Raw genomic sequence first — 57,671 nt, 5'->3', positions numbered from 1 at the left:
ACTGGCTCGGCCTCCACGGCGACGTGCACAACTGGAACCCGTGGATCCTCGGCAACGTCGTCACCGCCGCGCTCGTCCTGCTCGAGGACCCCGCCGCGCGCGCCGAGGTGGTCGCCTCGGCGATCGCCGACGTCGACCGCTACGCCGCGTCCCTGCCGGCCGACGGAGCCATCGACGAGGGTTTCGGGTACTGGTGGAACGGGGCCGCCCGGTTGCTGGAGCTGCTGGAGGTCCTCGAGCACGCGACGGGCGGGGCGCTGGACGCCGCGGGGATCGCCCCGCTGCGCGAGGTCGTCGCCTTCCCGCACCGGATGCACCTGGGCGGCCCCTGGTACCTGAGCCTCGCCGACGCCCCGGCCCGCCCCGCGGACGACCTGCCGTGGGAGGTGCTGCACCGGTGGGGACGGCGCCTGGACGTGCCGGCGGCCACCGCCCTCGCCGCCTCGCACCGCGAGCCGGGCGCACCCGTGGCCACGGAGGCCCCCGGGCTGGGCAGGTTGCTGCGCGCCGTGACCGACCCCGCGTGGTGCACCGCCGCACCGCAGGAGCCGCAGCTCGCCCGGGACGTGTGGCTGCCCTCCACGCAGGTGCTCCTGGCGCGCCGGGCCGCGGGGGACGCCCGCACCGTGCTCGCGGTCAAGGGCGGGCACAACGGCGAGCACCACAACCACAACGACGTGGGCGGCGTCGTCGTCGCCGTGAACGGCGTGCCCGTGCTCGTCGACCCCGGCCGGCCCACGTACACCGCCACCACCTTCGGGCCCGACCGCTACTCCCTGTGGCTGCTGCGCAGCGGGTGGCACAACGTCCCCGTCGTGCGCGGCCGCGAGCAGGCCGCCGGCGCCCGGCACGGCGCCTCGCGGGTCGTCCCGCGGTGCGACGACGCCACCGCCTCCCTCACCCTGGAGCTCTCCGGCGCCTACCCCGGGGCCGGCGTCTCGTCCTGGCGCAGGACGGCGACCCTGGACCGGGCGAGCGGGAACGTCCGCGTCACCGACGCCTGGGAGGTGCCCGAGGGCGCGGACGCGGCCGCCGGCCCGACGCGGCTGCACTGGGTCCTCGCCGGAGACGTGAGCTCCCTGGAGCCGGGTCGCGCCGTGGTCGTCGGGCTGCAGGGGGCCGGTATGGTCCTGACCTGGGCGGCGGCGACCGCGCGCGCCCACCTGGAGGAGCAGGCGCTCGACGACCCGCTCCTCGCCGTGGTGTGGGGGCGCCGGCTCCTGCGGCTCGTGCTGGAGCCGGTCGACCCGCCGCTGATCGGCTCGTTCGACCTGCACGTGGAGGTGTGCCCGTGAGCGTCACCGACAGCAGCCGGCTCCTACCGGCGACGCGCCGGGCGCGGTTGATGGACGCGTTGCAGCGCAACGGCACCGTCCGCATCTCCGACCTCGTCGAGGAGCTCGGCGTCACGGCGATCACGCTGCGGCGCGACATCGGCCAGCTCGCCGCCGAGGGCCTGGTCCACCGCGTCCACGGCGGGGCGACCCTGCTGCCCGGCACCTCCCCGGAGCCGGCCGCCGACGCGCCGGGGGCAGGACCGCGCGAGCCCGAGGACCGCGGCCCCGCCACCGGGGAGCCGGCGCGGGCCGCGACCACGGCGCTCGGGATGCTCGTGCCCTCGCTGGCCTACTACTGGCCCGGTGTGGCGCGGGGCGCCGAGGAGGAGGCGCGCGCGCACGGGATGCAGCTCGTCCTGCGCGGCTCCTCCTACGCCGGCGACGACGAGAGCCCCCAGCTGGAACGCCTGGCCGGCCAGTCGGGCGTGCGGGGCCTCCTCGTCGCCCCGACCCTCGACGGCCCGGGCGCCGCGGCCACGCTCGAGTGGCTCGCGCAGGCACCGGTGCCCGTGGTGCTGCTCGAGCGGACGGCCACCCGCGGCCCGCACCGCGAGGCCTTCGAGTCCGTCGTGTCCGACCACCGGCTCGGGGCGGCGATGGCGGTGCAGCACCTCGCGAGCCTCGGGCACCGGCGCATCGGCGTGGCCGTCACCCGCTCCAGCCCCACCTCCCCGCACGTCCTGAGCGGCTGGCGCGAGGCGTGCGAGGACCTGGGCCTGCCCCGCGACGCCTCCCCGTCGGTCCGCCTGCCCCAGCTCGACGAACCCGACTGGGACGTGGCCGTGGACGACCTCGTGCAGCGGTGCACCGGCAGCGGGGTCACCGCGCTGCTCGTGCACTCCGACCCCGACGCCATCGCCCTCGTCCAGCGGTGCGAGTCCCGGGGCCTGTCCATCCCGGACGACCTGTCGGTGGTCTCCTACGACGACGAGGTCGCCGGCCTGTTCCAGCCCGCCCTCACCGCCGTGCGGCCACCGCGCCGCTCGATCGGGCGGGCGGCGGTCGGCCTGCTCACCGCGCGCCTGACCGACCCCGGCCGCCCCGTGCACCGGGTCCTGGTCAGCCCCGCGCTCGAGGTGCGCGCGTCCACGGCCCCGCCGCGCTGACGGCGCCCACCCGCCCCGGTCCAGCCTCCGGCGCAGCTCAAGGCGGCGCCCGCCGCGGCCGAGAACCCCGGGACGGGAGTTCGTCGGCAGCAGGGGGTTTCCAGGTGGACGGCATCAGTGGCGTCGTGTCCCGCATCGCGGACATCGAGGCCCGCATCCGCGCCCTGCAGCCCCCCGCTCCCCCCGCCCGGGCCGTGACGACCGGCACCACCGCCACCGCGTCCGGAGGCGCGACGAGCACCTCGTCGGGAACCTCCTTCGCGTCCGTGCTCTCGCAGCGCATCGCCACCACGTCCGGCACGTCCGGCACGTCGGGCGTGAGCACCGGGGGCGTCGCGGGGACCAGCCGGGCGCGCGACGCGAACGGGGTGCCGCTGGACCTGGTCAAGCACGGCAACGGCAAGATCCCGGCGGGCGCGCTGAGCAGCATCGGTCAGGGTTCGCACACGATGTGGGCGCCGGCCGCCCAGTCCTACCAGGAGCTGCGCGCGGCGGCCGCCCGCGACGGCATCACCATCAAGGTCACCGACTCCTACCGCTCCTACGAGCAGCAGGTCGACGTGGCCCGGCGCAAGGGGCTGTACTCCCAGGGCGGCCTGGCGGCGAAACCCGGCACCAGCGAGCACGGCTGGGGGCTGAGCCTCGACCTCGACCTGAAGGGCGAGGCGCTGACGTGGATGCGCGCGCACGCGAAGGAGTTCGGCTTCAGCGAGAACGTGCCCCGCGAGTCGTGGCACTGGACGTTCACGGGCTGACGCCCGCGCGCCGGGGCCGCCCGGTCAGCCCCTCACAGCAGGCCTTCCAGCTCGGCCGCCCAGTCCTCGGCCTGAGCCTCCGGTCCCGCGGCGTCCGCGTCCGGCACCGGCTGGAACCACACCACCTTGCCCGCATCCCGCTCCGGCGGCAGGGGTTCGACGCCCCAGGCCGAGGAGATCGACTCCACCAGCCGCAACCCGCGCCCCGTCGAGGCCGCCGGGCCGAACCGGCGCTGCTGGACGGCCGCGTCGGAGGAGTCGGCGACCTCGATGCGCGCCGCCCCACCCGGAGCGATCCGCACGGTGACGGTGACGGTGGTGCGGGCGTGGAGGACGGCGTTGGTGACGAGTTCGGAGACGCCCAGCTCGGCGGTCTCCTCCAGCTCCTCGGCGCCGGCCTCGCGCAGGAGGCGGCGCACGTGCCGGCGGGCCGTGGAGACCGCGCCGGGGTCGGGGTCCAGGTCCAGGGGTTCACCCACGACCCGCCACCGCACCTGCCCGTCCGGCACCGGGTGCGCTTCGGGCCCCCGCAGCGCTCGAGGCCGTTCGGGCGTGTGCTGCGGTCCCGGTTCCCGCCAGGGCAGGGGCGCGGCGCCGGCCAGCTGCCGCTCGAACTCGCCGAAGACCCACCGGCGGTACTCCGCCACCTCGGGCGCCGGGGGCAGGGTGAGCAGGTGCTCCTCGGCGCGGCAGAAGTCGTCCGCCTCCTCCAGCGCCGTCAGCACGCGCCGGGCGAAGGGGCCCGCCTCGGCGGGCAACCGGTAGGTGACGTCGCAGGACTGCCGCCCGGCCGCCGACGCGGCGTCCATGACGGCCGCGGGGCGCGCCAGCAGGTGCGCGTACGTGTTCTGCAGCTCCGCCGCCAGGTCCAGCAGCCGCTGGGGCAGCGCCGTGGCGGAGGGCTGGCCGGCACCGAACCGCAGCAGCGCGAGTTCCCGCAGGAGCCCCTCGGTGTACTGGGTGAACCGCTGGCGCAGGCGCAGCGGCAGGCCGCGGAGGTGCACCTGCGGCAGCACCGCACCGGCCTCGGTCTCCCGTCCCGGTGCCACGCCCCCCACGGGGCCCAGGCGCACGGCCAGGACCGCGATGTCGTCGCCGCCTGCGGGCTGCAGGCGGTCGAGCAGTTCCCGGCACAGGTGCGGCAGAAGCGCGTGCTCCAGGCCGGCCCCGGCCCGCAGCAGGCGCTGCAGCCCGTCCGTGAGGGACTCACCAGAGTGCTCGACGAGCCCGTCGCTGTAGAACACGACGGTCGCACCGGCCGGCAGGGACGCGTGCGCGTCGTGCCGCGGCAGGTCCGCCACGCCCAGGGGGAGGTCCGCCTCGGCCTGGAGGAACCGGGGTTCGGCGCCGGGCACGAGCAGCAGCGGCGGGGGGTGCCCGGCGCTGGACCACTGCACCTCCCAGCCGGCGCCCTCGGCCCGCAACCGGGCGTGGACGAGGGTGGCGACGTCGCTGGGCGCGAAGCGCTGCAGCACCCGGTCCAGCCGGGTGAGGATCTCCGAGGGCGGGGCCACGCGGTCGGCGGCGATCGCGCGCAGCTTGTGCCGGATCGCGCCCATGCGCGTCGCCGCGTGCAGGTCGTGCCCGGCGACGTCGCCGAGGACCAGGGCGGTGCTGAGGTCGGGCAGCTCGAACGCGTCGTACCAGTCGCCGCCGACCTGGGCGAGGTCGCTGGCGGGCTGGTACAGGCCGGCGAGCCGCAGCCCGCCGATCCGCTCGGGCAGCTGGGGCAGCAGGGCGCGCTGCATCTGCTCGGCCCGGTGCTGCTCGTGCCGCAGCAGCTGGGCGGTGTCGACCGTGGCGGCCGCCCGGGCGGCGAGGTCGGCGACGAACGCGACGTCCTCGTCGCGGAAGGGCCGGGGCGGGAGGGTGCGCACCAGGGTGATGGCGCCCAGGGTGCGCCCGCGCGCCCGCAGCGGGGCGACGATCGCCGCGGTGGTGCCCAGCTCGCGCACGAGCGACAACCGCTGCGTCCACGACTCGTCGCTGTCGTCGTCCACGGTGGACAGGTCCGCCACGTGCTGCAGGGGGGCGCCGTGCAGGACCTGCACCAGCGGGCTGCGCGTTCCCGGGTCCAGGGGCGGCAGCGGCCCCAGCCCGGCCAGGGCGCCGGCCTCCACGGCCGGGTCGTGGTGGACCAGCGCGACCCGCCGGGCCCGTGCACCGTCGGCCTCCAGCAGGTCGACCGCCACCCAGTCCGCGAGCGCCGGGACCACGCGTCGCGCGAGGCCGTCCAGGGCGCGGTCCAGGTCCGCGGGCCCCTCGGACAGCAGCTGGGAGACGTCGGCCAGCAGGGTCAGGCGCAGGTTGGCCGCCTCGGCCAGGGCGAGGCGGCGGCCGGGCCGGGCCGCGTCGTCGCGCTGGGTGCTGATGTCGTGCAGGGTGAGCACGCCACCGGTGAGGGTGCGGGCCAGGACCACGGGGGCGAAGGCCCAGGAGACCACCAGCAGGGTGCCGTCGGAGCGGGCGAGGGCGTCGCCGTGCCCGGCGGCGGGGCGGGCCTCGGTCAGCGCGGCGACGACGGGGCAGTCCTCGCGGGGGAAGGGGCTGCCGTCGAGGTGCTGGTGGTGCAGCCGCTCGTGCAGGGGCTCGCCGAGCAGCTCGCTCTCGGCGTAGCCCAGGAGCAGTTCGGCCCCGGGCGTCAGGGCGGTGATGAGGCCGTCGCGGTCCAGGGCGATGACGGCCACGGCCGGTCCGTCGAAGATCGCCGGCAGCAGGGAGGCCTCGATGGCCACCCGCGTGTCGCGGCCGTCGGGCGCCGGGGCGGGGTGAGCCCCGGGTGGGGCGTGGGGCGGCGGGTCACCCACTCCACTCACGCTCGGTAGCTCATTCGTCACTGAGCGGATGTTACGGGCTGGGTGCCCCGGTGAGCACAGCGTGCACCCCGGCCCCGCAGCGGGGGCGGCGCGCTCAGAGCTTGTCCAGCTTGGCCCCGTTCACCAGGCGGACCTCACCGGAGGAGAAGCGGACGGTGACCTGCTCGTCGGCACCGATCGCCACCACGGTGCCGAGGCCGTGGCGGTCGTGGGTGACGCGGTCGTCGACGGCGAACTCCGTCGGGGTCCGGGGGGCTGCGGGCTGGAACGGGCTGGTCGGGAGGTGACGCCGGGCCGCACTCGCGCGAGGGGACATGCTCCGAGTGTCCTCCACTCGGCGGGCTCCTGTGAACACCAGCGCCCCCGGATCGCCCGTCCGCCGCAGCGCCCGCACCCGGCGGCCCCCGCCCCGTCACCCCGACCCGGTTCCAGCGGGCGGGAACGCGCTCCCTGCGGGAACCTGGCCCCTCACCCCGCCCGACCGCACCCGCGGGGGCGGGACCGACGTCCAGAGAGGTGCTCCCGTGTCCGAGCGTCAGACCGTGATCCGTTCCATGCACGACATCGGCCTGGCGGCCTGGTTCGGCGGTTCCCTGTTCGGGGCCGTCGGCCTCAACGGCGCCTCGGCCGCCGTCTCCGACCCGCACGACCGCACCCACGTCGCGACCGCCGGCTGGGCGCGCTGGGCCCCGGTCAACGCCGCCGCCCTGGCCGTGCACAGCATCGGCGGCGTCGGCCTCATCCTGGGCAACCGCGGTCGGGTCGTGGGGCAGTCCGGCACCCGCGGCAACACCGCCCTCAAGGCTGGGCTGACGCTGGTCGCGATGGGCGTGACCGCCTACTCCGGCCTTCAGGGCGCGAAGCTGGGCAAGGACTCCCACGCCCCGGCCGCCTCCGGCGTCGACCCCCAGCAGGGCACTCCCGAGGACGTCGCGGGCGCGCAGCGCCGCCTGAAGGTGCTGCAGTGGAGCATCCCCGCCCTGACCGGCGTGCTGCTGGTCATGGGGGCCCAGCAGGGCGAGCAGCAGAAGGCCGGGCAGGTCGCGCAGGGTCTGCTGGGCAGCCTGAAGCGCTGACCCGGTCCCGGGGCGGGCCGGGCCACCGGCCCGCCCCGGGCGCGCTCAGGGCGTCGCGGCGAACCCGGGCGCGACGGTGCGCTGCGGGCCGTGGGACCGGGCGGGGCCGAGCACGCGGTCGGCGTAGTCGCGGGCGGCCAGCGGGCGCGAGAAGAGGTACCCCTGCCCGTACCGCACGCCGAGCTCGATGAGGCGCGCGCGCTGCTGCGGCGTCTCCACCCCCTCGGCCAGGACCTGCAGGTCCAGCGCGGCAGCCATGGCCTGCACCCCGGCGACGAGCTGGGCGTCGCCGTCGGCCACCGCGCCGACCACCGAGCGGTCCAGCTTGAGCACCTGCACCGGGAAGCGGCGCAGGTAGTCCAGCGAGGTGTACCCGGTGCCGTAGTCGTCGAGGTGGATCTCGACACCGGCGGCGCGCAGCTCCGCCAGGGAGCCCGCCGCGGGGCTGTCGACGGCCAGCTGCTGGTGCTCGGTGATCTCCAGGTGCAGCTGGGACGTCGGCACTCCCGCGTCGGCCAGCAGGGTCAGGACGCGCTCGGCCAGGGCGGGGTCGTCCAGGCTGGCGCGCGTGAGGTTCACGGCCACCGGCAGCTCACGCCGGCCCTGGTCGCGCCATCGGGAGAGCTGGTCCACCACCTCCTGCAGCACCGCGGCGTCCAGCTCGGCGTCCAGGTCGTTGGTGCTGACCAGGGCGAGGAACGCGTCGGGGGTCAGCAGGCCGTGCTGGGGGTGGCGCCAGCGCACCAGCGCCTCCGCACCCACCACCCGGCCCGAGGCCAGCTCCACGAGGGGCTGGTGGTGCACCTCCAGGTGCCCGACGTCGGGGGCCCGCCCCGCCAGGAGCCGGCGGACCTGACCGCTGAGGGTGTAGCGGCGGGCGACCTCCTCGCGCATGGCGGGGTGGAAGTCCACCGCCCGGCCACCGCCGGCGGACTTCGCGGCGTACATCGCCACGTCGGCGCGGGTCAGCAGCTCGGCCAGCGGCACCGGCGCCGCGGCGCCCTCGTGGGCGACGCCGACGCTGGCCCCCGCGCGCAGCACCAGACCCCCCACCACGACCGGCGCCTCCAGCGCGCGCACCAGGCGATCGGCCACCTCGCCGGCGCACCGGGCCGGGGCCAGGACGACGAACTCGTCCCCGCCCAGGCGGGCGACCACCCCGTCCCCCGCGCACACCTCGCGGGTGGCGCTCACGAGCCGGTCGCGCACCTGCAGCAGCAGGGCGTCGCCCACGTCGTGCCCGTGGGTGTCGTTGACCTGCTTGAAGTCGTCCAGGTCCAGCAGCAGCAGGCTGCGGCCGCCGAGGGCGGGCCGCTCGGCGTGCGCGCGGGCCAGCCCGCGCCGGTTCGCCAGGTCGGTCAGCGGGTCGTGCTCGGCCAGGTGCTCGCTGGCGCGCAGGGCGGCGGAGGCCCGCAGCAGGCACAGCGCCGCCACGAGCGCACCGGTCACCGGGACCGTCCAGCCCGGCAGGCCCGGCGCGCCGGCCGCCCGCGCGACCCACCACAGCGCGGCGGGCACGGCGACCAGCGGCAGCAGCCCCAGCAGGGCCCCCGAGGGGCGGCGACGGCGCGCGAACGTCTCGGCGGCGAAGGTCGCCGTCATGGACGGGTGCAGCGCGGCGAGCCCGAACAGCGCCAGGGCCGGCACGCCCAGGCCCTGCACCGCCTCCCCGGGCAGAGCCATGCGCCGCCCGTTCAGGGAGCAGGTCAGGTCGTAGACGATGACGAGCAGGCCGGCGGTGAGCAGCAGCCAGGAGCTGACCGGCAGGGCGCGGCGCGAGACGGTGAAGCGCAGCAGCACGCCCAGCAGGACCACGTCGGCGCTGGCGACCACCACACCGGTCACGTCCCCGTGGTCGGCCAGGACCACGGCCGCCAGCTGGGCGCCGACGAGCGCCACGACGGCGGCGATGACGGCCAGGTCGAGCCTGCCGCCGGGCGAGGGTTCCCGCCCCGCCTCCCGCCCCCGGGCCACGTGCAGCACGATCCCCGCCGCGAGCGCCTGACCGGCCCACACCAGGGCCGTCGGCGGGCCGTCCACCCGTCCGGTGACCTGCGCCAACCAGGGCGCAGCCCCCCACAGCGTCAGCGTCAGCGCCACCAGCCACCACGCGCCGCCGCGGGGGCGGTGCAGCGCGACGCCGAGCACCACCCCGGCCACCGAGGCGGCCGGCACCGCCAGCACCGCCGGCGCGCGCCACGCCGGCACGGCCAGCACCAGCGCGGACACGGCGAGCACGACGGCCAGGAGCACCCAGGTCGATCGGGCGCTCCAGCGGGCACGGCGAGAGGTCACGACCGGGCGTCGTCACGCGCGGGCGGCGGCTTGACGCCGTGTCACCCGACCGGCGCTCGGAAGTGCCGCTGCCGCCTGCTTCGAGGGCCGTCACCTGCTGCACGGCTACCCTGCGACCGTGAGCGAGAACCCGCTGACCGGAGCACGAGCGGACCTGCGACCGGGCGAGCTCGACGAGAAGCTCGGCATCCGCGTCCTGCGGGCATCGGCCGACGAACTGATCGCCACGATGCCGGTGGCGACGAACACCCAGTCGTTCGGCCTGCTGCACGGCGGGGCCTCGGCCGCGCTCGCGGAGGCGGTGGGTTCGTGGGCGGCCGTGATCCACGCCGGCCCGGGGCGCACCGCCGTGGGCGTCGAGCTGAACGTCACGCACCACCGCAGCGCCCGGGAGGGCACGATCACCGCCACCGCGACGCCGCTGCACCGCGGCCGCACCATGGCGACCTACCAGGTCTCCGTCGTCGACGACGCCGGCCGGGCGGTGTGCTCGGCGCGCATGACGTGCTACCTGAGCGACGAACGCCGCTGACGCCCCGGAACGGCTCCGTGGGCGTCAGCGGCGGTGCGGGCGGGCTCAGCGCGTCTTGGCGACCAGCGTCAGCACGTCGTAGGTGGCGACCGTCTCGTCGCGCTGGTTGAACAGCTGCGCGTCCCAGCGCACCTCGCCGTAGTCGGCGTCCACGCGCGGGGCGATGGACTTCGCCGTCAGCTGCACCCGGACCTCGTCCCCCGGGTACACGGGCGCGGTGAAGCGCAGGTTCTCCAGACCGTAGTTCGCCAGCACCGGGCCGGGGTCCGGCTGCACGAAGAGACCGGCGGCCAGGGAGACCAGGAAGTAGCCGTGGGCGACGCGCCCCTCGAAGAACGGGTTCGCGGCCGCGGCCTCCTCGTCGGTGTGGGCGTAGAACCGGTCACCGGAGAACTCGGCGAAGTGGTCGATGTCCTCCAGCGTGATGGTCCGGGGCCCGGCCTCGACGCTGTCACCGACGCGCAGTTCCGCCAGCGAGCGCTGGAACGGGTGCGTGTCCGGCGTGGTGCGCGGCGCCCCGGGCATCCAGGTGCCGGTGACGGCGGACAGCGCGCGCGGAGAACCCTGCAGGGCGCTGCGCTGCATGAAGTGCAGCACGCCGCGGATGCCGCCGAGCTCCTCGCCGTCACCGGCGCGGCCGGGTCCGCCGTGGGTCAGGTGCGGCAGGGGAGAACCGTGCCCGGTGGACTCCTTCGCGGAGTCGCGGTCGAGGACGAGCACCCGACCGTGCCAGGGAGCCACCCCGAGGACGACGTCGCGGACCACGTCCGGGTCGTTGGAGACGACCGAGCCGACGAGGCTGCCGCGCCCGCGCGCGGCCAGTTCCACGGCCTGCGCGGTGCTGCCGTAGCCGATGAGGGTGCTCACGGGGCCGAACGCCTCGACCTCGTGGACCTCGGCACGGCCGGCGTCCTCGGCGAGGAGCAGCAGCGGGGACAGGAACGCCCCCCGCTCGGCGTCGGCACCGACCGTCTCGACGTGCCCGGGGTCACCGGCGACGATCCGCGCACCGCGCTGCAGCTCGGCGACCCGGGCGCGGACCTCCTCGCGCTGGGCGAGGCTGACGAGCGCGCCCATGGTGACGCCCTCGGCCTGCGGGTGGCCCACCGTCACCTTCTGCGCGATGCGCTCGCGCACCGCCTCGGCGACGTCCCCGAGCAGCGCGTCGGGGACGAGGGCACGGCGGATGGCGGTGCACTTCTGCCCCGCCTTGGCGGTCATCTCGGTGACGAGCTGGCGCACGAACAGGTCGAACTCCGCCGTGCCCGGCACGGCGTCGGGCCCGAGCAGGGAGAAGTTCAGCGAGTCGGCCTCGGAGGTGAAGCGCACCCCGCCCTCGAGCACCGAGCGGTGCGAGCGCAGCGAGTTCGCGGTGGAGGCGGAACCGGTGAACGCGACGAGGTCCTGGTCGCCCAGGACGTCCAGCACCCCGCGCGCGCTGCCGGCCAGCAGCTGCAGGCTGCCCTCGGGCAGCAGGCCGCTGTCGAGGGCCTCGCGCACGACGAACTCGGTGAGGTAGGCGGTCTGGCTGGCCGGCTTGGCGATCGTGGGCACGCCGGCGAGGAAGGCCGGGGCGAACTTCTCGAGCATGCCCCAGACGGGGAAGTTGAAGGCGTTGATCTGCACGGCCACGCCGTGGCGGGAGGTGTAGACGTGCTGGCCGACGAACTGCCCGCCGCGCCCGAGCGCCTCGGTCGGGCCGTCGAGGTACACCGACCCGCCCGGCAGCTCCCGGCGGCCCTTGGAGCCGTACGTGAACAGCACGCCGATGCCGCCGTCGACGTCGACGAGGGAGTCGCGGCGGGTCGCGCCCGTGCGGGCCGAGAGGTCGTAGAACGCGTCCTTGCACCCGTTCAGGTGCTGGGCGAGCTGCTTGAGGACCAGGGCCCGCTCGTGGAACGTCATGGACCGCAGCGCGGGGCCACCCACGCGGCGGGCGTGCTCGGCCGCGCCGGCCGCGTCGGGGGCGCCGGTGCCGATGCGGGCGACGGGCTCGGAGGTCGCGGCGTCCAGCAGGGTGGTCGTCTCACCGGTGGGCCCGCTCCAGCGGCCGGCGATGAAGCTCTCCACGGTGGCGACGTCGCGCAGGGCAGTGACAGTCATCGATGACCTTCCCGGGGTGGTTGCGGCCGTAACCGACCGGACGTTCGGTTGGGAACTGTTCCAGGTGGATTCCGGACCGTCAAGACGCCGACGTGCCGCGAAGGCTCGTCACCAGGTGTAGAAGCCCCGACCGCTCTTGCGGCCCAGTTCCCCGCGCGCGACCTTCTCGCGCAGCAGCTGCGGCGGGGCGAACCGCGGGCCCAGGGTGCGTTCGAGGTGCTCGGCGATGCCGAGGCGGACGTCCAGGCCCACCAGGTCCGTCAGGCGCAGCGGGCCGACGGGGTGCTTGTACCCCAGCGCCATCGCCGCGTCGATGTCCTCGGCGCTGGCCACGCCCTCCTCCAGCATGCGCACGGCCTCCAGACCGAGCGCGACACCCAGGCGGCTGCTGGCGAAACCCGGTGAATCGCGCACCACGACGGCGGTCTTGCCCATCTGCTGCACCCAGCCGCGAGCGCGCTCCACCAGCTCGTCGGGAGTCCCCGGGCGCAGGACCACCTCGACCAGGGTGCTGGCGGGCACCGGGTTGAAGAAGTGCAACCCGATCAGCGACCGGTTCTCCGGCAGCGCCGCACCCAGTTCGGCGATGCTGATCGAGGAGGTGTTGGAGGCCAGCACCGCGTCCGGGGCGAGCACGGCGTCCAGCGCGCTCAGCACGCGCGCCTTGAGGGCGGGGTCCTCGGGCACGGCCTCGACGACCAGGCCGGCGGGAGCGAGGAACTGCGGCCCCTCTCCCACCTCCAGGCGCGCCAGGACGCCGTCGAGCTCCGCGGGGTCGAGGGTGCCGCGCTCGGTGCTGGCCCGCACGGCCTTCTCGACGTTCGCGCGGGCCGCCGCGACGCGCTCGGCGCCGGACTCGGCCACGCGCACGCGGCAACCCGCCAGCAGCAGGGCGTGGGCGATGCCGGAACCCATGCGCCCGCCGCCGAGGACGCCGGCGTCCTCGGGCAAGGACGACTGCGCGGGCGGGCGCGTCGCGGTGTCGGTGCTCGCGCTCACCGCCGGCCCCCCTCGTCCGTGCCCGTCGCGGGTGCGCCGCTGGTCCCCGCGGTGCGGGGGGCGCGCTTGCGCTCCAGGAAGGCGGTCATGCGCCGCTCCTTCTCCTCGGTCTCGAACAGGACCGCCTGAGCGACGTCGTCGAAGGCGGGGTGCGCGCCGGCGGGCACGCGCAGGGCGAGCTTGGTGAGGCGCAGGGCGAGTTCGCCGTTGCGCAGGACGCGGTCGGCCAGGCGGTGCGCGGCGGGGAGCAGGTCGTCCACCTCGACCACCTCGGTGACCAGGTGCGCGGCCAGGCACTCGCCGGCGTCGAGGACGCGCCCGGCCAGCAGCACCTCCTTGGCCAGCGGTTCGCCGACGAGGTCGCGCAACCGCCACGTCGCCCCGGCGGCGGCCATGATGCCCAGCCCGGCCTCGGGGTTGCCGAAGCGGGTGCGCGGAGTGGCGATGCGGAAGTCGCAGGCGTAGGCCAGTTCCGCACCTCCCCCCAGGGCGTGCCCGTCGACGGCGGCGATGCTCGGCAGCGGCAGCCTGGCGATGCGGTCGAAGACGCCGGAGTTGATGCCGCGCAGGGCGTCCTCGCGGCGGCGCTCGCGCAGCTGGCGGATGTCCGCCCCGGAGGCGAACACCCCGTCACCACCGGCGAGGACGAGGACCCTGGGTTCCTCCTCCAGCCGGGCGCACAACTCGTGCAGCTGCTCGACGAGGGCGGCGTCGATGGCGTTGCGGGTGGCCGGGCCGTCGATGCGCGCGACCACGCGGTCCTCGCGCTCGTCCACGAGCAGGGCGGTCGAGGTCCCCGCGCGCTCCTCCTGCACGGCGCTCACGCGTCGAAGTCCACGAGCACGCGCTCGCTGGTGGGGTGGGCCTGGCAGGTCAGCACGTACCCGGCGGCCTTCTCGGCCTCCTCCAGGGCGTAGTCGTGGTCCATGCGCACGCTGCCCTCCACGACCTTGGCCCGGCAGGTGCCGCACACCCCGCCCTTGCACGCGAAGGGCGCGTCGGCGCGCACCCGCAGGACGGCGTCGAGGACGGGTTCGTCCTCGGCGCCGAGCTCGATGGCGGTGCTGCGCCCGTCGAGCAGGACGGTGACGCTGCTGCGCGGCCCGCTGTCGCCGCTGCTGCTGCGCCGGCGCGGCGCGGGCCCCGCACCGGCGACGTGGAAGAGCTCGTGGTGCACGTCGGAGGTGTCCACACCGGACTCGAGCAGGGCCCGGCGGCACTCCTGGACCATCTCCGCGGGCCCGCAGAGGAACCACTCCTCGACGTCGTCCGGCTCCAGCACGCTCGTCAGCAGCAGCGCGAGCTTCTCGGCGTCGATGCGCCCGGACAGCAGCGGTGCGTCCTGCGCCTCGCGGGAGAGGACGTGGACCACCTGCAGGCGTTCCGGGTAGCGGTTCTTCAGGTCCGCCAGCTCCTCGAGGAACATCACGCTGGCGCTGGTGCGGTTTCCGTAGACGAGGGTGAAGCGGCTGCCCCCCTCCACCGCCAGGGCCGTCTCCACCAGGGAGATGACCGGGGTGATGCCGCTGCCGGCGGCGATGGCGGTGTAGTGCCGCGCGCGACCGGGCTCGAAGGAGATGCCGAACCGGCCGGCGGGGGTCATGACGTCGATCTCGTCGCCGGCGCGCAGCTCGGAGGTGGCCCACTCGCTGAAGACGCCGCCGTCGATGCGCTTGACGGCCACCCGCAGGCGACCGGTGCCGGCGGGCGCGCAGATGGAGTAGCTGCGCCGGGTCTCCTCGCCGTCGATGGTGCGGCGCAGGGTCAGGTGCTGGCCGGGGGTGAACTCGTAGAGGGCGCGCAGGTCCTCGGGGACCTCGAAGGAGATCGCGACGGCTTCGTCGGTCAGCCGTTCCACGTCGCTGACGCGCAGGGGGTGGAAGGACAACTGCTGGCGCCTCGCACGACCCGGCGCCGCGGCCTGCGCGGCGTTCTCCTGCACGGTCGTCATCGACTCGCTCCTCGTGCGTGCTCGTGGCCTGACGGCCCGGTGTCAGTGGTCCTTGAAGTGGTCGAACGGTTCGGCGCAGTCGCCGCACACCCACAGGGACTTGCAGGCGGTGGAGCCGAACCTGTTCAGCTCGCGGGTGCGCGGGGACCCGCAGCGCGGGCAGCGCAGCGACAGCGTCAGGGCCACCGCACCGCCGGGACGCCGCTGCGGCGGGGCGATGCCGTACTCGGCGAGCTTGCGCCGGCCGTCCTCGCTCATCCAGTCCGTCGTCCACGCCGGGCTGAGGGTGGTGACGACCTCGACGTCGCGGTAGCCGGCCTCGGCGAGGCGGGTGGTGATGTCCTCGCGGATCGTCCCGACCGCCGGGCACCCGGAGTAGGTCGGGGTGATGGTCACGCGCACCCGGCCGCCGTCCACCGCCACGTCGCGCAGGATCCCCAGGTCGGCGACCGTCAGGACCGGCACCTCCGGGTCCGGCACCTGCGAGGCGACGGCGCGGGCCCGCTCGACGTCGACGGGGTGCTCCGGGTGCCCGGGGTGCCGGGCGTGCTCGACCAGCCCGTTCACCACGTCGCCCCGGGGTGCGAGCGGTGCAGGTGCTGCATCTCCGCCAGCAGGTACCCGAAGCACTCGGTGTGCTCACCGCGGCGGCCTCCCGTCGCGGTGCGCCGGGCCGTCGGCCGTTGCAGCGTCGCCTCGGTGAGCACCGCGTCGATGTCGGCGTCCCACGCCGCGCGCAGCTGCGCCGGGTCGGTGGCCACGCCGCGCTCGACGAGGTCGCGCACGAGCTCGTCGGTCTCGAAGAGCTCCCCCACGAACGGCCACAGCCGCTGCAGGGCGGCCTGCACGCGGTGGTGGCTCTCCTCGGTGCCGTCGCCCAGGCGCAGGGTCCACTGCACGGCGTGGTCGCGGTGGTAGGCCACCTCCTTGACGCCCTTGGCCGCCACCCCGGCGAGGACCTCGTCCGCGCTGTCGACCAGGCGCTGCAGCAGCAGCAGCTGGTAGGTGGAGAAGAACAGCTGGCGCACGATGGTCTCGGCGAAGTCGCCGTCGGGCTGCTCGACGAGCTGGCAGTTGAGGAACTCGCGCTCGTCGCGGGTGAACGCCAGGGCGTCCTCGTCGCGACCGCGCCCCTCCAGCTGCCCGGCTCGCGCCAGCAGCGGCTGCGCCTGCCCCAGCAGGTCCAGGGCGATGTTGGCCAGCGCCACGTCCTCCTCGAGCTGCGGGGCGCGGGTCAGCTGAGCCCCCAGGCGCTGGCCGAGGACGAGGGCGTCGTCCGCCAGGCGCAGCAGGTAGGTCGCCACGGCGGCGTCGCCCGCCGCCCCGCCGCCCGCCGCCGGGGTGGCGGGTCCGGAGCCCGCGACCGGGGTCGGGGTGCTCACAGGTGCTGCACCCCCTCGGGCACGTCGTAGAAGGTCGGGTGCCGGTACGCCTTGTCCGCGGCCGGCGCGAAGAACGGGTCGCGCTCGTCGGGGCTGGACGCCGTGATCGCCGCAGCCGGCACGACCCACAGCGAGACGCCCTCCTGCCGGCGGGTGTACAGGTCGCGGGCGTTGCGCAGCGCCATGGTGGCGTCGGGGGCGTGCAGGCTGCCGACGTGGGTGTGCGAGAGGCCGCGGCGGCCCCGGACGAACACCTCCCACAACGGCCAGTCCCGCCGCGAGGCCGGGGTCGGCGCCGGCGATCCCGCAGGGACGCCCGCGACCGGTACCGCGCCGTGCCCGCCCTCGGCGCGCGCCGCGCCCGCGGGGTCCGTCAGCGCGTCCGCCGCGTCCTGCTCCTCGGGCACGTTCACGCCGCCACCGCCGCCTCGCGCTGCGCGACCTTGGCGGCGTAGGCGTCGGCCGCCTCGCGGACCCAGGCGCCGCGCTCGTGGGCCTGCACGCGCAGTTCCAGGCGCTGGGCGTTGCAGGGCCCGTTGCCGCGGATCACCTCGTTGAACTCGTCCCAGTCGATCGGGCCGTGGCGGTAGTGCCCCGTCTCGGGGTCCAGGCGCAGTTCGGGGTCGGGCAGGGTCAGCCCGAGGGCTTCGGCCTGCGGCACGGCCATGTCGATGAAGCGCTGGCGCAGCTCGTCGTTGGAGAAGCGCTTGATCTTCCACGCCATGGACCGCTCGCTGTTGGGCGAGGCGTCGTCCGGGGGGCCGAACATCATGATGGAGGGCCACCACCACCGGTCGACGGCGTCCTGAGCCATGGCGTGCTGCTCGGGGGTGCCGTGGGACAGGTGGTTGAGGATCTCGAACCCCTGCCGCTGGTGGAAGGACTCCTCCTTGCAGATGCGCACCATCGCCCGCGCGTAGGGGCCGTAGGAGCAACGGGTGATCGGCACCTGGTTGACGATCGCGGCGCCGTCGACGAGCCAGCCGATGGCTCCCATGTCGGCCCAGGTCAGCGTGGGGTAGTTGAAGATCGAGGAGTACTTCTGCTTGCCGGCGTGCAGCAGGTCGAGCAGTTCGGCGCGGTCCACTCCGAGGGTTTCCGCGGCGCTGTACAGGTACAGCCCGTGACCGGCTTCGTCCTGGACCTTGGCCAGCAGGATCATCTTGCGGCGCAGGCTGGGGGCGCGGGTGACCCAGTTGCCCTCCGGCTGCATGCCGATGATCTCCGAGTGGGCGTGCTGGGCGATCTGTCGCACGAGCGTCTTGCGGTACGCCTCGGGCATCCAGTCGCGCGGCTCGATGCGCTCGTCGGCGGCGACGGTCGCCTGGAAGCGGCGCTCCAGCTCCGCCTCGTCGGCCACCACCGCTCCCTGCTGGGACGGGGGGCACGCGGTCTGCACTGACACGGGATCCTCCTCGCAACCGACCGAACGTTCGGTTCAAGCTAGGCGCAGGGCAGCGCCGGCGTCAAGAGGAACACCCCCGCGGGCGGTCCGGCCACCGGGGCCGGGCGGGCGCCGGCGTCAGCGCGCGCGCAGCCCGTCGAGCGAGAGGGCCAGGACGGCGTCGGCCAACCGGGCCGCCGGGGGGCGCACGCCGTCGGGGCGGTCCTCACCGTCGCGCGCCCCGTCGGGGCGGTACCACTCGACGACCGAGTTGATCATCCCGAAGACCAGCCGGGTGATCAGGGCCGGGTCCAGGTCGCCGCGCAGCGCCCCCTCGTCGACCGCCTCCGCCGCCAGCGCCGCGACGAGCGCGTCGAACTCCCGGCGGCGCTGCAGGGCCCAGCGCTCGGTCTCGGTGTTCCCGCGCACGCGCAGCAGCAGCGTGACGTGCGGCAGCTCGGCCACCAGGACCTCCACCTCGCGGCGCAGCACGTGCTCCAGGCGGTCCAGCGCGCTCCCCTTGGTGGCGCCGGGTTCCTCCAGGACGGCGAACAGGGGATCCAGGGCCCGCTCCAGGGCCAGGCGCAGCAGGTGCTCCTTGCCGTCCACGTGGTGGTAGATCGACGACTTCGTCACCCCGGCGGCGCGCGCCAGGTCCTCCATGCTGGTGCCGTCGTAACCGCGCTCGGTGAAGACCCGGACAGCCACCTGGAGCAGCGAGGTGGTGTCGTAGCGCTGGACCCGGCGAGCGGACTGCGGAGCGGCCATGGACGCGAGCATGGCACGCTCCGCACGCGCACCGGCGAGGCCGGGACCGCGGTAGCACCACGACGCCGTGCGCCTGCGACACGACCCCCGTGCGGGCGACCGCTTGACAGGCTCCGGGCGGACCCCGTAAACCGAACGTTCGGTCGACAAAGCGCTCGAGGACGAGGCAGCGACCACGATCGCGAGGAGGCGACCATGACCGCGCAGCCCCCACCCGCGCCGACGCCGCCCACGGCTGCGGGCGTCGCCGGCATGCAGGCCGCGGACGCCGTGCTGGCCGACCTGGGGCTGGAGCTGCTCGGCGTCGGCGAGGGCACCGCCAAGGTCGGCCTGACCGTGCGGGCGAGCATGACCAACGGGTACGGCAACACCCACGGCGGGTACCTCTTCCTCCTGGCCGACACCGCCTTCGCCTACGCCTGCAACAGCCGCGGCACCGCTACCGTCGCCGCCGGTGCCGACATCGCGTTCCTCGAGCCCACCCGGGCCGGTGACACCCTGGTCGCCACCGCCGAGGAACGCGTGCTGCGCGGGCGCAGCGGCCTCTACGACGTCCGCGTCGAGTGCGGCGACCGCGTCGTCGCGGAGTTCCGCGGCCGCAGCAGGGCCGTGCCGCTGCGCCCGGCCGAACCCCTCCGCTGACGACCCGCTCCACCGGCGCCCGCCCCGACGACCAGCTGCCCCGAAGAAGGAGGACCCATGACCGGCACCGCCTACCTGGTGGACGGCGTCCGCACCCCCGTCGGCCGCTACGGCGGGGCGCTGGCGAGCGTGCGCCCCGACGACCTCGCCGCGCACGTGCTGCGCGAGCTGGCCGGGCGCAACCCCGGCGTGGACCTGGAGGCCGTCGACGACGTCGTGCTCGGCTGCGCCAACCAGGCCGGGGAGGACAACCGCGACGTCGCCCGCATGGCGCTGCTGCTGGCCGGCTACCCGCAGACCGTGCCCGGCACCACGGTGAACCGGCTGTGCGGCTCCGGCGCCGACGCCGTCGCGATCGCCGCGCGCAGCATCGCCGCGGGCGAGGCCGACCTCGTCGTGGCCGGCGGCGTGGAGAGCATGTCGCGCGCGCCCTTCGTCATGCCCAAGGCCGACAAGCCCTTCTCCCGCGCGGTGGAGGTCCACGACACCACGATCGGCTGGAGGTTCGTCAACCCGGCCCTGGAAGCGGCGTACGGCACGGACTCCATGGGCCAGACGGCCGAGAACGTCGCCGAGCTCGACCGCGTCTCCCGCGAGGACCAGGACGCCTTCGCGCTGCGCAGTCAGCAGCGCGCCGCCGCCTCCCGCGACGTCTTCGCCGAGGAGATCGCACCGGTCACGGTCCCCGGCAAGCGCGGCGAGACGGTGGTCGCCCTGGACGAGCACCCGCGCGAGACGTCCCTGGAAGCGCTGGCCGGGCTGCGCCCGGCGTTCCGCGAGGGCGGCAGCGTCACCGCCGGCAACAGCTCCGGCGTCAACGACGGCGCCTCCGCGCTGCTGATCGCCTCTGAGGAGGCGGTGCGCCGCTACGACCTGCAGCCGATCGCGCGCGTCCTGGGCGCGGCCAGCGCGGGGGTGCAGCCGCGCGTGATGGGTCTGGGGCCGGTGCCGGCCACCGAGAAGCTGCTCAAGCGATCCGGCTTGGGCATCAGCGAGATCGACGTCGTCGAGCTCAACGAGGCCTTCGCCGCCCAGGCCCTGGCGGTGCTGCGCCGGCTGGGCCTGCCCGACGACGCCGAGCACGTCAACGCTCACGGCGGCGGCATCGCGCTGGGCCACCCGCTGGGTTCCACCGGCTCGCGGCTGGTGCTCACCGCCGCCCGCGAACTGCAGCGCCGCGGCGGTCGGTACGCCGTGGCCACCATGTGCATCGGTGTCGGTCAGGGCATCTCGGTGCTCCTCGGCGCTGCCTGAGGCGCCACCCGGCCGAGCACCCGGCCATCAGCGGTCCTCGCCCCCACCAGCCCGTCACCGTCGACCTGGAGCCCCCGTGGAGAACCTCAGCCCCCGCCCCGGCGACCTCGAGCCCATCGAGACCGCCTCCCGCGACGAGATCGAAGCGCTGCAGCTGCAGCGGATGCAGTGGTCCCTGCAGCACGCCTACGAGAACGTCCCCCACTACCGCGACGCCTTCGACGCGCTCGGCGTGCACCCCAAGGACCTGCACGAGCTGTCGGACCTGTCGAAGTTCCCCTTCACGATGAAGGCGGACCTGCGGGCCAACTACCCGTTCGGGATGTTCGCCGTCCCGCAGGAGCAGGTCTCCCGCATCCACGCCTCCTCCGGCACCACCGGCCAGCCCACCGTCGTCGGCTACACCGCCGGTGACATCCGCAACTGGTCGCAGGTCGTGGCCCGGTCCCTGCGCGCGGCCGGCGCCCGCCCCGGGCACAAGGTCCACGTCGCCTACGGCTACGGCCTCTTCACCGGCGGGCTGGGCGCCCACTACGGCGCGGAGGCGCTGGGGTGCACCGTCATCCCCGTCTCCGGCGGCCAGACCGAGCGGCAAGTGCGCCTGATCCAGGACTTCGCCCCCGACGTCATCATGGTCACCCCCACCTACATGCTGGCGATCCTCGACGAGATGCGCCGCCAGGGTGTCGACCCGCGCAGCACCTCGCTGAAGGTGGGCGTCTTCGGCGCCGAGCCGTGGACCGACCAGATGCGTGAGGAGGTGCAGGGCAGCCTGGACATGCACGCCGTGGACATCTACGGCCTCTCGGAGGTCATGGGGCCGGGCGTGGCCAGCGAGTGCGTGGAGACCAAGGACGGCCTGCACGTGTGGGAGGACCACTTCTACCCCGAGGTCATCGACCCCGTCAGCGGGGCGGTCCTGCCCGACGGCGAGTACGGCGAACTGGTGTTCACCTCCCTGACCAAGGAGGCCATGCCGGTGGTGCGCTACCGCACGCGCGACCTGACGCGCATCCTTCCGGGCACTGCGCGCAGCTTCCGGCGCATCGAGAAGATCACCGGCCGCACCGACGACATGATGATCCTGCGCGGCGTGAACGTCTTCCCCACCCAGATCGAGGAGCTCATCCTCCGCACGCCTGAACTGTCCCCGCACTTCCAGTGCGTGCTGGTGCGTCCGGGTCGCATGGACGAGATGGTCGTGCGCGTGGAACGGCGCGAGGACTGCACCGCCGAGACCGCCGAGGCCGCCGGGGTGCTCCTGTGCAAGCTGATCAAGCACAACATCGGCGTGACCGTGAAGGTCGAGGTCGTCGACCCCGACGGCATCGAGCGCTCCGTCGGCAAGATGCGCCGCATCGTCGACCTGCGCCCGAAGGCGTGAGCGTGCCCAGTGGGACGACCCCGCCCGAACCGGGCGCCTCCCCGGTGGTCTCGCTCACCGTCGAGGCCGGCGCCGCCGTGCTCACCCTGGACCGTCCCGCGCGCCACAACGCCCTGGACCTGGACGCCGCGGCCGAGCTCGCCGACGCGCTGAGCGACGTCGAGGCGCGCACCGGCTCCGGCGAGGTGCGCGCGCTGGTGCTCACGGGTGCCGGCGGGGCCTTCTGCGCCGGCCGGGACATCTCCGGCGTCGACCCCGCCGCCGAGGACGCCGGTGCCGTGCTCGAGGAGGTCTTCAACCCCCTCGTGCAGCGCCTGACCGACCTGTCCGTGCCCACCCTCGCCGCCGTCGAGGGCCCCGCCCTGGGTGTCGGGCTGGGCCTGGCGCTGGCCTGCGACCTCGTCCTGGCGGGCGAGGACGCCAAGCTCGGTTCCCCCTTCGCGCGCCTGGGCGCCGTCCTGGACTCCGGTGGGCACCTGCTGCTGACCGAACGGGTCGGACGCGCCCGCGCGCTGGAACTGATCTACACCGCGCGCCTGCTCAGCGGGACCGAGGCCGCCGCCTGGGGCCTGATCACCCGCGCCGTCGCCCCCGGCACCGCGCTCCCCGAGACCCGGCAGCTCGCCGGCGCCCTGGCCGCCGGCCCCACCGCGGCCTTCACCGCGAGCAAGCGGCTGCTGGCGCGCATCCGCGACGAGGCGCTACCGCTGCCGGAAGTGCTGTCCCTGGAGGCGCAGGCCCAGCGCGAGGCCAGCAGGAGCGCCGACTACCGCGAGGGTTTCGCCGCCTTCCAGGCCAAGCGGGTCCCCGTCTTCACCGGTTCCTGAGGTCCACGCACCACGGCCCCGGAGCACCTCTGGTTGACTGTCGGAGCGCAGCGGCCCGGCCCGCGCCGCGCAGCGCCGGGGCGTTCTCCGGCCCGGCAGCACCACCGCCACCGCAGAACCCGACGACACCGCCTACCGGACGATGGAGTTCCCATGGCAAGCACCACGAGCTCAGCCGCGCGCCAGCGCCTCACCCCTGACGAGCGGAGGGTCCTCGCCGGCACCCTCGCCGGCACCACCATCGAGTGGTACGACTTCTTCGTGTACGCCCAGGCGGCCGGTCTCGTGCTGGCACCGCTGTTCCTGGCGCCGCTCAGCGAGTCCTCACCCGGCCTCGCCACCGTCGTCTCGCTGGCCACCATCGGCATCAGCTTCCTGTTCCGCCCGCTGGGCGCCGTCCTCGCCGGCCGGTTCGGCGACCGCCTCGGCCGCAAGAGGATGCTCGTGCTGACCCTGCTGCTGATGGGCTCGGCCACCGCCCTGATCGGCCTGCTGCCCACCTACGCGAGCATCGGCGTGGCCGCCCCGGTCCTGCTCGTGCTGCTGCGCGTCCTGCAGGGCTTCTCCGCGGGCGGCGAGTGGGGCGGGGCGGCCCTGATGTCCGTGGAGCACGCCCCGGTCGGCCGGCGCGGGCTCTTCGGCGCCTACCCGCAGGTCGGGGTCCCGCTCGGGCTGATCCTGGCGACCGCCGTGCTGTGGGTGCTGACCACCTCCACCACGCCCGCGCAGTTCGAGTCGTGGGGCTGGCGGGTGCCGTTCCTGCTCTCCGTGGTCCTCATCGCCGTGGGTTACGTCATCCGCCGCTCGGTGGAGGAGAGCCCGGTCTTCCAGGACATGCTGCAGCGCAAGCGCGAGTCGGCGACCCCGCTGCGCGACCTGTTCCGCCGCAACACCCGCGGCGTGCTGCTCTCAGCGCTGATCTTCGTCGCCAACAACGCCGCCGGGTACCTCGTCATCGTCTTCTTCATCACCTACGCCACCGGAACGCTCGGCATGGAGCGCCCACCGGTCCTGCTGGCGACCGTCTTCGCCTCGCTGGGCTGGTTCACCTTCACCCTGTACGGCGGTGCGCTGTCGGACCGCATCGGCCGGGTGCGCACCTTCCAGGTCGGGTACGCGCTCATGTTCGTCTGGCTCATCCCGATGTTCCTGCTCATCGAGACGGCGAACGTCTGGCTGTTCGGCGCCTCGATCTTCGTGCTGACCATCGGACTGGGCCTGTCGTACGGACCCATGTCGGCGATGTACGCGGAGATGTTCCCCACCTCGGTGCGCTACTCCGGGGTGTCCATCGGCTATGCGCTGGGCGCCATCCTCGGAGGCGCCTTCGCCCCCACCATCGCCGAGCTGCTCATCCGCTCCACCGGGACCTCGGTGGCCGTGGGCGTCTACGTCATGGTGCTGTGCCTGATCTCCGGGGCGGCGGTCACGATCGCCGGTGAGACGCGCGGGAACGACCTGCACGTGGCCGACGAACAGGACCAGCCCTCCGGCGCCGGCCGAACGCCCCGCAACCCCTGAGGACGCTGCGCCGGGAGGCCACGGGCGTCGAGAGCCGCCGTCCTGGGGCCCTCGGCCCGCGGGGCTCCGCGGGAGAGCGGGGTCGCGCCGGGCTCAGGCGGGGAACGACGACGTCGCCGAAGCACCGAAGTCGGCGAGCAGGTGCGTGCCGTTGACCGCGCGCGCGAGGGGTGAGAGCAGGAACAGCACCAGGTGCGCGACCTCCTCCGGAGCCTGGACGGGGTAGGGCGCCTCGCCGAACCCCTGAGGAGCCTGCAGGTCGGTGCGCGACATCGGGGTGTCGACGATGCTGGGGCAGACGCTGTTCACGCGCACACCCGCACCGGCCAGGTCGACGGAGAGGCTGCGCCCGAGCGCGAGCACAGCACCTTTGGAGGTGCAGTACGGCACCATCCCCGGTGCGGCGGTGAACGCCGAGTCGGAGGCGAGCAGCACGACGGCAGGGTCGCGCCCGGCGCTCAGGGGTGCGGCGGCGTGCTTGACCGTGAGGAAGGCGCCGACCGTGTTGACCGCCGTCACGCGCTCGAAGTCCGCCAGCGCCACGTCTGCGGCACCGATCCCCACCGGCCCGGACACCCCGGCGCAGCACACCAGGCCGTCCAGCCCGCCGAGCTCCCCCACGGCCTGACCCACGGCCCGCGCGACCTGCTCCTCGTCGGTGACGTCCGCACGCACGTCGGCCCCCCCGGCGAGGTCGAGGGCCAGGGCGCGCGCCCCTTCGGAGCGCAGGGCGCGCACCACGGCCGCACCGATGCCCGAAGCGCCACCCGTGACCAGGACGGCGCGTCCCGCGAGTCGGAGGTCCACGCGGCGCTCCTCAGGCCCAGGTGGACGGGTCGTGGACGGTGCGGGAGAGCAGGGTCTCCCGGGCTCCCATCGCGATCGAGTTCGTGCGCCCCGTCCCGGTGTCCAGGCCCCAGATGCGCCCCGTCGACCGTCCGCGACGGAAGTTGACGGCCACGACACCGTCGCAGGGGACGACCTTCTCCTGCCACGCGAACAGGTGGACGTCCTCGCGCAGCTTCCACACCCGGCCGCGGTCGGTGTCCGCCAGCCCGCGCTCGGCCCCCGCCAGGCAGTGCCAGGTGTAGGCGCTGTCCGTGAGGTAGAGGTGCTCGTAGGCGTTGTCCGGACCGTAGACGTACAGCACGCGGGCACCCACGAGCTCGGAGGTGCGTTCGTGGCGCGCCGAGCTGCCGGCGAGCGAGCCGGTGCGCACCTCCTCCTCCACCCGCGGGGTCCCGGGCGGGGCGTCCTCGCGCAGGGTGCTGCGCACCACGGTGGCCGCGCCGAGCAGCTCGTCGACGACGACGACGACGGCGACCGCGTCCGGTCCGGCCACCGCGGCGTGGATCAGGTGCAGGCCCTCGTCGACCTGCTTGACCGCGGCGGGCGCCACCACCTCGACCGGCCCCCGCCCCGGCGCTTCGTCCCGAAGGGTGACCGAGCCGTCGGTGCCCAGGTGCAGGGCCAGGCTCGCGCCGCCGTCGAACTCGGCGCGGAACGAGCGCCCGGCCAGGACGTCGGAGTCCGGGAGGTCGTAGTCGCCGAACCCGTGCCCGTCGAGGGCGTCCAGCGTCGGCCACTGGTCGGCGGGCAGGTAGTCGAGCACCACGGGGGCGCCGGCACCGGTGTCGTTGGGGGTCACGGTTCGCTTCCTCTCGCAGGTCGTGCCGTGCTCTTCACGGCAGCGGTCGTCCAGGACGGCGCGTCAGCCGGCCGGCAGGAACGCCAGGCTGCCGGCGTCCACGACGCTGGTGCCGCCGTCGACGGGGACCACCGCGCCGTGCACGTAGGAGGCTGCCGGAGTCAGCAGCCAGGTGATGACGGAGGCCACTTCCGCCGGCGTCGCGGCCCGGCGTTGCGGGACGGCTGCGGTGACGCGGGCGTAGGACTCGTCGAGGTCGAGGCCCAGGGGTTCGCCGAACTCAGCCATCTCCGCGTCACCCATCTCGGTGCGGACCCAGCCCGGTGCGACGCAGTTCACCCGGACCCCGCGCGGGCCCAGGTCCACGGCGAGGTTCTGGGTCAGCATGTGCAGACCCGCCTTCGAGGCGCCGTAGGCGGCGTAGGCGGGTGAGGCGCGCAGGCCGGCGACCGAACCCACCGTCACCACCGAGCCACCGGACCGCACCAGGTGCTCCAGCGCGGCGCGCACCAGCAGGAACGGTGCGGTGAGGTTGGTGCGCAGCGTCTCCTCCCAGTCCTGCACGGACAGGGTGTCGACGGTCCCGGCCCGGACGATCCCGGCGTTGAGGACCAGGCCGTCCAGCGTCCCGAACGCCTCCACGGCGGTGGCGACGACCGCGTCGGCGCCCGCGGGGGTGGCGACGTCGACGGCCAGGGGCAGCGCCCCCGTCCGTCCGGCCACATCCTGCAGGGGGCGGGGCCGGCGTCCACAGGCGAGCACCTGCTCACCGCGAGCCCGCAGCGCAGCGGTGACCGCCGCCCCGATGCCGGTGCCCGCTCCCGTGACGACGACGTTCACGACGGGTCCGCCGCGAAGTCGAGGTCGCGGCGCGCCGTGGCTCGCCACCACCCCAGGACCGCGAGCAGCGGGATGCCCAGCAGCAGCCACGCCCCCACCCCGCTGCCGCCGAGCAGCGCGTAGTTCGTGATCGCCAGGTAGAGCACGACGACGAAACCGACCAGGGACAGCGCCGGGGCCACCGTGGTCCCCCACAGGCCCTCCTCCGCGCGACTGCCCGCCAGGAAGGACAGCATGGCGATGCAGGTGACCAGCAGCACGGTGAGCAGGGACGCCGTGCCCAGGGCCAAGAGCCAGAAGTACGTGGTGCCGATGGGGTCGGCGCGGGTGATCTCGAACCCGCCCAGGACCACCAGTTCCGTGGCGCCGATGGCCAGGGCGGCGGCGACCGGGGTGCGCGAACGACTGCTCGTGCGGCCCAGGACGGTGGGGATCGCCCCGGCGCGGCCGAGGGCGAAGACGTAGCGGGCGAACAGGTTGTGGAAACCGATGAGCATGGCCAGGAAGCTGGTGACGACCAGGAAGTCCAGGACCGTCACGAACGAGGGCCCGAGGTAGCGCCCGGCGATGTCCGGGACGAAGGTGCCCGACTCCAGCTTCGCCGCGGCGTCGTCCTGCACGGTCCCCAGGCCGTTCGCGGTCGACAGGCACCACGTGGTGAAGGCGTAGAAGAGACCGATGAAGCCGATGGACAGGTACGCGGCGCGCGGGATGGTTCGACGGGGGTCGCGCGCCTCCTCGGAGAAGACGACCGTCGCCTCGAAACCGGTGAAGCAGGAGACGCAGAACAGGAACGCCACCCCCAGCCCGGGGGCGAGCACCGCGTCCGGGGTGAAGCCGGACAGCGAGCCGCCGGACGGCCCGCCACCCTGCACCAGGATGCCGACGTCCAGCACGACGAACGTGGCGACCTCCAGCAGCAGCAGGACGCCGAGGACCTTCAGGCTGAGGTCCACCCCCCGCGCCGTGAGGGCGGTGACCAGCAGCAGGGACAGCAGGAGCAGCACGACGCGGGGCACCGGCAGCCCGAGCCGGTCGGCGAACAACTGCGTGACGAAGACCCCGTACTGGCTCCACAGGGCGCACTGCACGGCGACGTAGAACAGCACCGTCACCCCGGCCGCGGCCGCACCGGCCCGGGCGCCCAGGCCCGAGGCGACGTAGGTCACGAACCCGCCGGCGTTGCGGATGCGGCGGCTCATGGTGACGTAACCGACGCTGAAGATCGCGAAGAGGACGCCCGCCATCAGGAAGACGGCGGGCGCAGCGGCACCGATGCTGGCGAAGACGACGGGCGAGCCGCCGACGACGGCCGCCATGGGCGCCACCGCGGCCACGACGAAGAACGTGACGCCGATGACGCCGAGGCGGTCCCGCTGCAACCCGGGGTTCTGCACGGCGCTGTCCGTCCCCGGGCGCGTCGCCGAGGGTGCGGGCTCCGTCCCGCTCACGACCGGTCCCGCGCCGGGAGCGTGCTGCGCAGGGCGCGGACTCGCGGCACCGCGGGCGAGGTGGGGGTGTGCATGGAGTTCCTCTCGGGGTCTCGGAGGTGGAGGGTGCGGGGGTCGCCGGGCGCGCGGGCCGTGACCCGCCCGCCGGGGATCAGCAGTTCGAGCACACGGCGTCGGGGGACGGTGCCACCGCCCAGGACATCCGGTGCACCTGCGTCCCGGAGCCGACCTGCTCGTCGATGTCGTGGACCACGTCCCCGCCCACCAGGGTGAGGTCGACGGGGACCTCGTGGAACTGCTCCACGGGAACGCGCAGCGCGCCCCCGTCGTCGAGCACGCGCTCGCCCAGGACGCAGACGTCGCCCACCTTCCCCCGCTCCAGTGAGCCCTTCCAGTCCTCGGCGTGGTCCTGCCACGCACCGGCGGTGGTGAACGCCCGCAGGGCGTCGTGGAACCCGATGCGCTGCTCGGGGCCGGAGACGGCGCCGGAGGCGCCCTGGCGCAGGAGGGCGCCCTGGAGGCCGAGGCGCCAGTCGGGCGACACGTTCGGCGAGTCGGAGGAGATCGCCACCACGACACCCGTGGCCAGCGCCGTGGCGAGCGGCACCTGGTAGGCGGCGCGCTCGGGGCCGACCACCGCCGGTTGGCTGTCCGCGATGAGGCTCTTGATCGCGGGGTTGAAGTTCACGCCGAGCCCGTGCTCGGCGAGCAGGTCGAGCGTCTCGGGCCGGGCGAGGTCGCCGTGGATGACGTAGTGGCGCGACTGCGATCCGGAACCGTCCGACAGCGCCTCGGCGTAGGCGGCAGCGACGGCGTCGATCGCGGCGTCGCCCGTGGCGTGCGTGCCCACCTGCCAGCCGGCCTCGTGGACGAGGCGGACCATGGCGGTGAGCTCGGCGACCTTGGCGGCGGCGTCCTGCCCGGCCGTCACGAGGCTGCCGCGCCCACCGCCGACGTACTCCTCCCGCACGAAGGCGGTCCGGCTGGCGATGGGCACCCCGTCCGCGCGCAGCTTCACCCCGCGCACGGCGAACAGCCGGGAGTCGACGTCCTCGGCCGGGTGGTAGGCGGCCAGCAGTTCGCGCACCTGGTCGGCGCTCACCGGGTAGGTGTCGTCGGGCCGGCTGAGCAGGGCGGTGACCCGCAGCGGCAGGGACGCCTCCCGGGCCATCTCCGCGTACAGCGAGCGCGTCAGGTCCCCGATGCCCGGTTCGGTGCAGCTGGTGATGCCCAGGCGGGACACGGCGGCCGCGGCGTCCTCGATCGCGGCCCGCTGCTCCTCCCGGGTGAAGGCCGGCACCTGCGAGTTCACCAGGACCATGGCCGTCTCCCGCAGCACACCGCTCGGCCGGCCGGACCCGTCGAGGACCACGACCCCGCCCGCGGGGACCGGGGTGCTCCCGGTGACGCCCGCCAGCTCCAGCGCCCTGGTGTTCACCCACAGCTGGTGGTTGGACCAGTCGAGGAGGACGACGGGGTTGTCGGGCGCCACCGCGTCGAGGTCCTGCCGGGTGGGGGCGCGCCCCTCGGTGAAGAGGTCCTCGTTCCAGCCCTTGCCCCGGATCCACGCGCCCGGCGCCGCCTGCGCGACGGCCGCGGCGACGGCCGCGGCGACAGCGGCGATGGTGCCTCCGGCCGCCTCGCCGACGTCGATCGTGCGCGGGGGCATGGCCAGCCCGGTGCGCACGAGGTGCAGGTGCGAGTCGTTGATGCCGGGCACCGCCGTGCGTCCGCGCAGGTCGATCACCCGGGTGCGCCGGCCCACCCACCGGCGCACCGACGAGTCGTCGCCGACGTGGACGACGACGCCGTCGCGCACGGCGAGCGCCGTCGCGATCGTGTCGCAGCGGTCGAGGGTGACGACCTGGCCGTTGACCAGGACGGTGTCCGCGTGGCGGCGACCGCGGTGGCCGGGGCCCGCGCTCGCCGGGGCGGCGCCCGCCAGTGCCGCGGCCCCCGCCGCGGCACCGGTCGCGGCGCCGAGGAGGAGACGGCGCGTCGGGCCCGTCGCGGGGTCGGTGGTGCGGTGCTGGGCGTGGTCGTGGTGCGTCACGGTTCCTCCTGGAGGACGGGGTGGGCAGCGGCGGTTCAGGCGGTGAAGGGGCGACCGGTGATGCGGTCGCTGACCTTGCAGCAGCAGGCCCCGGCGCCCAGGCAGTCCGCTCCGTGGCGGCTGCTCATGGCCACGGCGGCGGCGGTCGACGCACCACCGGCACCGCTGGTCCCGCCGGCGGCGGAGGCGCCGTGCACGACCGTCCCGCCGAGGACCGTGGCGGACACGGTCATCCCGGGCAGGTCGCGGGCGTCGGCGCCGAGGAGGTCGCCGTCGAGCACGCAGAGGTCGGCGACCATCCCGCGCTGCAGCGTGCCCTTCCACCGGTCGGCGTGGTCCTGCCAGGCGGGGGTGCGGGTGTAGGAGGTCAGGGCTTCCAGGCGGCTGATCGCCTGCTCCGGCCCGGTGACGCCGCCGTACATGCCTTCACGGGTCTCCGCGCCGAACACGCCGACGAGCCAGTCGGGCATCGTCACCGGCGCGTCGGAGGCGCTGGAGACCCGGACGCCCGCGTCCAGGGCGCTGCGGTACGGGGCCTGCCAGGCGGTGCGCTCCGGCCCGAGGACGCTCTCGACGCTGCTCCCCAGCAGGTGCTTGATCGCTGCGTTCATGTTCGCGCCGATGTCGTGGCGCGCCATGGTCCGCAGCGTCGCCTCCGGCGCGAGGTCCGCGTGGATGACGTAGTGGCGCAGGTCGCTGCGGCACCGACCGCGACCCGTGGCGGCGAGGTAGGCGGCGACGACCGCGTCGATCGTGGCGTCGCCGGTGGCGTGCGTGCCGACCTGCATCCCCGCGTCGATCGCCACGGCGATGATCTCGTCGAGCTCGGCGACCTGCTCCTCGATCGTCGCGCCGTCCACGGTGAGCGAGCCGTGGGTGCCGTCGAGGTAGGGGTCGTGCAGCCAGGCGGTCCTGGCGGCGGTGGGGATGCCGTCGCCGAACACCTTGACGCCGGCGACCCGCAGCAGACGCTCGTCGACGCCCTGCAGCGGGGAGAAGGCGTCGAGCGTCGAGCGCAACCCCGCCGCGTTCGGGCCGGCGCTGAGCAGTGCGGTGATCCGCACGCCGAGGCGCCCGGCGGCGGCCTCGGCGGCGTACACGGCGAGGGTGTCCAGCCCGATGCCCGGCTCGGTGATGCTGGTGATGCCGCGCTGGTGCAGCAGCGCCGTGCCCGCCCGGACGCTCTCGGCGACCTCCTCGGGCGAGAACGGCGGGACGACCGCTCGCACCAGGTTCTGCGCCCCCTCGCGCAGCACGCCGGTGGGCTCACCGTCCGCGTCCTTCTCGATGACGCCACCGGGCGGCGGCACCGTGTCGCGCGTGATGCCGGCCAGCCGCATCGCCGCGGTGTTCACGCTCGTGGCGTGGAAGGAGAAGTCGGTGAGCACGACGGGGTGGTCGCCGGAGACGGGGTCGAGGTCCGAAGCGCGCGGCGGGCGCGGCAGCCGGTTGTCGTTCCAGCCCTGCCCGCGGATCCAGGCGGCCGGGTCCGCGGTCGCGGCAACGGCGTCGCGCACCACGGCGACCAGTTCCTCGATCGTCGCGGTGTCGACCGGGTACGAGTACGGCGGCAGGTTCAGGCTCAGCGAGTTCAGGTGCAGGTGCGAGTCGTTGATACCGGGCAGGACGGTGCCCCCGGCGGCGTCGAGGACCTGCGTGCGGCGCCCGGTCAGGCGCTTCACGTCCCGCGCCGAGCCGACCGCGATGATCCGTCCGTCGCGCACGGCGACCGCCTCGGCGGTGCGGCAGCGCTCGTCCATCACGAGCACCTTCCCACCCAGGACGACCAGGTCGGCGGGACCGGTACCCGCAGCCGCAGCGGCGGGCACCGCCGAGCCTGCGACGGCGACCCCGGTAGCGCCGGCGGTCGCGCTGATCAGAGTTCGACGACTGAGGTGGGACACGGAGGACTCCTGTCGGTGGCGGCAACCCCTGGCCGGCCGACGCGGTCGGCCCCGAGGTGAGGACGGGGGCCGAGGAAACCAGCAGCGCAGCCGCGGCGCATCCGTACGAATACTGAGGAGAACAGGCGGCACAACGTGTGAACCTTGTCAGTTCGCAGTCGCGGGCGTACCGTCACCGCCACCGCCGAGCGAAGTTCGAGGAGCCTCATGGAGAACGAGGCCGTGGCAGTCGCAGCCGAGATCGGCGCACTGGCCGCTTCAGGACGGGGGACCGCACGAGCAGACCGGGCACTGGAACTCCTGGACCGCGTGGTTCCGAGCGATGCGTCTGCACTGCAAGTGGTCGACGGCCGGATCACGTCGTTCGTGGCGGCCCGTGGAGAACTGGGGGTCGCGGACAGCACCTCCGCTGAGGAGTTCCTCCAGGAACCGAACGTACCGAGGCTCATCGGTGCGGAGATCCCCCTGTCGCTGTCCACCGACCTGGGGAACTCATTCCGTCAGGGGCGCTTCTTCCGCAGGCACCTGGAGCCGGCTGGTTTCCGGGACGGGGTCTCGGTGCACCTCGGGTCCAGCGGCGTCACGCTGGGTTTCCTGCACCTGTCGGCGGTGCAGGAGGTGTTCGGGTACCGGGAACTAACGGTCCTGGCCGCGCTGCGGCCGGTGCTGGCCGGGTGGCTGCAGCAGGAGCGCAGGAGCACCCCGGCACTCTCGGACCGCCTGCCGGTCGGCGCTTGCGCTGCGGTCGTCGTCGGTGCGCGCGTCGAGGACGTGCCCGGGCGCGAGCGACCGCCGTTCCTGGGTGATCCGGGATTCCGCGGGGTGCTCGAGCACTGCGGTTCCTCCGCCGAGCGCCGGCTCACCGCCTGGTGGGACGACGGCCGGCAGTGGTACCGGTTCGTCGTCGAGCCGCTGCACCACGACGGCCGCCGCACCGGCGGGCACGTCCCCCTGCTGGTGCACGCCGTGGCGGGTTCCCTGCCGGCCGGTTTGACGCGCCGTGAGGTGGACGTGCTGACGTGCCTGGCCCTGGGCATGGACAACGCGTCCATCGCCCACGTGCTGGGCGTCTCGCTGCGGACCGTGCACTCGCACGTCGAAGGGGTGCGTCGCAGGACGGGCAGCGCGAGCCGGCTGGAAGCGGCGGCCTACGCCCACCGCGAAGGAGTGCTGCACCCGCTGCGGCAGCTCCCGAGCGGCGGCGTGGACAGGCTATCGCACCGCCGGTGAGCGGACAGGGCTCCCGGTCCGCGCGACCGGGAGCCGACCGCGCTCAGGCGGCGACCAGGGGGATCGCCGCCATCACGAGCATGCTGCCGGCCATGCCGCTGCTGCACACGCCCCCCACGAGGGGTTCGCGGTGCACCGCGGCGACAGCCGGGGGCCCCGGCACGCACCGGCGCACGGCCAGCAGGAACCACGCTCCCGCGACCGCGAGCGCCACGAGGGCGGTGTCCCCGGCCACGGCGTGGACGTGGGCACCGGGGGGCGACACCGCCGCGGCGGTCACGCCACCACCGGAACCCTCCCCGGGCCCCAGCACCAGCAGCACGACCGCCATGGCCAGCAGCTCGACCGCGGTGACCGGCGGGCGCCCGCCACGGCGAGCGCGTGCGGCACTGGCCCACGCGGTGGCGAACGTCCCCAGGACGACGGCGCACCAGACCTCGAAGGGGACGGTCCAGCTGCCTCCGGCGAGCAGCCCGGGGAGCATGGCCACGGTCATCACGAGGTGCGGCCAGCGCTCGTGGCGGTGGACCAGCGTCGCCACGAGCGCCAGCACGACACCGAGCACGGCCACGCCGAGGTGGATGTGGTGCAGCACCCCGCCGTGGTCGGTCACGGCACCGGGGTGGTCCTGGGAGCCGTGCCGTCCTCCGCGGGCCGGGGCGGCCGGGTGGCGGCCGCGGCACCCGCGACGAAAGCCAGCACCACCAGGGCGACGAAGAACCCGGCGAGGGCGCTGGAGCCGGCGATGAGCGTGGTGAAGTTCGCCAGCACCGTCACCAGGATGCCCAGCAGGCCGATGCCTCCCAGGGCGGGGGCGACGCGGGTGTTCCACACCCGGCGGTCCAGGCGGGTCCGGGCGAAGAACACCAGCACGGCCGTGCACGCCAGCAGCATGAGCGTGACGACGCTGACGGTGGCCAGGCCGGACATCCAGGTGAACAACTGCGCCACCGGGTCGGCGCCGGCGAGCGCGAAGGCCGCCAGCACGATGACCGCAGTGGCGGTCTGCGTCAGGGAACCGGTGTGCGGCGAGCGGTGCCGCGCGTGGGTGCGGGCCAGGGCCGAGGGCAGCGCCCCGTCGCGGCCGAGCGCGAAGAAGTAGCGCGAGATGGCGTTGTGGAAGGACAGCAGCGCGGCGAAGAGGCTGGTGAACAGCAGCACCGGCAGGACGTGGTCGCCGAAGGAGCCCAGGTACTGCCCGCTCACGACGCCGACGACCAGGTCGCCGATGTGCTCGCCGGCCACCGATTGCACCTGCGAGGGACCGACGGCCGTCACGATCGCCCAGCTGGCCAGGGCGTAGAAGACGCCGATGAGCACGACGGCGACGTAGGTGGCGATCGGAACGGTGCGGCGCGGGTCGCGGGCCTCCTCGCCGTAGATCGAGGTGGCTTCGAAGCCGATGAAGGAGGCGATGGCGAACATCAGGGCGATGCCCGGGGAACCGCTGCTGAAGGAGGAGGGCTCGAAGGAGGTCAGCGACGTGCCCTCCGGACCGCCCTTGACGAAGATCGCGACGGTGAGGGCGGCGACGATCCCGATCTCCAGCACGAGCAGGACGCCGAGGACCTTGGCACCCAGGTCGATGTTGCGGTAACCCAGCACGGCGACGACCGCGACGAGCACGAGCGCCCACAGCCACCAGGGCAGGTCCGGTCCGCCGTACTGCACGACCAGGCCCTGCAGGGTGGCGGCGGCCAGGCCGTAGACGGCGGCCTGGACGGCCGTGTACGTCAGCAGCGCCAGACCGGCCGAGCCGAGCCCGGCACGCCGACCCAGGCCGCGGGTGACGAAGGCGAAGAACGCGCCGGTGTCCGTGACGTGCCGGCTCATCGCGGCGTAGCCGACGCTGAACAGCAGCAGGACGAGCGCCACGACGAGGTAGGCCGAGGGGGTTCCGGCACCGTTGCCGATGGCGAGCATCACCGGCAGGGCACCGCCGATGGCGGTCAGCGGGGCGGCGGAGGCGACGACGAGGAACACGATCCCCGGCACGCCGATGGTCCCCCGCAGTCCGTGGTGCTCGGTCTCGCCGGCGCGCACCGCCTCAGCCACGACCGATCTCCCCGCCGTGGCAGGGAGCGCCGCTGGCACCGTTCCCGTTCGCACCGCCGCCTGCGGAGCAGTGCCCGGAGGAGGTCGGCGGGACGTCGAGGGCGGGGTTGCGGTCGAAGAAGCCGACCGGCTTGAGCTTGAAGCCGGTGTAGTCCACCGGCATGATCGGCCAGTCCTCCGGTCGGGGTACGTGCGTCAGGCCGAAGGTGTGCCACACGACGACGTCCTGCCCGTCGATGTCGCGGTCGTCGGCGACGTAGGCCGGCAGGCCCGCACCCCCGGAGTGCTGGTTGACGAAGTCGCCGGCGGAGTAACGCTCAGCTGGGTCGTAGCGGGTGACCCACAGGTGCTCGGCCGCGAACGCCGCGCGCTTCTGGATCGAGGAGTCGTCCGCGGCCAGCAACGTCGGCTGCCCCTCGGGGAACAGCGCGTAGGCCACCGGGCGCCCCAGGGCGTTCTCGCGGTTCGGGTTGCTGATGTGCCAGACCCGCGCCGCGGCCGGGTCCGCCTTGCGCACGGCCTGCAGCTCGGTGCGCAGCGGGGTGACGGTGGTGGTGAACGCGTTGCCGCGGACGTTGTCCGGGCCGATCGGCACCCGGGCGACGTCGACCTCCTCGACGAGGTTGGTGTCGCCGTCCACCGCCATGTCCAGGCGTGCGCTGAACAGGTGCTGGTGGTAGGGAGCACCCAGGCCGGGAGCGATCTCCGAGGCGTACGGGTAACCCTCACCGGGGTACGCGGAGGTGAAGACGATGCCGGTGGCCTTGGCCTCGAACTCGATGGTCCCGTCGAGGTAGAGGTACCAGTAGAAACCGTAGTCGTAGTTGCCGACCGTGGTGAAGAACGAGATGACGAGGCGGCGCTGGCGGCGCACGGCGGCCTTGCCGGCCCACAGATCGGTGTGCTTGAAGAGGATGCCGTAGTCCTCCTCGTGGATGCAGACGGCGTTCGGCAGCACCCGCGGGTTGCCCGTCTCGTCGGCGATGACGCCGTCCAGGTAGGTGATCTCCCCCACGCAGTCGCAGCCCAGCTCCAAGGCGTTGGCGTAGCGGCCGATGAGGTACTCACCGGTGTCGAAGTAGTTCTGCCAGCTGCGCACGGGGGACGGGTCGCCGTACGGCACGACCATCTCGGCGATGGAGGCCCGGTGGACGATCGGGCGCTGGCGCTGCTGATCGCGGTCGAAGAAGGAGATCTCGTGCAGCACGAGCCCTTCGCGGGCGTCGAACCCCACGCGCACCGAGAAGTTCTCCCACTGCAGCAGATCGCCGTCGAGGGTGAAGGACGGTCCCTCGGGTTGGGTGATCGAGATGGGCTTCTGGCTCGTGCGGTACTCCCCGCGCACCGCCGGGTCGTCGTAGTTGCCCGACCCCTGCGGCACGGGGACGACCCCGAGGTCGACGACCTGGGCCACCTCGCGGGCGATCACGTCGACGTAGCCGACGAGGCCGTCGATCGGGTGCGCCCAGGCGTGGTCCTCCGGGTGGTCCTGGCGGAAGGCCAGCCCGCGCAGGACGCGCTTGCCGACCTCGCCCTCGATGTCGTCGAAGACGCCGGCCGACAGCGGTGCGACGCGCACGTCGGCGACGTCGAGGTCCCGCGCGGCCAGCGCCGCCAGCCACCGCTCGTCGGTGGCGAGCAGCTGCTCGACGAGCTCGAACTCCTCGTCGAGGACGGGCAGCTGCCCGTCGGCCTCGGCGTCCAGGTCGGTGACGGACTCGACCCGGCGCGCGTCCAGGTCGACGATCACGTCCTTGGCCGCCACGACGCGCACGTCGTGCAGGAGGGCGCGAGCGCGGCGCACGGGAGCGGCGCCGCCGTCGCGTGCGGCGCGCAGTTCGGCCTTGGTGGGTTCCTCGAGCCCGACGTACACGAAGCGGGTGCCCTCGTGGACGAGGCCGGCGGCATCGAGGACCTCGCGGACCGCGCTGATCTCCTGCACGGTCAGCGAGGACAGGGGGTGACGACCGGTGGTGGTCAGATCAGGTGCGGGCACGGTCGTGCTCATGCGGGACCTCCTCGTTGAGTCTCCGACTGTAGAACCAACCGTAACCCGTGGGTTTCCTCCTTGAGAAGACCCCGTTACGGTCTTGTTTCGCGCTCTCGCCCGACGAGTCGGGGTTCGGTCGGTTCCCTCAGCGGTGGCTCGGGGCCGGACCCGGTCAGGAGCGGCTCAACCGGGAGATCCAGTCCTCCAGGGCGGCCTCCTGGGACGCCGGTCCGCTGACGTCACCAGCCAGGACCATGACCTGCGACCCCATCAGCTGCGCCAGCAACTGATCGGCGAGGACGTCGTCGGTGCTGGTGGTGCGGACCTGCCCGAGCGAGCGCCCCTCGGCGAGCCAGCCGCGGATCGAGGTGCGCCAGGCTCGCATCGACTCGGCGTGCAGGACGGCGAGGTCCTCGTCGGCCGGGAGGCGCCCCCACACCGCGAGCACCGCACGGGCCTCGTCGAGGGTGAGCTCCTCCAGCGGCAGGACCTGCCGGCAGAAGGCGCGCAGCGCATCGACGCCCCGCAGGCCCTCGACGGCCTCGGCCGCGCGGTCGTTGGTGGCCGCGTACACGTGCTGGTAGACGGCCCGCAGCAGGGCCTCCTTGTCCGCGAAGTAGTGCGTCAGCGCCCCGTTGGCGTACCCGGCCGCACGGGCGATCTCCCGCATGGTGGCGGCCTCCAGGCCGCGGTCGGCGATGAGGTGCCAGGCGGCCTCGATGATCCGCTGGCGGCGTTCGGCGTGGTCGACGAGCCTGGGCATGGTGGGCACAGCCTCGCACCGCCGGCAGCGGCGCGCGCAGGCGGTACCGACGGCCCGGCCCGGGCGCGCCGAACGACCGGACGCCGATCGTCAGCCGATGCCGGCGATCAGCTCGGCGGCCTGGTCGCACGCCGCCTTCTGGTGCGGCTCCAGGTCGTGGCCGTACATGCCGCCCACCACGGGGAACAGCGGGTCCTCCATCAGCTGCACACCCGCGAGCGTCTCGATGCACGCGTAACCGCAGAAGGGGACGTAGTACGGGGAGTAACCGCCCTCCTGGACCATCGCCACCTTCCCCCCGCAGACCTCCCGGGCGACGTCGAGCACCATCTGCGTCATGCCCCGGAACCCCCTGGACGTCACCAGCTGGCGCGCCAGCGGGTCCATGGCGTTGGGGTCCATGCCGGAGGCGACGACGATCAGGTCCGGGCGGAAGGCGCGCAGCGCCGGGACGATGACGTTCTCGGTGGCGTAGAGGTACCCGCCGTCCCCGGTGCCGGGGGGCATGGGGATGTTGAGGTTGTACCCGTGGCCCGCGCCCTCACCGCGCTCGGTGCTGAAGCCGGAGTTCGGCGGGAAGCAGCGGTCCTGGTGGAGGGAGATCGTGAGGACCGACGGGTCGTCCCAGAAGATGGACTGGGTGCCGTTGCCGTGGTGGACGTCCCAGTCCACCACGGCCACCTTCGGCACGCCGAGCACCTCACGGGCCCGCTTGACGGCGACGGCCGCGTTGTTGAAGACGCAGAACCCCATCCCGGTGTGCGCCGGTGCGTGGTGCCCGCACGGGTGGACCAGCGCGTAACCGTTGTCGATGCGCCCCTCCACGACAGCGTCGACGATCTCGATGGCTCCGCCGGCGGCCAGGGTGGCGATCTCGTAGCCGCCCTTGCCGAACGGGGAGATCCCGTCACCGGCGTCACCGCCCTTGGGCTGCCGGCTCTCCCGCTGGATGCGCTCGACGTGCTCGGGGGTGTGCGCTCGCAGCAGTTCCTCCTCGCTGGCGTGCCGGGGTTGGAGGCGGTGGAGGTGGTCGATGAGCCCCGACACGACGACGAGCTCGTGCATCCGCCGCTTGGTGTCGGCGTGCGCGACGTGGTGGGAGATCGGTTGCAGCCCGATGCCCGGGTCGGCCGGGAACAGCGGAGCGCTGCCCGTGTCGCCCCACCCGTAGAGCTCGTGCCAGAGGTATCCGGTGGTCAAGGTCTCTCCCGTGGTCGCAGTGGCACCGTCAGACGACGGCGGGTTCGGCCCGCCGGTGGACGACACGGCCACCGAGGACGGTGAGGTCGACCGGCACGGTGGGCAGGTCGTGGGGGTCGACGGTCTCCAGGTCGGCGCCGACCACCACGAGGTCGGCCACCTTCCCGGCCTCGAGCGTCCCCTTCCAGTCCTCGGCGAAGTCCTGCCACGCCGGGTTGCTGGTGTAGGTGCGCAGCGCGGTCGCGAGGTCGATCCGCTGGTCCGGTCCGCTCACCTCGCCGCTCGCCTTCCCCTCGCGCAGCAGCATGGTCGACAGCCCCTGGCGCCAGTCGGGGACGGTGACGGGCGCGTCGGAACTGCTCATGAGGTGGACACCGGACTCGGCCGCCAGGCGGTAGGGCCACTCGTAGGAGGCGCGCTCGGCGCCGACGACTCCGACCTCGAGGTCGGCGATCGTCCACTTGATGGTGGGGTTCATGTTGACCCCGATGCCGTGCTCGGCCATCCGCGCCAGCGTCGCCGCGCTCACGAAGTCGCCGTGGATGAGGTAGTGGCGGGCGTCCGGGCGCGGGTGCGCCTGCTGCGCGGCGACGATGGCGTCGACGACCGCGTCGATGGCCCGGTCACCGGTGACGTGGATGCCGAGCTGGTGGCCGGCCTCGTGCCCGGCGAGCACCATCTCCCGCAGCGTCTCCACCCGCTGCTCGTCGGTGGCGCCGCCCACGCACAGGGAGCCGCACCCCCCGCCGACGTACTCCTCGTGCATCCAGGCCGTCCCGCTCGGCGGGATGCCGTCGGCGAACACCTTGACGCCGAGGACGCGGAAGCGGCGGGGGTCCGGCTGCTCGGGCAGTTCGGTACCCAGGTTCTCCCGGAACTCCTCGGCCGATCCGGACATCCCGGTCGGCAGCAGCAGTGCGCTGACCCGGACGCCGAGCTCACCGGCCGCCGCCAGGCGCGCGTAGACGGCCAGACCCTCGGTGCCCATGGCACCACCGGCGAGCGCTTCGCCGCCGGGCCCGAGGGCCGGGTCGGTGATGCTGGTGATGCCCAGCTCCTGCAGCTTCCGGACCGCGGAGCGGATCGCCTGCTCCCGCCGCTCGGCGGTCAGCGCCGGCAGCGCCCCCTGCACGAGGGCCTGCGCCCCCTCGCGCAGGACACCGGTCAGCCGGCCGTCCGCGCTGGCGTCGACGTACCCGCCGTCGGGTACCGGGGTGGACTCGTCGACGCCCGCAGCCCACAGGGCCGCCGAGTTCACCCAGGAGGTGTGCCGGGAGTAGTCCTGCAGGAAGACGGGGTTGTCCGGGCTGACCGCGTCGACGTCGTCGCGGTGGGGCAGGCGGCCCGGTTCCGCCAGGCACTCGGCCAGGTAGCCGTCGTCCCACCCCGTCCCCACGATCCACTCCCCCGGCGCGGCGGCCGCGACGGCCTCCCGCACGGCCTCGCGGATGTCCGCGATGGACGTGACGGTGGGGTGGGTGAGGTCCAGGGAAAGCGGTGGGGAGTCCAGGCCGAAGGCGATGGCGTGCAGGTGCGAGTCGTTGATGCCGGGCAGGACCGACCGGCCCGCGAGCTCGACCACCTCCGTCTCCGGACCGATCCACTCCTCGATCTCCTCGTCGCTGCCGACGGCCACGACGAGGTCGTCGAGGATCGCCACCGCCGAGGCGGTCGTGAAGTCGGCGTCGACGGTGAAGACCTTGCCGCCACGCATCACCAGGGTCGCTCGTCGCACGGTTACCACTCCTCACCGGAGCCCCTGTCGTGGAACTCCTCTTTGAGTCTCCGACCGTAGAACCACCGGGGCAGGGGCGAGTTGCACCGGTGAGAAGATCTCGTTACCTGCCTGTTTCGCACCGCCTGTTTCGCACCGCCTGCTTCGCACCGCGAGGTGCTGGACGGACCCGCCCGGGTGCGGGCGGGTCCGTCAGGACGTCTCAGGCCGTCGGCGCGACGGTCGGCGAGGCGCCGCTGATCACCTGCGGGGCGGCGACGGCCTTCAGGCCCTCCACCCCGAACTCCAGCCCGTAGCCGGAGCTCTTGACGCCGCCGAACGGCATCATGGGGTGCACCGAACCGTGCGAGTTGATCCACACGGTGCCGGCCTGGATGCGCTCGGCGACGGCGCGCGCCGCCGCCGGGTCCGAGGACCACACCGATCCGCCGAGCCCCACGTCGAGGCGGTTGGCGCTGGCGATCGCCTCCTCCACGTCGCTGTAGCGGATGATCGGCAGCGCGGGGCCGAACTGCTCCTCGTCGACGAGCGGGTCGCCGTCGTGCAGGTCCGCGACGAGGGTGATCGGGAAGAACAGCTCCCCCAGCTCGGTCGCCGGCTCGCCGCCGGTGACGACCCGGCCGCCGCGCTGCTTGGCGTCCTCGACGAGCCGGGCGACGATGTCGAACTGCTGCTTGTTCTGCAGCGGGCCCAGCACGCTGGACTCGTCCAGGCTGGGGCCCATCGGCATCTTCCGCGAGACCTCCGCGAGGGCGTCGATGACCCGGTCGTAGAGGGAGTCGTGCACGTACAGCCGCTTCAGGGCCGCGCAGGTCTGGCCGGTGTTGATGAAGGCGCCCCAGAACAGGCCCTCGGCGATCGCCTCCGGGTCGGCGTCGGGCAGGACGATCCCGGCGTCGTTGCCACCCAGCTCCAGGGTGAGGCGGGCCAGGTTCCCGGCAGAGCTCTCGATGATCTTGCGACCGGTGGCGGTGGAGCCGGTGAACATCACCTTGTCCACGTCGGGGTGCGAGGACAGGCGCGCGCCCACCTCCCGCTCGCCCGAGACGGCGGTCAGGACGCCCTCCGGCAGCTCCTCGTTCAGGATCGACACGAGCGCCAGCACGCTGAGGGGCGTGAACTCCGAGGGCTTGACCACGACCGAGTTGCCCATCCGCAGCGAGGGCGCGATCTGCCAGATCGAGATCATGAGCGGCCAGTTCCACGGGCCGATCGCCCCGACGACCCCGACGGGCCGGTAGACGAGCTCGGCGCGGGTGGTGCCGTCGTCGACGACGACCTGCGGTTCGAGCACCGTGCCGGCGGTGGCGCGCAGCCACGACGAGCAGGCACCGATCTCGAAGCGGGCGTTCGGGCCGTTGAGCGGCTTGCCCTGCTCGCGCGCCAGCAGCTGCGCCAGCGGCTCGGCCAGGGCGTCGATCCGGTCGGCCATGCGCAGCAGCGCCTGCGAGCGCTCCTCGTGGCCGCGGGCGGCCCAGCCGGGCTGGGCGGCGCGGGCGGCGGCGACGGCCGCGTCGAGGTCCTCGACGGTGTGCACCGGGGCGTTGCCGAGCACCGCGCCCGTGGCGGGCTCCCGGATCTCGCGGCCCTGGCCCTGCGGGGCGGCCACCCGGGCCAGCAGCTCCTCGTGGGCGGCGGGGGCCGTCGTGGTGTCGATCATCAGGTGCTCCTCCTGGTCCTGCTCGCGGGCTCCTCGGTGAGCCGGCCGCGGTGACGGGTCCAGCATCGCCCGCCGGCGGCCGGGAGCCTTGGCCGTCAGCGCGAGGCCCTTGTCCACGGGTGCACGAAGACACCCGCGCTGGTGACCGGGGCCGCAGGCGCGGTGCAGGGTCCGCAGGAGAGAGCCGCAGCGCAGCAGCCCGTCGAAGGAGACGACCTTGTCCTACGACACCATCGTCGTCGGTGCCGGTTCCGCCGGTTCCGTGATCACTCGCCGCCTCGTGGACGCCGGTCAGCGCGTCCTCCTGCTGGAGGCCGGCGGCGACGACGTGAACCCGGCCATCCACGACGTCGGCCGCCTCGGGGAGCTGTGGTTGAGCCCGGACGACTGGGGGTACTGGACCACCCCCCAGCCGCACGCCGCGAACCGTCGGCTGCACCTGCCCCGGGGCAGGGTGGTCGGCGGCTCGCACTCGCTCAACGCGGCCATCTACGTGCGCGGGCACGCCTCGGACTACGACGCCTGGGCCGCGGCGGGCTGCGAGGGCTGGTCGTGGGAGGACGTGCTGCCGGTCTTCAAGGACATCGAGGACTACGACGGCGGGGCCGGCGAGCTGCGCGGCAAGGGCGGTCTGCTCGACGTGGTCGGCAGCTACCCGCTCGCGCCGATCCAGGCCTCGATCGTGGAGGCCGCCCAGCAGGTCGGGATCCCGCTGAACCCGGACTACAACGCCGGTGAGCTCGACGGGATCTCCCAGCAGCAGGTCACCGTGCGCGACGGCAGGCGGCTGACCACGTTCACCGCCTACGTGCGCCCGGTGCTCGGCTCGCCGGACCTGGACCTCGTCACCGGAGCCCACGTGCACCGCCTGCTCGTGGAGGGCGGGCGCGTGGTCGGCCTGGAGTACGAGGCGGGCGGGGAGCTGGTGCGCCAGGAGGCCGGTCGGGTCGTGCTCGCCGCCGGGGCCATCGGCTCGCCGCGGCTGCTGCTGCTCAGCGGCATCGGGCCGGCCGCCGAGCTGGAGGCCGTGGGGGTGCGCCCCGTCCTGGACCTGCCCGGGGTCGGCAAGAACCTGCACGACCACTTCCTGTCCCCGGTGCTGCTCACCACGACCCGCCGGGAGATCGCCCCGCCCACCGGCGGCGCCTCGATCACCCAGACGCACCTGTTCGCCCGCAGCCGCCCCGCCCTGGACGTGCCGGACACCCAGCCGATCAACTTCAGCGTGCCCATGTACCAGGAGGGGATGCAGGGCCCGGCGACGGGTTTCACCCTCCAGGCCGGCATCGTCCGCCCGGCCAGCCGCGGTGAACTGCGGCTGTCCGGGCCCTCCCCCGACGACGAGTTGCTCATCGACCCGGCGGCGCTGGCCGAGGAGAGCGACCTGGAGGCGCTGGTGTTCTCGGTGCGCCAGTGCCGCGAGATCGGTGCCGCCCCGGCACTGGCCGAGGAGTGGGGCGCGCAGGAGCTGTACCCGGGCCCGGGGGTGGGCACGGACGAGGAGCTGCGCGAGTACGTGCGCCGCACCGTCATCACCTACCACCACCAGGTGGGCACGTGCCGCATGGGTCACGACGAGCTCTCCGTCGTCGACCCGCAGCGGCTGGGGGTGCACGGCCTGGCGGGCCTGCACGTCGCCGACGCCTCGATCATGCCGAGGATCACGTCCGGGAACACCAACGCGCCCAGCATCCTCATCGGCGAGAAGGCCGCGGCGGGCCTGGCCGGCTGAACGCGGCGGGCCTGGCCGGCTGAACGCGGCGGGGCCGGGACCACCCGCGGGTCCCGCCCCGCACCCCCCACCGGGGCCCCGGCGCCTCAGCCTCGCCGCAGCGCGCTGCGGGTGCCCGACGGCGGTTCGCCGTAAGCGGCCTTGTAGACGTGGGAGAAGTGCGCCGGGTCGTGGAAACCCCACCGGGCGCCGATGGCGGCGACGGGCACGCCCGCGAGACGGGGGTCGGTGAGGTCGCGCCGGCACCGCTCCAGGCGGCGCTGCCGGATCCAGCCGGAGACGGTCGCGCCCTCCGCGCGGAACAACCCGTGCAGGTGGCGGGTGGAGACGTGGTGGGCCGCGGCGATGCCGGCGGGCGTCAACCCGGGGTCGCCCAGGTGCGCCTCGACGTGCTCGTGGATGCGCGCCAGCAGCGCGCGCCGGCGGGCGTCCGCGCTGGAGCGGACGTCCAGCTCCGAGGAGACCAGGGTGGTGACCAGGTCCAGCGCGTGCGTGGTCAGCCGAGTGCGGGCCGGGCCCGGGAGCCGGTCGAGCTGGTCGGCCACGTGCGTGAGGAAGGGCGCCACCACGGCCCCCAGGCCGTCACCGCCGTCGAACCGGGTCGCCGTCACCTCGCGGACCTGCTCGGGCGCCAGGCCCACCAGGGCGTGCGGGAACATGAGGATCACCGCGCGGAAGTCGTCGTCGAAGGCCATGGAGTACGGCCGGGAGGTGTCGTAGACCGCCAGGTCGCCGGCACCCAGGACCGCTTCGCGATCCCCCTGCACGAGCAGGCAGCTGCCCTCCAGCTGCACGCTCACCTTGAAGCGGGGAGGGCCGCCGTTCTCCACGAGCGCCGGGGTGCGTTCCACCAGCTGGCGGCGGGCGGCGATCTCGACCACCTCGACACCGCCCGCCCCCGAGGACCGCAGGTGCGCGCGGAAGCGGTCGGGGGTGCTCGTGCTGACCCGCAGCGGCACGAAGGCGGAGGAGATCGCGTCACGGAAGGCGTCGATGCCCTGCAGGTCCAGGGACCCGCCTGCGCGTACCGGTTCAGGTGCGGACGTCACGGCTCTCCCTCCCGGTCCGCCGCCACGGCGCCGAGGCGGCCGCCCGATGCTAACCGGGCTGGACGGGCTCGGGGAGGTGCGGGCCGGGTCGTTCACCCGAGCGCACCCGTCGCACCACCGCCGCGACCCAGCGCCGCAGAGAGCTCGCCGGCCGCCGCGGCCAGGCGCGCGGCGAGGTGCGCCTCGTCGAGCACCGTGCCGTCGATGTACACGACCGCGAGGGCGCACGGCTCCTCCAGGTGCGCCGGGACCGGCACCGCGACGGCCCGCAGGCCGGGGATCACCTCGTCGTGGGAGGTCGCCCAGCCGCGGCGGCGCACCGCGGCGACCTCGGCGGCGCGCGAGCCCCCGGCCGCCGCGGGACGGGCGGCGAGCAGGGCCAGCCCCGGGGCGCCCCGCTGCAGGGGGTGGACGGTCCCGGGCCGCTGGGCGAGGCTCGCACCGGGGCGCCGGGATTCCACGCTGGCCAGCGTCACGCAGTCCTCGCCGCGGGCGACCACCGCGAAGGCGGTGACGCCCAGGTCGGCGGCGACGGCCTCCAGCACCGGCTCGGCCGCGGTGCGCAGGTCCGGGAGCACGGAGCGCGCCAGCACGGCGAGCCCGACGCCGGGGCGGTAGCGCCCGGCCGGGTCCCGGTCGACGAGGCGGTGCGCCTCCAGCGTCCGCAGCAGCCGGTAGGCGATGGAGCGGTGCAGCCCGAGACCGGCGGCGACGTCGTCGACGCTCAGGGGACGCTCCGCCCCGGCGAGCAGCTCCAGGACCCGCAACCCGCGCGACAGCGTCTGCGACAGCGCCCCCTCGACCGCCACGCCTCCCCCTCGCCGAACCGGTGGTTGCCGCAGACCCTACCGAGACGCCGGTCGGCCTTGACGGTACCGGCGGGCGTCCCTACGGTTGTTCTACATCAGAGTTGAGTGTTCTGATATCGAACGCGTCGACGGCGGCGCAGGCGGCCACAGAGAGGTGGGCACAGCCCGTGCAGTTCCACCACCACGGATACGTCTCCGGTGATCCCCGGGTCCAGCCGGCAGCCGGCGTCGGGCTCGACCGTCCGGACGACCTGCCCGACGAGGTCGACGTCCTCATCGTCGGGACCGGCCCGGCCGGGATGATCACCGCAGCCCAGCTCTCCCGCTTCCCCGGCGTGGTGACCCGCATCGTCGACCGACGCGACGGCCGCCTCGCCATCGGCCAGGCCGACGGGATCCAGGCGCGCAGCGTGGAGACGTTCCAGGCGTTCGGCTTCGCCGACCGGATCACCGCCGAGGCGTACCGGATCACCGAGACCGCGTTCTGGAAGCCGGACCCCACCGACCCGGCCCGCATCACCCGCACCGCGCTGACACCGGACGACCCGTCGGGCATCAGCGAGTTCCCGCACCTCATCGTCAACCAGGCCCGGGTGCTGGACTACTTCGCCGAGTTCATGGCGAACTCCCCGACCCGGATGCGCCCGGACTACGGCTACGAGTTCAGCGGCCTGCAGGTCCACGAGGGGCGCGAGCACCCCGTCGAGGTCACCCTCGTCCACACGGCGGGTGAGCGCGCGGGCCGGAGCCGCACCGTCCGGGCGAAGTACGTCGTCGGTGCCGACGGTGCCCGCAGCAGGGTGAGGGCCTCGATCGGCTGCACGCTCGCGGGCGCCGCCGCCAACCACGCCTGGGGCGTCATGGACGCCCTGGCCGTCACCGACTTCCCCGACATCCGGCGCAAGTGCGCCATCCAGTCCGCCACCGGCGGCAGCATCCTGCTCATCCCGCGCGAGGGCGGGCACCTGTTCCGCATGTACGTCGACCTCGGCGAGGTCCCCGAGGGCGGCAGCAGCGCGGTGCGCAGCACCACGATCGAGCAGATCATCGCCACCGCGCAGGAGATCCTGCACCCGTACACCCTGGACGTGCGCGACGTCGCGTGGCACAGCGTCTACGAGGTCGGCCACCGCCTGACGGACCGCTTCGACGACGTCCTGCCCGAGGAGGCGGGGAGCCGCAGCCCGCGCGTGTTCATCACGGGCGACGCCTGCCACACCCACAGCGCCAAGGCCGGGCAGGGCATGAACGTGTCCATGCAGGACGGTTTCAACCTGGCCTGGAAGCTCGGGCACGTGCTGGAGGGCCGCAGCCCGGAGAGCTTGCTGAGCACCTACTCGGCCGAGCGGCAGGTCGCCGCCCAGGCCCTCATCGACTTCGACCGCGAGTGGTCCACGCTCATGGCCAAGAAGCCCGAGGAGATGGCGGACCCCTCCGAGCTGGAGAGGTACTACGTCCGCACCGCCGAGAACCTCGCCGGTCTCGCGGTCCGGTACGCCCCCTCGCAGCTCGTCGCCGAACCCGTCCACCAGGAACTCGCCACCGGTTTCCCCGTCGGCAGGCGCTTCAAGTCCGCGCCCGTCGTCCGCGTCTGCGACGGCAACCCCGTCCACCTGGGGCACCACGCCACTGCGGACGGCCGCTGGCGGATCTACGTCTTCGCCGACGCGGCCGGGCCCGGCGAGGGCTCGGCCGTCGGGGAACTGGCGCAGTGGCTGACCGGCGCGGCGGACTCCCCGCTGGCCGCCACCCCGGCCGGTGCCGACCTGGACGCGTGGTTCGACGTGAAGGTGGTCTACCAGCAGGCGCACCCGGAGGTCGACACCACCGCCGTCCCGGAGGTGTTCAAACCCCGGACCGGCCCGTTCGGGCTGATCGACCACGAGAAGGTGTACGCGGCCGACCCGGCGTCGGACGTCTTCGAGCTGCGCGGTGTGGACCGCAGCGGTGGCGTCGTGGTGGTGCGCCCGGACCAGTACGTGGCGAACGTGCTGCCGCTGGACGCGCACGCGGAGCTGGCGGCCTACTTCGCACCGCTGCTGCGCCGGCCCGTGGCCGCGAGGACCTGACGCCCGCGCCGGCCGCCGCCCCTCCGGGGGCGGCGGCCGGCTACTTCGCGGCCGCGTTCACCGCGATGATCTCCTCCTGGTAGGGCGCCACGACGCTCGCGCTGATCCGGCAGTCGAGGAGGAAGACGCCCTCGCGCCCGGAGGCGAGCCACTCGGTCAGGCGTTCCAGGTCCTCCACGGTGCGCGCCACCGCCGCCTCGGCACCCACGGCGCGGGCCAGGCCGGCGAAGTCCACCTCGGGGATCAGCATCGGTTCCAGCGCCAGGCCCTGCGAGCCGTACAGGCTCACCTCGGCGTTGTACGCGGCGTCGTTCCAGACGACGACCACGCCGCGGCGCGTGGTGCGCACCACGCTCTCCAGGTCGGCCAGCGCCATCAGGCAGCCGCCGTCGCCCGTCGACAGGACGATCGTGGAGCCCGGGCAGGCGCGTGCCGCGCCGACGGCGCTGGCCAGGCCCAGCCCGATGCTCTGGTAGGCGGTGCCGACCATCTGCATCCGGTGCGGCTCGGCCACGGGCCAGTACGTGTTCGCCCAGCCGATGAAGTGCCCGCCGTCGGACACGACGACGCGGTCCTCGGGCAGCACCTCCGCCAGCCGCGCGGCCACGCTGCGGGGGTCCAGCCGCCCGTCGGGCGCGAGCCCGGAACCCGGGTGCCGGCGGTGCAGCCCGCGCCGCGTCAGCGCAGCGGCCGCATCTCGCCACCCGGGGACCGCGTTCGTCCGGGCAGGCAGGGCGTCGAGCACGGCACGCACGGCACCGGCGGCACCACCCCGGACGAACCGCGTCACCACCGGGTGGGTCGGGCCCTCCGCCTCGTCGATCTGCACGACCCGGGTGCCGGCACCGAAGAGGCGACCGAAACGCGTCGTGAACTGGTTCAGGCCCGCGCCCACGACGAGGACCACGTCCGCCTCGCCCACCAGCGCCATCGCCCCCTCGTGGCCGAACCCCCCGGTCACCCCCAGGTCGAAGCGCGGGTCGGGGAAGAGGCTGCGCGCGGTCGCCGTGGTGCCCGTGACGGCACCGAGGACCTCCGCGAGCTCCCCGAGGACGGGACCGGCACCGGCCAGGACGGCGCCGCGCCCGGCCAGCAGGAACGGTCGCCGGGCGGTGGCCAGGTCCGATGCCGCGGCGGCGGCCGCGACGAGGTCCACGTCGACCGGGACCGCAGGTTCCAGCGCCGGCAGCTCCCCGGCACGGGGCGCCCGGCCGGCCTCTTGCTTGGCGACGTCGTACGGGATCGCCACGACGACCGGAGTGCGCTCGCCCAGGGCGTGCTGCAACGCCGCGGTCGTCACGGCGACCGCGTCGTCCGTGCCGACGGTGAAGGTGCGCACACCGACCCCGGCGGCGATCGCCCCCTGGGCGACGTCCCACGGTCGCGGTCCCGTCGTCGGCTGGTCGCCCACGACGAGCACGAGGGGGACGCGCGCCTGCGCCGCCTCGGCGAGCGGGGTGACCGCGTTGGTGAAACCCGCGCCGTACGTGGTGGTCGCGACGGCGATCCGCCCGCTCGCGCGGCAGTACGCGTCGGCCGCGGCGACGGCGGCCGCCTCGTGGCGCACCGCGGTGAACCGCACCCGTCCCGCGGTGTGCAGGGCGTCGATGAAGCGGGCGTTGCCGTTGCCCATCAGGCCGAAGGCGTCGGTGACGTGCGGGGCGAGGGCGTGGGCGACCAGGGCGGACGTCGTGGACACGTGGACTCCGGGGCGACGGTGCGGGAGGTTTCCATGTGTGTCTCGCGGCACCACCGCTTCGTGCCCCTTTTGCGGGCACCGGGAACCTCACCCGGACGGCACCACCTTAGGACGGGAACCCGCTCGCCGGAAGCCCGTCGAGAACGGTCGTGCCGGTCGCTCACTCGCACCGGGTCAGGCTCCCGGAGCGAAGACCTTGCCCGGGTTGAGGATGCCCGCGGGGTCGAAGACCTCCTTGATCCGCCGCTGGAGGTCGAGCTGGTCCGCACCCAGCTCGTCCCCCAGCCACCGGCGCTTGAGCAGGCCGATGCCGTGCTCGCCGGACAGGGTGCCACCCACCTGCAGGGCGAACTGGAACAGCTCCCCGGCCGCCCGCCAGACCGCCTCGGGCACCTCCTCGCCCCGGAAGGCGAAGGTGGGGTGCAGGTTGCCGTCCCCGGCGTGGCAGGCGGTCGGGATGACGAGGCCGTAGCGCTCCTCGAGCTCGCGCACCCGCGCGAACACCGCGCTCATCGCCTCCAGCGGGACGGCGACGTCCTCCACCAGCAGCGTCCCCAGCGTCTCGATGGCCGGGAACGCCTGCCGGCGCACGGCCATCAGCCGGGCACCCTGCTCGGGGTCCGTCGTCAGCTCCGCGTCGCCGCCGGCGGCGGTGGCGAGGGCCAGGACCGCCTGTCCCTCCTCGAGAGCACCGGTGCCGTCGGTCTGCACCAGCAGCAGCGCGTCGCCGCGGGAGAGCAAGTCGACGCCGCTGTACCGGCTGACGCACTCCAGGGTGCGGCGGTCCATCAGCTCCATGACCGCCGGCGTCCACCCGGCCGCCACGACGCTCGCGGCCGCCGCCGCGGCCCGCTCGACGGAGGGGAAGGACGCGCTGATCGTGGCGACCTCGCCGCGCACGAGCGGGCGCAGCTTCAGGGTGCACTCGACGATCACCCCGAGCGTCCCCTCGGAGCCGACCAGCAGCGCGCACAGGTCCAGGCCGGTGACCCCCTTGACGGTGTCGTGACCGACGCTGATGAGCCGGCCGTCGGCCAGCACCACCTTCAGCGACAGCACGGCGTCGCGGGTCACGCCGTACTTGGCGCACAGCAGACCGCCGGCGTTGGTGGCGATGTTGCCGCCGACGGTGGAGATCTCCCGGCTGGCCGGGTCGGGGGCCCACCACAGCCCCTCCCCGGCCAGCCGGCGGTTCAGCTCGGCGTTGAGGACACCGGGCTCGACCACCGCCAGGCGGTTCTGCGGGGAGATCCGCAGGACGCGGTCCATGGCGCGCGTGGACAGCACGATCTCCCCGGCCCCCGCGATCCCCCCGCCGACCAGACCGGTGCCCGCCCCGCGCGTGACCACCGGGACGCCGTGGGCGCTGGCGGTGCGGCAGGTGTGCTGGACGTCGGCGATCGAGCCGGCCTCGACGACGCACAGCGGTGCACCGTCGCTCACCCGGCCGGAGCGGTCCCGGCGGTACTGCTCCAGCACCGCCGGCGAGGTCCGCACCCGGTCCGGCATCGCCGACACCAGGTCGGCGACCACACCCGCGGGGGTGGTCGGCACGCCGTCCGCGTCAGTGATCACGGGGTCCTCCCGGTCGATCGGGTCCGAGTCGATCACATCGGGAAACCGACGTACTTGGTCTCGAGGTACTCCTCGATGCCCTCGAATCCGCCTTCGCGGCCGAACCCGGAGGCCTTGACCCCGCCGAACGGCGCGGCGGCGTTCGAGATGACCCCGGCGTTCAGGCCCACCATCCCGGTGTCCAGCGCCTCGGCCACCCGCATGCCGCGGGAGAACCCCTCGGTGAAGACGTAGCCGACCAGGCCGTACTCGGTGTCGTTGGCCAGCGCCACACCCTCCTCCTCGGTGTCGAAGGCGACCACCGGGGCCACCGGCCCGAAGGTCTCCTCCGTCAGCAGCCGGGCACCGGCCGGCACGTCGGTGACGACGGTGGGGGCGTAGAAGTAGCCCGCCTCGCCCACGCCTTGACCTCCGGTGAGCACCTGCGCTCCCGCCTGCACGGCCTCGCCGACGCGGCCGGCGACGTCCTCGCGGGCGCGCGCGTCGATGAGCGGGCCGACCTGCACGCCCTCCTCGGTGCCGCGCCCGACGCGCAGCGCCCCCATCCGCTCGGCCAGGCGCTGCGAGAACTCCTCCGCGACGCCGCGCTGGGCGTAGAAGCGGTTCGCGGCGGTGCACGCCTCGCCCATGTTGCGCATCTTCGCAGCCATCGCGCCCTCGACCGCGGCGTCCAGGTCGGCGTCGTCGAAGACGAGGAAGGGCGCGTTGCCGCCCAGTTCCATGGAGGTGCGCAGCAGCCGGTCCGCCGACTGGCGCACCAGCGCCTGCCCCACCGGCGTGGAACCGGTGAACGTCAGCTTGCGCAGCCGCGGGTCGGCGATGAGCGGCGCCATCACCTCGCTGGTGCGCGAGGTGGTGACCACGTTGAGGACCCCGTCGGGCACACCGGCCTCCTGGAGCACCCGCACCAGGGCCAGCATCGTCAGCGGCGTCTGGGTGGCCGGCTTGACCACGATGGTGCAGCCCGCCGCCAGGGCGGGGCCGATCTTGCGGGTGCCCATCGCCAGCGGGAAGTTCCACGGCGTGATCGCCAGGCAGGGGCCCACCGGCTGCTTCATCGTCAGCAACCGCGACCCACCGGCCGGGTTCTGCGCGTAGCGACCCGAGATGCGCGAGGCCTCCTCGGAGAACCAGCGCAGGAACTCCGCGCCGTAGGCGACCTCGCCGCGGGCCTCGGCCAGCGGCTTGCCCATCTCCAGCGTCATGAGCAGCGCGAAGTCCTCCGCGCGCTCGGTGACCGCGTCGAAGGCGCGGCGCAGGACCTCCGCGCGCTGCCGCGGCGGGGTGCGCGCCCAGTCGTGCTGGGCGGCCGCCGCGGCGTCGAGGGCGGCGGCGCCGTCGTCGACCGAGGCGTCGGCGATGCTGGTCAGCACCTGCCCGGTGGCGGGGTCCTCCACGGTCAGCGTGCCGGCGCTGCCGTCGCGCCAGGTGCCCCCGATGAACAGCTGCGTCGGCACCTCCCGCAGCAACCGCTGCTCGCGCTCGGCGCCACCGCTCACGGAGTTCCCCGCACCGCTGGTCGCGCCACCCGTCGTCGTGCTCGTCATGCGTCCTCCTCCTCGCCTCGTGCCGCGCGGCTCAGACCTGGTGACCGACCTTGAAGCCCTGCTCGACCTCGTCCTTGCGGGTGTAGGAGAACCCGTCGGCGCCGATCGTCACGTCGGACTCGCGGGTGTCCTGGCGCTCGACGACCTCGCGGGGGTTGCCGTCGAGGTCCAGCACGGTCGAGGCGTTGGAGTACCACGACGGGACGACCGGGTTCCCCCACCAGTCGCGACGCTGGTTGTCGTGCACGTCCCAGGTGACGACCGGGTTGTCCGGGTCGCCGGTGTAGTAGTCGTGCGTGTAGATCTCGATGCGGTGCCCGTCCGGGTCCAGCAGGTACAGGTAGAACGCGTTCGAGACGCCGTGGCGACCCGGGCCGCGCTCGATCTGGTCGGAGCGGCGCACCGCGCCGAGGTGGTCGCACAGGTGCAGGATCTGGCTGCGCTCGTGGGTGGCGAACGCGATGTGGTGCATGCGCGGGCCGTCGCCGCCGGTGAGCGCCACGTCGTGGACGGTGGGCTTGCGGTACATCCACGCCGCGTAGACGGTGCCCTCCTCGTCCTCGATGTCCTCGGACACCTTGAAGCCGAGGCCCTCGTAGTACTCGCGCGCGGCGGGGACGTCGGGGGTGACGACGTTGAAGTGGTCGAGGCGGGAGATCGCGCCCGCGCCGTGGACGTCGTAGCGCTGGGTGAAGCGCTCGACGTGCTCGGCGTCGTGGAAGAACTCCACGGGGAAGCCCAGCGGGTCGACGATCTGCACGGCCTCGCCGATGCCCTTCGTGGTGCCGGCCGGCACGCGGCGCACCGGCACTTCGAGGGCGCGGTAGTAGTCCTCGGCCAGGTCGAGGTCCTGCGGCGTGCGCACCCGGTAGGCCAGCTTGGCGCAGGCCGCGACGGGGCCCGTGCGGATGACCAGGGAGTGGTGCAGGTACTCCTCGAAGGCGCGCAGGTAGATCGCGTCCTCGGTCTCGGCGGTCACCACGAGCCCGAGCAGCTCGGTGTAGAACCACTTCGACTTCTGCAGGTCGGTGACGACGAGCTCCGCGTAGGCGCAGCGGATGACGTCGGGCGGGGTGGGCAGGGTGCCGGTCACGGTGTTCTCCTCGTCGAGAGCGGTGCGTGGAGGGGAGCGGGTCAGTAGTCGATCTCGCTGGCGGCGCGGGCGCCGAAGCGGGTGGTGTGCACGTCGCCCAGGGTGATGTGGACCGCCTGCTGCTCGGTGTAGAAGTCGATGGAGCGGTAACCGCCCTCGTGGCCGAGGCCGGACGCCTTCACGCCGCCGAAGGGGCTGCGCAGGTCGCGCACGTTGTGGGAGTTCAGCCACACCATCCCGGCCTCGATGGAGTGCGCGACGCGGTGCCCGCGCTGCAGGTCCGAGGTCCAGACGTACCCGGCCAGGCCGTACTTGACGTCGTTGGCCAGGCGGATCGCGTCGGCCTCGTCCTCGAACGGCGTGATCGCCACGACGGGGCCGAAGATCTCCTCCTGGAAGATGCGGGCCGTGGAGGGGACGTCGGCGAACACGGTGGGCGCCAGGTAGTTCCCGACCGGCAGGTGGTCGGGACGCCCGCCACCGGCGACGAGGCGGCCCTCGGTCTTGCCGATCTCGACGTAGCCCAGGACGCGCTCGTAGTGCTCCGGGTGCACCAGGGCCCCGACCTCGGTGGCCGGATCGTGCGGGTTGCCGACGACGATGTTCTTCGCCCGCGCGGCGTAGCGCTCGACGAACTCGTCGTAGACGCTGCGCTCGACCAGGATGCGCGAGCCGGCCGTGCAGCGCTCACCGTTGAGGGAGAAGACGCCGAACAGCGTGGAGTCCAGCGCGGCCTCGAGGTCGGCGTCGGCGAAGACGACCGCCGGGGACTTGCCGCCGAGCTCCATCGACATGCCCTTGAGGTGGGCCGCGGAGTTGCGGAAGATGAGCTGCCCGGTGGTGGTCTCGCCGGTGAAGGAGATGAGGCGGGTGCCGGGGTGCTTGACGAGGGCGTCGCCGGCCTCCTCGCCGATGCCGTTGACGAGGTTGAACACGCCCCTGGGCAGGCCGGCCTCGGTGAAGATCTGCGCCCACAGGCTCGCCGACAGCGGGGTGAACTCCGCGGGCTTGAGGACCACGGTGCACCCGGAGGCGATGGCGGGGGCCAGCTTCCAGCTCTCCAGCATGAACGGGGTGTTCCACGGCGTGATGAGCCCCGCGACGCCGACCGGCTTGCGGTTGACGTAGTTCACCTGCTTGCCGGGCACCTTGTAGGCGTCGTCGGTCTGGGCGACGACCAGGTCCGCGAAGAAGCGGAAGTTCTCCGCTGCGCGCTGCGCCTGCCCGAGGGCCTGGGTGATCGGCAGGCCGGTGTCGAAGGTCTCCAGCTCCGCCAGGCGCGCGTCGGAGGCCTCGACGAGGTCGGCGATCCTGTTGAGGACGCGGGCGCGGGCGCGCGGCGCCGTCGTCGGCCAGGGGCCGTCCTCGAAGGCACGCCCGGCGGCCCGCACGGCGGCGTCGACGTCGGCGGCCTGCCCCGCCGAGGCGGTGGCGTAGTTCTCGTTCGAGACCGGGTCGAGCACGTCGAAGGTCTCGCCGCCGACGGAATCGCGCAGTTCGCCGTCGATGAAGTGCTGCAGGTGGGTGGGCAGGCCCTCGGGCACGTGGCGGGTGGTCGCCTCGGACGCGGTGGTGGTCACGGTTTCCTCCTGGTCGTCGGGGAGCGTGGTGGTGCGGTCGGTCAGCCGGGCGGGGTGCCGTCGAGGGGCTGGGACGCCTCGTGCGCGAGCACCGCCGCGAGGGTGGCGGTGCGGTGCGCGCGGGCGGCCTGTTCGACGGCTGCGGGGTCTGCGCCGGAGGTGATGAGCTCGATGAGCCCGTCGTGCTCGGCGACGGACTGGTGGGTGCGTTCGGGGACCATGGAGAACACGCTGGTCCGCAGCGTGCTGAGGCGCCGCCAACCGCGGTCGACGAGGTCGAGCAGGTGCGGGTTGGGGCAGGGCGCGGCCAGCGCGCGGTGCAGGCGCTGGTTGAGCTGGCTGAAGCGCTGGGTGTCGAAGTCGCCGCGGTCCAGCCCGTGCAGCTCGGCGCGCATGAGCTCGTTGAGCCGGCGCACCTCCTGAAGGTCGGAGGCGGTCAGCAGGGGGACGGCCTGCCCGACGGCGGCCCCCTCGACGACGGCCAGGGTCTCCATGGTCCAGCGGTACTCCACGGGGTCCAGCCCGCGGACCGTGGCGCCGACGTTGCGCTCGAACTCCACGAGGTGCTCCGCCTCCAGGCGCCGGATCGCCTCGCGGACCGGGACGGAGGAGGAGCCGAGCTCCTTGGCCAGCGCTCCCAGGACGAGCCGGTACCCGGGCGTGTACTCCCCCGCGAGGATGCGGTCGCGGATGAGCTGGTAGGCCACTTCGACCTTGGAGGTGGCCGTTCCGGCCACGGGTCCAGGGGTCATCAGCGTCGCCTCCACGTCGTCGTCAGGCACCTTGCGATCCACTGCGCGGATCCACCATGCGGATCAACATCGTATATCTTGATGTACATCGTAGGTCGGTGAAGGCGCCCCCACAAGAGCCTCGACGCCTCGACACCGGATCGTATACAGTTTCGGATACCACGTCAGGAGAGAGTCGATGATGACCCAGCCCGACCACGACCCCCGCTTCGCCGCCCTCCCCGCCGGACGCCCCGGCAAGGTGGTGGCCGTCCACCTCAGCTACGCCTCCCGGGCGGACCAGCGCGGCCGGCGGCCCGCCGCCCCCTCCTACTTCCTCAAGCCCTCCAGCTCCGTGGCCGCCGGCGGCGGCACCGTCGAGCGACCGGCCGGCACGGAACTCCTCGCCTTCGAGGGTGAGATCGCCCTGGTCATCGGGGAACCCGCTCGCCGCGTGCCCGCCGAGCAGGCGTGGCGCCACGTCTCGCACGTCACCGCCGCCAACGACCTGGGCCTGTACGACCTGCGCGCCAACGACAAGGGGTCGAACGTCCGCTCCAAGGGCGGCGACGGCTTCACCCCCCTCGGGCCGCAGCTCATCGACGCCTCGGACGTGGACCCCGCGGCGCTGCGGGTGCGCACGTGGGTGAACGGCGCCCTGGTCCAGGAGGACACGAGCGCCGCCGTGCTGTTCTCGCCGGCGCAGATCGTCGCCGACCTCTCCCAGCACTTCACGCTCGAGACCGGCGACGTGGTCCTCACCGGGACGCCCGCCGGTTCCAGCGTCGTCGTCCCCGGTGACGTCGTCGAGGTCGAGGTCGACGTCGTCAGCGGTGCGCGCGCCGGCGCCACCTCCGGCCGGTTGGTGACGACGGTCGTCCAGGGCGAGCACGCCTTCGACGCCGACCTCGGCTCGCTGCCCGCGGTCGACGACAAGCAGCGCGAGGAGGCCTGGGGCTCGCGAGAGGCCGCCGGCCTGCCGCCCGCGGCCCCCCCGGGGCTCGGCGACGGCCTGCGCGCCAAGCTCGAGCAGGCGCCGGTGGCGGCGCTGTCGGCGCAGCTGCGCAAGCGCGGCCTGAACAACGTCAGCATCGACGGCGTGCGCCCGGCCCACCCCGACCGCAAG

At 74.1% G+C, this 57,671-nt stretch carries 47 protein-coding genes (2 of these 47 cut by a window edge); 14 read left to right on the top strand and 33 right to left on the bottom strand.

The genetic code is table 11. From position 1 onward, the window contains the following. The 3 genes from ACRYR9_RS02400 to ACRYR9_RS02390 form a co-directional block, all read left to right on the top strand. Nucleotides 1-1,295: the 3' portion of a heparinase II/III domain-containing protein gene (locus ACRYR9_RS02400; protein ID WP_432492514.1), read on the top strand. Its footprint begins 682 nt before the window's first position; the window shows 1,295 of its 1,977 coding nt (coding positions 683-1,977); its start codon lies beyond the left edge, outside the window; the stop codon is at nucleotides 1,293-1,295. Beyond that, the gene (locus ACRYR9_RS02395; RefSeq protein WP_432492512.1) at nucleotides 1,292-2,443 is read left to right on the top strand and encodes a LacI family DNA-binding transcriptional regulator; all 1,152 of its coding nucleotides are present in this window, start codon (nucleotides 1,292-1,294) and stop codon (nucleotides 2,441-2,443) included. Before ACRYR9_RS02400 ends, ACRYR9_RS02395 begins: the two co-directional genes overlap by 4 nt. 104 nt (nucleotides 2,444-2,547) lie before the next feature. Next, nucleotides 2,548-3,198, top strand: coding sequence for a M15 family metallopeptidase (locus ACRYR9_RS02390; RefSeq protein ID WP_432492510.1), 651 nt, complete (start codon nucleotides 2,548-2,550; stop codon nucleotides 3,196-3,198). A 32-nt stretch (nucleotides 3,199-3,230) separates the two neighbouring features. Here ACRYR9_RS02390 and ACRYR9_RS02385 read toward each other — a convergent pair whose 3' ends face one another. Then, nucleotides 3,231-5,933 carry an ATP-binding SpoIIE family protein phosphatase gene (locus tag ACRYR9_RS02385; RefSeq protein WP_432492508.1) on the bottom strand — a complete coding sequence of 901 codons (2,703 nt, stop codon included), beginning with the start codon at nucleotides 5,931-5,933 and terminating at the stop codon, nucleotides 3,231-3,233. Between the two features lie 175 nt (nucleotides 5,934-6,108). Next, entirely contained in the window at nucleotides 6,109-6,330 is a 222-nt protein-coding gene (locus ACRYR9_RS02380; protein WP_432492506.1) for a hypothetical protein, read from the bottom strand. Between the two features lie 208 nt (nucleotides 6,331-6,538). On the opposite strand from ACRYR9_RS02380, the gene ACRYR9_RS02375 reads away from it, so the two are divergent. Beyond that, nucleotides 6,539-7,090: a hypothetical protein gene (locus ACRYR9_RS02375; RefSeq protein WP_432492504.1), complete on the top strand. Its 552-nt coding sequence runs from the start codon at nucleotides 6,539-6,541 to the stop codon at nucleotides 7,088-7,090. Between the two features lie 45 nt (nucleotides 7,091-7,135). Here ACRYR9_RS02375 and ACRYR9_RS02370 read toward each other — a convergent pair whose 3' ends face one another. Beyond that, nucleotides 7,136-9,385, bottom strand: coding sequence for a putative bifunctional diguanylate cyclase/phosphodiesterase (locus ACRYR9_RS02370; protein WP_432491599.1), 2,250 nt, complete (start codon nucleotides 9,383-9,385; stop codon nucleotides 7,136-7,138). 118 nt (nucleotides 9,386-9,503) lie between these two features. On the opposite strand from ACRYR9_RS02370, the gene ACRYR9_RS02365 reads away from it, so the two are divergent. Next, nucleotides 9,504-9,917: a PaaI family thioesterase gene (locus ACRYR9_RS02365; RefSeq protein ID WP_432491597.1), complete on the top strand. Its 414-nt coding sequence runs from the start codon at nucleotides 9,504-9,506 to the stop codon at nucleotides 9,915-9,917. Nucleotides 9,918-9,962: 45 nt separating this feature from the next. Here the strand turns inward: ACRYR9_RS02365 and paaZ are convergent, their stop codons facing one another. The 9 genes from paaZ to ACRYR9_RS02320 all read right to left on the bottom strand — a co-directional run bounded on the left by paaZ (nucleotide 9,963) and on the right by ACRYR9_RS02320 (nucleotide 18,504). Beyond that, nucleotides 9,963-12,020 carry a phenylacetic acid degradation bifunctional protein PaaZ gene (paaZ, locus tag ACRYR9_RS02360; RefSeq protein WP_432491595.1) on the bottom strand — a complete coding sequence of 686 codons (2,058 nt, stop codon included), beginning with the start codon at nucleotides 12,018-12,020 and terminating at the stop codon, nucleotides 9,963-9,965. A 108-nt stretch (nucleotides 12,021-12,128) separates the two neighbouring features. Next, nucleotides 12,129-13,019, bottom strand: a complete 891-nt coding sequence (locus ACRYR9_RS02355; protein WP_432491593.1) for a 3-hydroxyacyl-CoA dehydrogenase family protein — start codon at nucleotides 13,017-13,019, stop codon at nucleotides 12,129-12,131. Beyond that, the gene (locus tag ACRYR9_RS02350) at nucleotides 13,016-13,843 is read right to left on the bottom strand and encodes an enoyl-CoA hydratase/isomerase family protein (RefSeq protein WP_432491591.1); all 828 of its coding nucleotides are present in this window, start codon (nucleotides 13,841-13,843) and stop codon (nucleotides 13,016-13,018) included. Before ACRYR9_RS02350 ends, ACRYR9_RS02355 begins: the two co-directional genes overlap by 4 nt. Continuing rightward, nucleotides 13,840-14,970, bottom strand: a complete 1,131-nt coding sequence (gene paaE / locus ACRYR9_RS02345; RefSeq protein WP_432491589.1) for a 1,2-phenylacetyl-CoA epoxidase subunit PaaE — start codon at nucleotides 14,968-14,970, stop codon at nucleotides 13,840-13,842. The genes ACRYR9_RS02350 and paaE overlap by 4 nt, the downstream gene beginning before the upstream one ends. A 42-nt stretch (nucleotides 14,971-15,012) precedes the next feature. Next, nucleotides 15,013-15,537 (bottom strand): 1,2-phenylacetyl-CoA epoxidase subunit PaaD, encoded by a 525-nt coding sequence (gene paaD / locus ACRYR9_RS02340; RefSeq protein WP_432491628.1) that lies wholly within the window; start codon nucleotides 15,535-15,537, stop codon nucleotides 15,013-15,015. Continuing rightward, nucleotides 15,534-16,352 carry a 1,2-phenylacetyl-CoA epoxidase subunit PaaC gene (paaC, locus tag ACRYR9_RS02335; protein ID WP_432491587.1) on the bottom strand — a complete coding sequence of 273 codons (819 nt, stop codon included), beginning with the start codon at nucleotides 16,350-16,352 and terminating at the stop codon, nucleotides 15,534-15,536. Before paaC ends, paaD begins: the two co-directional genes overlap by 4 nt. After that, on the bottom strand, nucleotides 16,349-16,759 hold the full coding sequence (gene paaB / locus ACRYR9_RS02330; protein WP_432491626.1) for a 1,2-phenylacetyl-CoA epoxidase subunit PaaB: 411 nt from the start codon (nucleotides 16,757-16,759) through the stop codon (nucleotides 16,349-16,351). The genes paaC and paaB overlap by 4 nt, the downstream gene beginning before the upstream one ends. Nucleotides 16,760-16,761: 2 nt before the next feature. Beyond that, nucleotides 16,762-17,715, bottom strand: coding sequence for a 1,2-phenylacetyl-CoA epoxidase subunit PaaA (gene paaA / locus ACRYR9_RS02325; protein WP_432491623.1), 954 nt, complete (start codon nucleotides 17,713-17,715; stop codon nucleotides 16,762-16,764). 159 nt (nucleotides 17,716-17,874) lie between these two features. Then, on the bottom strand, nucleotides 17,875-18,504 hold the full coding sequence (locus tag ACRYR9_RS02320) for a TetR/AcrR family transcriptional regulator (RefSeq protein ID WP_432491585.1): 630 nt from the start codon (nucleotides 18,502-18,504) through the stop codon (nucleotides 17,875-17,877). A 195-nt stretch (nucleotides 18,505-18,699) separates the two neighbouring features. Between ACRYR9_RS02320 and paaI the strand changes: the two genes are divergently transcribed. From paaI to ACRYR9_RS02295, 5 genes are all read left to right on the top strand, one after another. Continuing rightward, nucleotides 18,700-19,146, top strand: coding sequence for a hydroxyphenylacetyl-CoA thioesterase PaaI (gene paaI / locus ACRYR9_RS02315; protein ID WP_432491583.1), 447 nt, complete (start codon nucleotides 18,700-18,702; stop codon nucleotides 19,144-19,146). A gap of 57 nt (nucleotides 19,147-19,203) precedes the next feature. Beyond that, a complete protein-coding gene (pcaF, locus tag ACRYR9_RS02310) occupies nucleotides 19,204-20,400 on the top strand; it encodes a 3-oxoadipyl-CoA thiolase (protein ID WP_432491581.1) in 1,197 nt (398 codons plus the stop codon). A 76-nt stretch (nucleotides 20,401-20,476) separates the two neighbouring features. Next, nucleotides 20,477-21,784 carry a phenylacetate--CoA ligase PaaK gene (paaK, locus tag ACRYR9_RS02305; RefSeq protein WP_432491579.1) on the top strand — a complete coding sequence of 436 codons (1,308 nt, stop codon included), beginning with the start codon at nucleotides 20,477-20,479 and terminating at the stop codon, nucleotides 21,782-21,784. A gap of 2 nt (nucleotides 21,785-21,786) precedes the next feature. Further along, complete coding sequence (locus tag ACRYR9_RS02300) at nucleotides 21,787-22,611, top strand: enoyl-CoA hydratase-related protein (RefSeq protein WP_432491577.1); 825 nt, start codon at nucleotides 21,787-21,789, stop codon at nucleotides 22,609-22,611. Between the two features lie 153 nt (nucleotides 22,612-22,764). Continuing rightward, the gene (locus ACRYR9_RS02295) at nucleotides 22,765-24,132 is read left to right on the top strand and encodes an MFS transporter (protein WP_432491575.1); all 1,368 of its coding nucleotides are present in this window, start codon (nucleotides 22,765-22,767) and stop codon (nucleotides 24,130-24,132) included. A 93-nt stretch (nucleotides 24,133-24,225) separates the two neighbouring features. Here the strand turns inward: ACRYR9_RS02295 and ACRYR9_RS02290 are convergent, their stop codons facing one another. The 6 genes from ACRYR9_RS02290 to ACRYR9_RS02265 all read right to left on the bottom strand — a co-directional run bounded on the left by ACRYR9_RS02290 (nucleotide 24,226) and on the right by ACRYR9_RS02265 (nucleotide 31,953). Next, nucleotides 24,226-24,939, bottom strand: a complete 714-nt coding sequence (locus tag ACRYR9_RS02290; RefSeq protein WP_432491573.1) for an SDR family NAD(P)-dependent oxidoreductase — start codon at nucleotides 24,937-24,939, stop codon at nucleotides 24,226-24,228. 10 nt (nucleotides 24,940-24,949) lie between these two features. Then, nucleotides 24,950-25,780: a MoaF C-terminal domain-containing protein gene (locus ACRYR9_RS02285; RefSeq protein ID WP_432491571.1), complete on the bottom strand. Its 831-nt coding sequence runs from the start codon at nucleotides 25,778-25,780 to the stop codon at nucleotides 24,950-24,952. Between the two features lie 63 nt (nucleotides 25,781-25,843). Further along, nucleotides 25,844-26,620: an SDR family NAD(P)-dependent oxidoreductase gene (locus tag ACRYR9_RS02280; protein WP_432491569.1), complete on the bottom strand. Its 777-nt coding sequence runs from the start codon at nucleotides 26,618-26,620 to the stop codon at nucleotides 25,844-25,846. Further along, nucleotides 26,617-28,071, bottom strand: a complete 1,455-nt coding sequence (locus ACRYR9_RS02275; protein WP_432491567.1) for an APC family permease — start codon at nucleotides 28,069-28,071, stop codon at nucleotides 26,617-26,619. The genes ACRYR9_RS02280 and ACRYR9_RS02275 overlap by 4 nt, the downstream gene beginning before the upstream one ends. Nucleotides 28,072-28,222: 151 nt before the next feature. Next, nucleotides 28,223-30,124 carry an amidohydrolase gene (locus ACRYR9_RS02270; RefSeq protein ID WP_432491565.1) on the bottom strand — a complete coding sequence of 634 codons (1,902 nt, stop codon included), beginning with the start codon at nucleotides 30,122-30,124 and terminating at the stop codon, nucleotides 28,223-28,225. Between the two features lie 35 nt (nucleotides 30,125-30,159). Continuing rightward, nucleotides 30,160-31,953: an amidohydrolase gene (locus ACRYR9_RS02265; RefSeq protein ID WP_432491563.1), complete on the bottom strand. Its 1,794-nt coding sequence runs from the start codon at nucleotides 31,951-31,953 to the stop codon at nucleotides 30,160-30,162. A gap of 414 nt (nucleotides 31,954-32,367) precedes the next feature. On the opposite strand from ACRYR9_RS02265, the gene ACRYR9_RS02260 reads away from it, so the two are divergent. Next, entirely contained in the window at nucleotides 32,368-33,258 is an 891-nt protein-coding gene (locus ACRYR9_RS02260) for a helix-turn-helix transcriptional regulator (RefSeq protein ID WP_432491561.1), read from the top strand. A gap of 43 nt (nucleotides 33,259-33,301) precedes the next feature. Here the strand turns inward: ACRYR9_RS02260 and ACRYR9_RS02255 are convergent, their stop codons facing one another. The 7 genes from ACRYR9_RS02255 to ACRYR9_RS02225 all read right to left on the bottom strand — a co-directional run bounded on the left by ACRYR9_RS02255 (nucleotide 33,302) and on the right by ACRYR9_RS02225 (nucleotide 42,661). Next, nucleotides 33,302-33,871 (bottom strand): hypothetical protein, encoded by a 570-nt coding sequence (locus tag ACRYR9_RS02255; RefSeq protein WP_432491559.1) that lies wholly within the window; start codon nucleotides 33,869-33,871, stop codon nucleotides 33,302-33,304. Further along, a complete protein-coding gene (locus tag ACRYR9_RS02250; RefSeq protein WP_432491557.1) occupies nucleotides 33,868-35,313 on the bottom strand; it encodes an APC family permease in 1,446 nt (481 codons plus the stop codon). Before ACRYR9_RS02250 ends, ACRYR9_RS02255 begins: the two co-directional genes overlap by 4 nt. After that, nucleotides 35,306-37,321, bottom strand: coding sequence for a primary-amine oxidase (locus ACRYR9_RS02245; RefSeq protein ID WP_432491555.1), 2,016 nt, complete (start codon nucleotides 37,319-37,321; stop codon nucleotides 35,306-35,308). The genes ACRYR9_RS02250 and ACRYR9_RS02245 overlap by 8 nt, the downstream gene beginning before the upstream one ends. A 154-nt stretch (nucleotides 37,322-37,475) precedes the next feature. Further along, on the bottom strand, nucleotides 37,476-38,066 hold the full coding sequence (locus ACRYR9_RS02240; RefSeq protein ID WP_432491553.1) for a TetR/AcrR family transcriptional regulator: 591 nt from the start codon (nucleotides 38,064-38,066) through the stop codon (nucleotides 37,476-37,478). A gap of 90 nt (nucleotides 38,067-38,156) precedes the next feature. Continuing rightward, complete coding sequence (locus ACRYR9_RS02235) at nucleotides 38,157-39,266, bottom strand: class II histone deacetylase (RefSeq protein WP_432491551.1); 1,110 nt, start codon at nucleotides 39,264-39,266, stop codon at nucleotides 38,157-38,159. 28 nt (nucleotides 39,267-39,294) lie between these two features. Further along, a complete protein-coding gene (locus ACRYR9_RS02230) occupies nucleotides 39,295-40,980 on the bottom strand; it encodes an amidohydrolase (protein WP_432491621.1) in 1,686 nt (561 codons plus the stop codon). A gap of 223 nt (nucleotides 40,981-41,203) precedes the next feature. Further along, nucleotides 41,204-42,661 carry an aldehyde dehydrogenase family protein gene (locus tag ACRYR9_RS02225; RefSeq protein ID WP_432491619.1) on the bottom strand — a complete coding sequence of 486 codons (1,458 nt, stop codon included), beginning with the start codon at nucleotides 42,659-42,661 and terminating at the stop codon, nucleotides 41,204-41,206. Nucleotides 42,662-42,878: 217 nt separating this feature from the next. Here ACRYR9_RS02225 and ACRYR9_RS02220 point away from each other — a divergent pair, with 217 nt between their 5' ends. Then, on the top strand, nucleotides 42,879-44,393 hold the full coding sequence (locus ACRYR9_RS02220; protein WP_432491549.1) for a GMC family oxidoreductase: 1,515 nt from the start codon (nucleotides 42,879-42,881) through the stop codon (nucleotides 44,391-44,393). An 86-nt stretch (nucleotides 44,394-44,479) separates the two neighbouring features. Here the strand turns inward: ACRYR9_RS02220 and ACRYR9_RS02215 are convergent, their stop codons facing one another. Further along, on the bottom strand, nucleotides 44,480-45,442 hold the full coding sequence (locus ACRYR9_RS02215; protein ID WP_432491547.1) for an AraC family transcriptional regulator: 963 nt from the start codon (nucleotides 45,440-45,442) through the stop codon (nucleotides 44,480-44,482). A 92-nt stretch (nucleotides 45,443-45,534) separates the two neighbouring features. Further along, nucleotides 45,535-46,251, bottom strand: a complete 717-nt coding sequence (locus tag ACRYR9_RS02210) for an IclR family transcriptional regulator (RefSeq protein WP_432491545.1) — start codon at nucleotides 46,249-46,251, stop codon at nucleotides 45,535-45,537. A 167-nt stretch (nucleotides 46,252-46,418) separates the two neighbouring features. On the opposite strand from ACRYR9_RS02210, the gene ACRYR9_RS02205 reads away from it, so the two are divergent. Then, complete coding sequence (locus ACRYR9_RS02205; RefSeq protein ID WP_432491543.1) at nucleotides 46,419-48,320, top strand: FAD-binding monooxygenase; 1,902 nt, start codon at nucleotides 46,419-46,421, stop codon at nucleotides 48,318-48,320. A 40-nt stretch (nucleotides 48,321-48,360) separates the two neighbouring features. Here the strand turns inward: ACRYR9_RS02205 and ACRYR9_RS02200 are convergent, their stop codons facing one another. From ACRYR9_RS02200 to ACRYR9_RS02175, 6 genes are all read right to left on the bottom strand, one after another. Further along, complete coding sequence (locus ACRYR9_RS02200; protein ID WP_432491541.1) at nucleotides 48,361-50,019, bottom strand: thiamine pyrophosphate-binding protein; 1,659 nt, start codon at nucleotides 50,017-50,019, stop codon at nucleotides 48,361-48,363. 174 nt (nucleotides 50,020-50,193) lie between these two features. Further along, nucleotides 50,194-51,528, bottom strand: a complete 1,335-nt coding sequence (locus ACRYR9_RS02195; protein WP_432491617.1) for an FAD-binding oxidoreductase — start codon at nucleotides 51,526-51,528, stop codon at nucleotides 50,194-50,196. A 98-nt stretch (nucleotides 51,529-51,626) separates the two neighbouring features. Next, entirely contained in the window at nucleotides 51,627-53,141 is a 1,515-nt protein-coding gene (locus tag ACRYR9_RS02190) for an NAD-dependent succinate-semialdehyde dehydrogenase (RefSeq protein WP_432491539.1), read from the bottom strand. Nucleotides 53,142-53,172: 31 nt separating this feature from the next. Continuing rightward, nucleotides 53,173-54,234 (bottom strand): 3,4-dihydroxyphenylacetate 2,3-dioxygenase, encoded by a 1,062-nt coding sequence (gene hpaD, locus ACRYR9_RS02185; protein WP_432491537.1) that lies wholly within the window; start codon nucleotides 54,232-54,234, stop codon nucleotides 53,173-53,175. 41 nt (nucleotides 54,235-54,275) lie between these two features. Beyond that, a complete protein-coding gene (hpaE, locus tag ACRYR9_RS02180; RefSeq protein WP_432491535.1) occupies nucleotides 54,276-55,814 on the bottom strand; it encodes a 5-carboxymethyl-2-hydroxymuconate semialdehyde dehydrogenase in 1,539 nt (512 codons plus the stop codon). Between the two features lie 41 nt (nucleotides 55,815-55,855). Further along, nucleotides 55,856-56,596, bottom strand: a complete 741-nt coding sequence (locus ACRYR9_RS02175; protein WP_432491533.1) for a GntR family transcriptional regulator — start codon at nucleotides 56,594-56,596, stop codon at nucleotides 55,856-55,858. Between the two features lie 148 nt (nucleotides 56,597-56,744). On the opposite strand from ACRYR9_RS02175, the gene ACRYR9_RS02170 reads away from it, so the two are divergent. Then, on the top strand, nucleotides 56,745-57,671 hold the 5' portion of the coding sequence (locus ACRYR9_RS02170) for a fumarylacetoacetate hydrolase family protein (RefSeq protein WP_432491531.1). It continues 567 nt past the right edge of the window; 927 of the gene's 1,494 nt are visible here — the first part of the coding sequence; the start codon lies at nucleotides 56,745-56,747; its stop codon lies off the right edge, out of view.

It is taken from the genome of Kineococcus auxinigenes (assembly GCF_050871525.1).
Classification (GTDB): Bacteria; Actinomycetota; Actinomycetes; order Actinomycetales; family Kineococcaceae; genus Kineococcus.
Note: the sequence above shows the minus strand (reverse complement) of the source record. Positions and strands in the feature narration are given on the sequence as shown.

What these genes read in the sequence shown, in the direction of transcription:
- ACRYR9_RS02245 (WP_432491555.1), bottom strand. Translation starts at nt 37,321, where the DNA reads ATGAGCACGACCGTGCCCGCACCTGATCTGACCACCACCGGTCGTCAC.
- ACRYR9_RS02295 (WP_432491575.1), top strand. Translation starts at nt 22,765, where the DNA reads ATGGCAAGCACCACGAGCTCAGCCGCGCGCCAGCGCCTCACCCCTGAC.
- paaZ (WP_432491595.1), bottom strand. Translation starts at nt 12,020, where the DNA reads ATGACTGTCACTGCCCTGCGCGACGTCGCCACCGTGGAGAGCTTCATC.
- ACRYR9_RS02225 (WP_432491619.1), bottom strand. Translation starts at nt 42,661, where the DNA reads ATGATCGACACCACGACGGCCCCCGCCGCCCACGAGGAGCTGCTGGCC.
- ACRYR9_RS02195 (WP_432491617.1), bottom strand. Translation starts at nt 51,528, where the DNA reads ATGCCGGACCGGGTGCGGACCTCGCCGGCGGTGCTGGAGCAGTACCGC.
- paaE (WP_432491589.1), bottom strand. Translation starts at nt 14,970, where the DNA reads ATGACGACCGTGCAGGAGAACGCCGCGCAGGCCGCGGCGCCGGGTCGT.
- ACRYR9_RS02380 (WP_432492506.1), bottom strand. Translation starts at nt 6,330, where the DNA reads ATGTCCCCTCGCGCGAGTGCGGCCCGGCGTCACCTCCCGACCAGCCCG.
- ACRYR9_RS02190 (WP_432491539.1), bottom strand. Translation starts at nt 53,141, where the DNA reads ATGACGAGCACGACGACGGGTGGCGCGACCAGCGGTGCGGGGAACTCC.
- ACRYR9_RS02230 (WP_432491621.1), bottom strand. Translation starts at nt 40,980, where the DNA reads ATGCGTGGCGGCAAGGTCTTCACCGTCGACGCCGACTTCACGACCGCC.
- pcaF (WP_432491581.1), top strand. Translation starts at nt 19,204, where the DNA reads ATGACCGGCACCGCCTACCTGGTGGACGGCGTCCGCACCCCCGTCGGC.
- ACRYR9_RS02240 (WP_432491553.1), bottom strand. Translation starts at nt 38,066, where the DNA reads ATGCCCAGGCTCGTCGACCACGCCGAACGCCGCCAGCGGATCATCGAG.
- paaI (WP_432491583.1), top strand. Translation starts at nt 18,700, where the DNA reads ATGACCGCGCAGCCCCCACCCGCGCCGACGCCGCCCACGGCTGCGGGC.
- ACRYR9_RS02320 (WP_432491585.1), bottom strand. Translation starts at nt 18,504, where the DNA reads ATGGCCGCTCCGCAGTCCGCTCGCCGGGTCCAGCGCTACGACACCACC.